Genomic DNA, 57,671 nt, shown 5'->3' with positions numbered 1-57,671 from the left:
TTTTTACGACTATCTGATTTATCCAAGATGAACAGGCAATAACATCCAAAGAAACATTCCCAGAGCGTTTACAGTACCCTTAAAATCCCTGAGCATGATAAGAATGATTCAAAGCACATCGGCTGCTCATGCGAAAGCCTACTTCTCTGAGTCCCTTTCTAAGTCGGATTACTATATCAACGACCAAGAACTTAATGGACATATTCAGGGAAAATTGGCAGAACGTTTAGGGATTAGCGGTATTGCCAACAAGGAAGCGTTTTTTGCCCTCTGTGAGAATGTGAACCCAGCAGATGGTACTCCGTTAACCCCCAGAAAAAGAGAGGAACGGACGACAGGCTATGACATTAATTTCCATTGCCCCAAATCCGTTTCTATCTTGCATTCCCTTTCCAAGGACCATCATATCCTCAATGCTTTTCACGAAAGCGTGAAGGAAACCATGCAAGATATTGAAAAGGATAGCAAAACCCGTATCCGAAAAAATAATGTCTTCGATGACAGAGATACCCAGGAACTGGTATGGGCTGATTTTGTCCACCAGACGGCAAGACCAGTAGAAGGTCATGCTCCAGACCCGCATTTACACGCACACTGCTTTGTCTTTAACGCTACATGGGATGAGCAGGAAAAACAAATCAAGGCTACTCAGTTCAGGGATATTAAACGAGACATGCCATATTACCAGACCATGTTTCATAAACGGCTTTCCGATAAGCTTATCAAACAGGGTTATCAAATTCGAAGAACAGAAAAGTCCTTTGAAGTGGAAGGCGTTCCTAAAAACGTCATATCCCTGTTTTCAAAACGCACGGATGAGATAGGTCGTATTGCCAAAGAAAAAGGCATTACCGACATTGATGAATTAAGTTCGCTCGGAGCAAGAACCCGTTCAAAAAAGCAGACGGGGTTAAGCATGGCTGAATTAAAAGCTGAATGGAAACGACAAATTAAAGAATTGGATAAGAATGGACAGGAAGAAGGCGAAGAAGGAAATATTCGCTTTGCTCCTGAAAAAGAAAAAACTGCCCTCACCTCCAAGCAATGTATTGATTATGCCGTTGAACATGGCTTTGAACGAGCTTCTGTTTTGCATGACAGGCGTTTGCTGGAATCGGCTTATCGTCATAGCATCGGCGATGAATCCATTTCTATGGATGAAATCGACAAGCATTTTAAGGAGGATAATCGGATTCTTCGGGTGAAAGAACAGTCTAAAATCCTATGTACTACCCATGACACACTCAATGAAGAAAAGTGGATGGTCAAGCTGGCAAAAGAAGGAAAAGGAAAACTTAAACCCCTTTATACAAAAGTACCTCAGCTTAAATTAAATGGACAACAAGCAGAAGCTGTTAGTCATGTGCTGACAACCACCAATCGGGTCTCTATTATCCGTGGAGTAGCAGGAACGGGCAAAACAACGTTAATGCAAGAAGCCGTAGGCTTGATGGAAAAGGCTGGCAAGAAAGTAACTGTTGTTGCTCCGACCGCACAGGCTTCCCGTGGTGTTTTAAGAGAGGAAGGTTTCAATAAAGCAGAAACCGTTGCCAAGCTGTTAACTGACCAAAATATGCAGAAGCAATTAGCCAATCAGGTTTTATGGGTTGATGAAGCTGGATTGCTTGGTACGAAAGATATGACCTCTTTGCTTGAAATAGCCAAAAAACAGAATACAAGACTTATTCTGGGTGGTGATACCAGACAGCATTCAAGCGTTATCAGAGGAGATGCTTTGCGTATTTTAAATACTGTTGGCGGCATTAAAACCGCTGAGGTAAGCAAGATTTATCGCCAGAAGGATGAATATTATCGTTCAGCCGTAGAAGACCTATCCAAAGGCAATGTGAAAGATGCTTTTCAAAAACTTGATAGCATGGGTTCAGTAAAAAGCGTATCACCGCTAAAGCCCAATGAAGAGTTAGTCAGTGACTATGTAGAAGCCCTTAAAAAAGGGAAATCTGCTTTGGTAGTTTCGCCAACCCATCAGCAAGGGGATGAAGTCACCGAAGCAATACGAAAGAAACTTAAATCGGAAGGATTAATTGGTAAAAAGGAAATCAAAGCGACAAAGCTCAATAGTCTTAATCTGACGGAAGCTCAAAAAAGTGATTGGAGAAACTTTGAAAAAGGACAAATCGTCCAGTTCAATCAAAACAGTGCCGGCATTAAAAGGGGTAGCCTTTGGACGGTGCAATCCTGTGCTGAAAATGAAGTCATGATTAAGAATGAAAGCGGTCACACCGTTCCGCTTCCTATTCAAAAGAGTAGCGATTATGATATTTTCTCCAAAAGTGAGATGGCTATTGCCAAAGGTGATACAATCAGAATTACCCGCAATGGTTTTGACCAAGAGAAAAACAGGCTGAACAATGGGCAAATGTTAGAAGTGGTTTCAGTGAGTAAAAAAGGAGATATGGTACTACGCAACCCTATCAGTAAAGGAACGTATCAACTTAAACAAGATTATGGTCATATCGCTCATGCTCATTGTGTGACTTCCCATGCCTCACAAGGAAAGACCGTGGATGAAATCTTTATTTCTCAGCCAGCATCAACTTTTCCAGCGACGGATGCCAAGCAATTCTATGTTTCTGTATCCCGTGCCAGAAACCGTGCACACATTTACACGGACGATAAAGAGCAATTACTTTACCATGCCTCAGAGCTGGGTGAAAGACAATCTGCGATAGAGCTTGTCAGTAAGAAAAAACAAACCGATGAAATGGTTCATCATCAAATTAGAGATGATTTGAACCGTGCTTCCTCAGAGCCTGACAAAACAAAGCAAGCAAAAAAAGATTTTCTGATAAAACCAAATTACGAAGATTATGAGCCAAGATTATAAACTACGTTACGACCAAATACGGGAAGGAGACCCGACAAAAACTAATGCCCCTGCCCCATCAAAGAAGGATGAATCAATGGAGGTTTATCAGACACCAAGCCATGCTCGTAACCTTTGTCTGGTATGGCTTGATAGCAAGCGGATGTTTTTCAATTACGCCTACCTTATATCTGGTGAATATTCAGCAAATGGAGAAAAGAATGTTATCCTTCTTCATTTCGCTTCTTATACGGTTCAACTGCAAGGGTATGGGTTAGAATCTATTTTCATGAGTATTCTTGACCATAGCCCCAAAATAATCACAATGACAGATGAAAGATATGTAGTGGATGGTATTGAGTCGGTGGTAATTGATATGCTGGTTGAAAAAAAAGAATGAAATTGCTTTTTCTCAACCATTTTACTGCCCAAACGTCACATTTCTTACTCAAGCACAACTTTCGTTGCAAATTTCTGAAACCATTCGAAACTGCGTTTTACATTTATCTGGTTGTCGTAAATATCTACGCCTTTCACCGTTAGTGTCAGGACAGAAAGCTGCTTTCTTATTGCCTCGATATTACTCTTAGTATCATCCAAAGTACACTGCATGGAAAAAACAACCAATGAAGAGCCTGGCAAGACTGTCTTGGGTGTGTATGGCGTGACTGGAACAGATTGATAAAGCCGTGGGTTGATTAACAGACAATCTTCAATGCTCTCCAGCACTTTTCCATTTTGCTGAAAACTCAGCCCTTTGATGATATAAGGACCGATTCCGTTGTTGTGCACATAAACGGCAAGAAGAGCATCGCTATCAATCAAATCGACCTGCACCAGCGGTTTTACCGATTTTTGATTGTGAACACGTTGAAGGTACGACTGATAGAAGGTTGCAAGCAGGGCAAGAATTGAAAGAGTAAGAGCCAATTGACACCATCCTTTTAGGGGTTTGTACAATTTTTTTGTCGAAAATTTGTACATGAATAAACCATCGTTAATCCGTTAACAAAAACGCCTCATTTATCAAAAAATCCTCCAGTACAAGCTATTGAATTTCAGTCGCTTTACTTTTCTTAGTAATCAATTTTTAACGAATTTCTGTTCAAAGATAGACGATGGTTTACTCATGAACACAATGGAGCAATCAATGCTACCAGCAATCGCCTATTACCGTGTCTCCACTGATAGGCAGGGGAAAAGCGGTTTAGGGCTGGAAGCTCAACAAATAGCCGTGCGACAATATTGCAGTCTCAACAACTATCATCTGGTATCGGATGTGATTGAAATAAAATCTACACGAAAGCATCGTTCTGGATTGTCTGAAGCGATGGAATTATGCAGGCAAAATCGAGCAACCCTAATTGTTGCCAGACTTGACCGCTTGGGACGTGATGTTGAACAAATCGCAAGCGTCGTCAAATCGAAAATAAAAATTGTGGTGGCAGACAACCCTCATGCGAATGAACTGACTATACATATCCTAGCAGCCGTTGCCCAAGACCAACGACGTAGGATTAGTGAGACGACGAAAGAAGCCTTAGCGGCTGCACGCAAGAGAGGTGTCGAACTTGGCAAAAACGGTAAATGTCTTTCGGTTGCCAATCGAAAGGCAGCAGATGAGTTTGCTTCCCAATTATCGCCCTTAATAATGAAGTTTAGGAAAAGAGGAATTATTTCCATTCGTGCGGTATCGCAGGAACTCAATAGAAAGGGAGTGCCGACCTTCCGCAAAGGTGGGAAATGGCATCCTACAACCGTTTATACATTGATAAACCGACTGAACAAGCAACAAATCAATCATATAACTTATCAAAGCCATGCAAAACACAAATGAAAATGACCTCTTATTTGATGATGTCAAATTTATTGAGAATAGATTAGGAAAATCTTTTCCTATAATAGTCGCAGGAAATCTTAGCCCAGATGGCAATTGTTCCAGCTATGTCTCAATTGATGATAATGACTGCACTAATAATAGTGTTGGTAATATAAATCATCAATAAATGCTCAAATAATGAAGACGCTGATACCTCAAAAAGCCCCAGCATTACTGAGTAACCTCATTGGCAATGACTATGCCTATGCGGTAAATTGCTCATTCCCCCATTCGTTCCGTTTGTTGAACCGTCGCCAGTATGAAATACTACTGGCGGTGAATGGTCGGGATGATGTGGATACTATCGCAAATAATTTTGGTATATCCTGCGAGGCTTTGGAGCAGTATCTACAGTTATTGAGCAAGACTGAAATCGTTGATTTTGACAGCCATTTCAACAAACCTCAAAAACCTTCTGTACCGAAATCTCTTAATTTCTGGATTCATACAACGAATGCCTGTAATCTTGGGTGTAGTTATTGCTATATTCCAACGCTCAACACTGGCAAGGGAATGAATGAGACAGTACAAGCACAGTTGCTCTATAAAATGCTGGAAGTTGTCAGGACAAAAGGTATTAGGCATATAAGACTACGTTTGGCTGGCGGTGAACCAATGGGGCAGTTTGCTAAATGGAAAACATTCATCCCAGAAGCAAGAAAAGCGTTAGCTACTGCTGGATGTCAATTTGAGGTAGGGTTTGCAACTAACCTGACACTATTAAACGATGAAATTCTTTTATTTTCTAAGGAGCATGGCATAGGCTATGCCGTATCGCTGGACGGTGTGGAAATCATACATGATGCTACAAGAAGTTTTCGTTCAGGAGTTGGTTCGTTCGGTTTGGTTGATGCCAATCTGAGGAAATTATTGAGTGAGGGAATTGCTGCAACGGTCAACACGGTTATTACTAATTTGAATCTGGCAGGCTTGCCTGAGCTAACACGTTACCTTATTGCCCTTGATATTCCCTTCCGTTATTCCATCGTAAGAGGAGAACATATTGATGCGGAGTTGTTGGATGAGTATCTTTCAGCTTCATATAACATCATGCTGGATGCAATAGAAAAAGGATGGACGTTTTCCAAACGCTATCAGTTTTGCGACCTGAAACCGAATGAGCTTGGATTTCAGACTTGTACCTCTGGGTTTTCAGGCGGTGCTATCTATGTTGATGGCTCTTTCAAATACTGTCATGTGCAGTTTGGAGAAGATACACCTTTCGACTATTCTATCTTTAATGAAGATATTGACCTTGTTGATATGATTGCGAATGGTGAACATCATGAAGAAGAAAAATCAGATGATTGCAAAAAATGCCGTTATCAGTCCGTATGTACCAGCGGTTGTCCTGTTTACCGTGTGGATGGTAAAGACCCACAATGCAGCCTTTATCACAGATTTATCCCCAAATATTACGAATTACAGGCGATGGAGCGATTAAAGTTATTAGGAGGATAAATATTCCTGATAATTTCTAAAGTAGAACTATTACAGAAACTGTTAAATGAACAATTTAGAAATCTCTTCCGAAAGTGTTGACTCCCTATACCTGCCTGAACCCCAAACATTTATTACAGGAAATTCCTCCAGAAATTCAACAATCTATGCTTGGCTATTTCTTTTAATTATCCTTGTAATTATAACACCTTAATTTATATTTACAAGGATGATTAAAAGGAAAAATATTCAAAAATGGAACAATACCTAAAGGTTGTATCTTTTAAATTACTCAATCCTTTTAACTAATGGATAGGGAAAAAGTCATGAAACTTGATGAACTGAAATCGCATTTAAAACGAGGGGGCGTTTACCGAAGAGCAGATTTAGCACAATGGTCTAAATCTGTGGACGGTCATATCAAAATCCTTGTAAAAAGCGGAGTGCTTCAAAAGCTATCACAAGGACTTTATTACTATCCAAAGAAAACAGTTTTTGGACAAACTCCTCCAAATGAAAAAATCTTGATGAAGCAGTTTCTTAAAGATGACCGCTTCTTAGTGATTTCACCTAACCTCTATAATACATTAGGCATTGGCACAACACAACTTTACAACAAAAAGCTTGTGTATAATCATAAACGTCAAGGTGATTTTATAATTGGCAAGAGAACTTTTTCATTTTGTATAAAATCTCACTTTCCTAAAAAAGTAACCAGAGAGTTTTTATATGTTGACCTTCTTAACAATTTAGAAAATCTGGCTGAGGATAAAGAACAAATTTTGGAAAAGATTTATTCAAAGATTCAATCTCTCAGCGTGAAAAAATTACGACAGGCTACTCAACTTTATGGCAGTGTTAGAACCAAAAAACTTTTAGGAAAACTGTTATCATCACAGTCCAATGTATCAAATACTATCTCATCATAAAAATATTAATGCTATATATAGCATTAAAACAATGTAGAACTATGCTGTACACAGCATAGTTCTAGAGATTTAAAGTTATTACAAAAATCTGGTCAAGGTTTCCACTGACCAGATTAGATTTTAATTTATTAGGCTTTAATCTTACGAACCTTAACCCAGAGTCAACAGGCTCTGGCGTAAACATGGTCTTGAGACATTAAGGGTACTGTGAACTAATTTAAACTCACTGCTATTTTGTCTGCTTGAATTGCAAGTTCCAACACATCATGAACCAGAAACGTATCTATCATAGACAGGGCATACTCTCGGTCAATCGGTAGCATATCGTTACTTACAAGAACTTTATCAACATAGAATTCTGGATTCCAAAGCTTGCGGATAATTTCAGGATGATGAGGTTTCATTCGTAACATAACAGTTTCAAAAACGCTTTTTGCCTTTTCAATGAACTCATCACGAACCTGCTTTTCGAGGGGAAGAGATGTGATTTTTACGACAGGTTTAGTAATCACCTGATGTGGACTTTCACTTTTTGTTACGAGTTTTTGGGTTGAGTTCAGTCGGTAGTCTGTATAAAGGCTTAGATGTCCGTCCACATGAGCGAAAACTTGTTTGAAAACTTCCAGCCTACCTTCGAGGTCGAAGGTGATGTTGTTATCCGATTCAACATTGAAAATATAGTCGTTCCATTCTTCAACGCTAATCTTGTCCATGTTGTCAAATAACAGCTTTGCAAGCTCCAGTTCAATGTCTGAAGCTTTTAGCATCTCCGTCCATTTACTAAATCCAACCCATTGAGCAATGATATGCTGAGCTTTCATCAGCGTAAAATTGTTTTCATCAACCTCATCATCTATGATAAGCCTATCAATATCGAAGTACTTTGGATTGTACCTGTACAGATTCCTGCTCAATGTTGTATCAAAAAATGATGTTTGGGTTTTGTAATCTTTGTGGAGATTTTTTGACTGAAGCTTAAAGTAGTCAATTGGTTTCATAATACATACCTTATGTTGCCAAATTTATTATCTAAAAAGTTAAGCGTTCGTAGTCTTGGTTAGATAACAAACTTGGTCAGGTTTGCATTAAGTATCTATCTATTGGCTAATGAAATCTTTGCACGAACGAGCTGGCTTGCCAAAAAGCACCACCTATCATAGCGGTAATTTTAGAAAATACAAACAAAAAACTATTTCTCATACTAATTCTTGCCAATGGTCTTTGCCACTAAATCGATACTTGTTTGCAGAACATTGTATTCAGTCGCCAAGGTTCTCCAAGAATCCAGAGCGTGTCTTGTTCTTTCAATAATATCATCTATGTGCTTTTGAGGTAGCTTGGCTTCTCTTCCCAGTTTTATTAAATGGCTAATGGTAGGGTTTTTGCCTTCTCCCATCACCATCATGCTTTGTTCCCCATTCGGGCCACTTGAGAAGGTCAGGTCATAGGCAGGGGATAGTTTCCATTCCCCATGATTATCCATTAGGAAACTGAAATTTTTGGCGTGATCGTCCCTATTATGGGCAAGCACGTTGAAAACGGCAAGCCGATACATTTTTTCCACTTCACGAATATCTTTGGTAATCGCTCCAGTTAAATTGAGCAAATCTTCATAATCCAGTGATGGAATTCTGAAATCACTATGCAACAACCCACTTGCCGTGTGCATGTGCAGTCGTTTGCCACCATCTCTGTCAAAACGTTTAACAGCGAAGTGACCAGCACCTTTCTGTGATGGGAATAAATGCACCTCAGGCATCAGGACACCCGCTTCCTTTGCCATTAAAGCATAAACATATTCAATCGCACCAGCATCGCTACCATCTTGAGAATTCGTAAATTTAACCAGCCAAGGTTCAAACCCTTCGTTAAGCTTCTCTGCCCCATATATAATTTGCTGGAAATCTTCACTGGCAGCAATAAGAGCTTTTGGACGGGCTCCAGCAGATGAACCATTCAAAGCTAGTAATTCCCTGATAACTTCTTCTGAGCTGCCTTGTAACACTTCCTGCGATTGCAAAGCCAGTTGGTCGAGATTAATTATTTCTTGAACCTCTGAGGTGCTATGGTCAGGCTCATAGACAAGAGCTCCCATGCCCGACAATCCGACATTTGCAAGACGGTCAAGGGGGGATATGGTGGCTGGTAATACGCCTTGCGACCTCAGCAAGCGGTCGAAAAGCAATCGTCCCCAACCGTCTGGGAGGCTATCACTGAAAGCACCCGATAGTCCTTCAAAAGGTCGTTGTGGTAATGCTGTAACGCCCTTTTTCAATGGCAAGCGGAATGGGGATATTTGTATGCCTGTTTTTATGAACTCATCATCATATTCAAAATAAATAATGTGGTCACGTACTGCCAAGCGTCCTACTTGTTGTATGCCTGTTCCAAAGTCTAAGCCGACCTTGATTTCCGTAATGGGCTTCATCATTTTTTCCTTCCTCTTTTTCGGGATACGTTATCAGTGTCTTTCAATACATCATCAATAGAGTTGAATGTTGGTTTTGATGGTTTAAGGATATTGAGGAGTTCTTCCACTTCCCCAACCACCATCAGGAGTTTCAAAAAAGATTCCAGCGAAATAGCCCCTTTTTGTTCAAATTTTCTCAACGTTGGAAGGGGAACACCCGACCGTTCAGCAAGACCTTCTTGGGTAAGTTCCATAGATAACCGTCTTGCCCGAATATTTTCAGCAATTTTTAATTGTGCTTTCGAAGCTGATATAAGTGATAACATAGTAGTACTTTACATGTTAATATAGTTATTACTAATACTATTGTATCACAAATATAGTGAGATTCAAGAAGAAAATACAGCTTTTTGTCCTCTTATATCGCCTATTACTGAAAATAAATCACCTTACCTAAAGCTTGATAATAGTCACCATTGGAAAAGGTATTTCAATAGCCTTTTTCGGTTATTTTACTGTTAGGAGGTTTGATAAGGAGGGTAAATACAAGAAATCCGAAATGCTCAAAATGAGGTAAAAAAACAGCAAAAAAAATCTGGTCAAGGTTTCCCCAGACCAGATTAGGTTTTATCTTTATTGAGCTTTGTTCTGATTGGTGATTATAATACAATACCCATAGACAATAGCTAAGCTAGTAATGAAAGAATCAGACTACAATTAAATCTAAATTATTTAAAATGGATGACACAAAATCATGGATAAGCATAGAAAGCAATTTCTATATAATGCCAATCTGGATCTCCTTGTGGAATACCTTTAGTTGTAGAGTAATAATGGTCATAGTACATCTTCTTATTTGACTTTTTCTCGTAGTAATATTCATAAACTGGAACTGTACCTGCTATTTGAGTTGGGAAAGCATAGAATGTAACACCAACATAGGCATATCCAGCCGCATTTGGGTTTCTGTTCCTTGTATACATTCTATCATTTTTCTCCGCACTATAAAACTCATAAACCTCAACAGCTCCTGATATTGATTTATTTTGAACACTAAAAACTGAACCTACATTACTATAAGTACCATATATAGTAGGTACATCACTAAGGCTATAAGCATGTCTACCTAAATTATAATCATAATATTCAAAAACTGCTGGTGGTAATGGTTCAAGTGTAACTTGTCTATCTAATAAATATTGAGCTATGTAATTCTCAACTTCTTTAGCTTTAATGGGGTCGGCAATTAATTGATTTATAGGAATAAGCCCATTCTCTTGAACATCAATTAGTTCAGCGGTAGCCTTGTTAACGCTTTGTTGCCAGCCATTAATATCTATTGTTCCCGAAATATTGCTTGATGAGAGGTTAACTTCTTTTTGAAAACCAACCGATGGGTCACCTCCAGTAGTCTTGAAATACAAGTGCTCATTAGTATTTTTCTGTACAATAGATACATCAAAACTTGAAGAAAGATTAAATTTGAAGAAATTTTTCAATGGTATTGATATCCCTGCTTGTGCTGCAACTCGTCGATTTGAATTAGAAGTTTGTGCACTATATGATGCCTCAAATATACCACCTAACACTATTCCTTTTAACAAATGTGTCCCATAGTTTTTCACGATATATTCTGCTGACTGCGTTGCTATATCTTCTTTAAAAGAATTCGTTAGATACTTTTGAAGAAATTCATTTGTTGCATTAATGTGTATCCTCTTTCGTTCATGAATTACTTTGTATCTGCTATAAACTTCTTTTGAAGAAAATGTCCTTGTATCTGAATAAGAAGCAGATAAAATAGGTTTGAAAATGGGGAGTCCAAATTTTACTTTGGCTTTAAACTGAAGGGCATAATCCAAAGCATTTTCTGCATAAATCTCATCTGAATATCCTTGCTTACTTGATGAATCTATAATAATTCTATCTCTATTGTTTCTATAAAAACTTTCAACATCAATAATAGGACTAGTAGTTGAACTTGCACTTATATTGTCCCGTGTAATATCATTACCATACCCCAATTTATTTAAATTAGGGATATTAATTTTTACAGGTTCAGGTTCCAAAGCTTTTGAGCATCCAGTAAGTGCTATTATTGAAATAATAAAAAAGGTTGCCTTGACAAATACAGCAGAATACTTTGGATAAAAAGTATAGCTAAGAAGATTTTTAGCTTTTTGTTTGAGGTAATTTGATAAATCCATGATATAAAGAATTAGTGTGTTTAAAATTTAATATTTAGCTTTTAAAAAATAAAATACATAAATTACAATTCTTCTCTGAACATTCTTAGCTCTATTCAAAGTTAAAAAATGTACTGAAAAATACAATGAATAATATGAGTAATCTTATTTTAAAAGCTTTTGAAAAAGCATATACTATGAATGTTAGTATAAGAATTTCAATAATACATAAAGCAGACTTCAAAAGATTAAAAGTTACTAATCTGGTCAAGGTTTCCCCTGACCAGATTAGATTTTAATTTATCAGGCTTTGTTCTTACGAACCGTCAGGGCAACTTTCTGTCCCAGACTGTCGAGCGATAGATTAAGCCCTTCTCCATCGGTATGTTCCCATGCAACGCCAGCTTTAATCCATTCAGCTTTTGCATCATCTCCATTGTGTTTTAGGAAATATACTGTGTGGGTTGGCATTTTAGGGTTGGTTTCTTTTTGGTTAGACATCATCAAATCTCCTTTCTTTGTTGTTGATGATAGAAGCTAAAAAGCTCATGAGGCGGTGAAAGCTCCCCGAAGGAAAAAAATCGTAGCTCGCTATCTATTTTTTTCCGAAGTCGTTAGAGCCTTTTATGCAATAAAAGGAGGGATAAGCGTCGTCACAGCCGTTGAAGCTATGCTTCTAGCAATCATTCAACCGACAAAAGAAATTGGTGATTTGATAGACTAATCAAACGCTAAACCCTAAATTACTCCCTCAAGAAGGAGTAAAATTCTCCTGAGTTTGCAAACTGTGGATGTATTCAACAGCCTTTTGTGCATGGGATGCTGCTGAGAAGATGAATCGCTTATCGTCTTTCAGGACTTTTAGCCACGACTGGATATAAGCTGCATGTTCTTCTACTGGCATGGGTTCAAAACCTAAATCTGCTGCCAGAAAACAAGCTCCCAACTCAGCCACAAGCTCTTCTTTGGCATAGCCTTCATCAGCATGATGTTTGCGTCCCAAATCACGGTTTAGGCGTTTTGGATGTTTTGTCCAATGAGTAAGCTCATGGGCTAACGTTGCATAATAGCTGGGAGCATCAACAAAACTTTCAAACGGTGGCATTTGAATATTGTCCAAACCCTGATTGTAGGAAGCCTTTTTGCCTGTATAAATATCTGCTTTGGTCTGTGCAAAGAAGCTTTCAAGCTCTTCTATACGCTGCTGCGGATTAGTGATAACAGGCTCAGGAATTTGATAGAATATTTCTGGCAAGCCCTCTATTTGGGCAACGTTGAATACTGTATAAGATTTCAAGAAAGGTATTTTGGTGACTTTGGATTCGCCTTCTGTTTCCTCTTCTTTGAAAATATTATCGGCATAGACAACCTGAGTTCCCTTCTCGCCTTTTCGTACCGTTGCTTTCATGTCGATTGCTTGCTTGTAAGTCATCCAGTGCGGATAAACATAGCCTTTTTCTGCGGAAGTTCCCCAAAGCATCAGTGTATTGATACCTGTGTAAGGAATATTATTCCAGCGAAGCGGACGGGTAATTTGTCCAGCAAGATGCTCTGAATTCCACGGTTTACGCCATGTCAGGTTGCCTTTTTCTAAATCTGCAAGGATTTTATTGGTCACTCGTGCGTAAATATCATTTTGAGATGGGGTTTCATTAGTCAACTTAGCCTCCTTTGATAAGCGTTTGGAAGGTTTTCTGGTTGGTTTTTTTGTTGAAGCATTCATTTTCAATTCTCCGTAAGTAAGGATGACGGGGATTGATAGACCTGAAGTTAAAGCGAATGAACCAGCAAGAATTTTGGTTGGGCGGGGAATGCGAAGCAGGCGAAAATTATTGTTGGTGGAATGAGTGCTTCAGGTAAATCTCCGTCCTAGAATCCTTACTTTCATCACGAAGAATTGACAAGGAATATCAAAAACCAATCAGAAAAAAGAAGGAAAGATACCGAAGCACTATCAGGCTAAATGAAACCAAGCTCACCTGGGCATAAGTGACTTATCTTCAAAAGAGGCATATCCATCAGCGGTAATAATTAAGTGGTCGAGCACTCTTATTCCCAGAAAGTCACCCGCCTGCATAACTCTCTTTGTCAGTTCAATATCTGATTGGCTTTCCTTTAGATTTCCAGAAGGATGGTTATGTGCTAAGACAATTGCCGAAGCATTTGCTTTCAAAGCCGTCATAAAAATCAACTTAGGGTCAATAAGGCAATAGTCAGTCCCACCACTTGCTATTTCAGAAATACCTAAGCAAGCGTTTTTTCTATCAAGTAGCAATATTTTGAACTGTTCCAATAGTTCTATCTTGCTATCGTCCCAAGTCTTTCTAAGGATTTCATAAGCATCGAACGAATGAGTGATTAGGGGTCTATCTTTTGCTTTAATTTTGCTTCGATACACCAATTCTATTTCAGCTACTTTGAAAAGTTGAAGCATTTCTTTTTTGTCATTCATGCCCTACTCCTACAATCCAAGTGTTTTCATGTGCCAAGCATTTACGTCTTTATGAGCTTGGTACACTTTATTCATTTTGACTTGTTTAAGCGATGATTCTGCTTTGAGAAAATCAGCAAGCACTTCGCTTCCTCTCGTGCCGGCATTGTCGTTATCGAACCATGTATAATAAAAACGATAACCGTAATTCTGAATGTAGGGCAAAGCCTGTTTTATGCAGGACAATGAATTAAGAACAATGGTATCACCTTTGATTTTCTTGCCATTGAGTTGTGAGACAACCGACAGGTAATCCATGAATCCTTCAAAAAGATGGATGCCTTCTGGTTTGGGAGTTGTGCCACGAATAAAAGAAATTGCTTTGGGTCTTAAACAGCCTTTGAAAAAAGGATTCCTCAGTTCAAAGCCACCTTCTTCATTAGGAAAGCCCAAAGCATAAAAACTTTTGTTCGTTCGCTTGTTTTGAACATGAAGTTCTTTAAGAAATTGTTTTGCCAGATTGAGAGGAATACCTCTTTTTTCAAGATAGTGAATCAGCCCTAAATGGTTGATTGATTTTTTGGATTTTAGAATGAGAGAAGAATCTTCCTCCTGATTATTCTCTGCTTGCAATTCAGGAATGAAAGAAATATCAGGCGTGTATTGGTACTGATATATATTTTTAATCCATCGAAGAGCATCAGAAGTGGTGTGGTCTTCATTCCTGCTTTCCAGATAATAGCGACCAAAAGAAATCAAATCGCCTCCAATACCCAAGCCGTGGTCGTACCAAAGATTATGTTGAATATTTACAAAGAAGCTGGGTGTTTTCTCAATTCTGAGAGGAGATAAATAGCAATATTCTTTCTTACTAACCCTCTTGGGTAGAATATTAAGCTTGCCCAATATTTCGGAAATAGGTATATGTTTAGCTAGTTCTATATTCATTGTGACCCTCTAAGAGAACAGTGATATTGAGCTAGGGTAAGAAGAGTTTTCGCAGAACTTTTCTTACCCGCCCTTTAACGACTAAGCTGTCGTTCTATGAATTCATTCAATGAAGAAAGACGGTATCTGACAGACCTCCCTACTTTAAGAGGACGAAGGTCATAGCGTTTGGTGCAATCCCAAACAGCTAAAGTACCGACGGTCACTCTTAGATAATTTGCTGCTGCCTTTCGGTCGAGTAATGGTTCAAGAATTGGGATTGGCTTATTTGGCATTCAACTTCCCTTCTAATGAAATAAATAATCAGTATCAGAAATATCAGAATGTTTCTGATACTGACGAATTGATAAAGGAATTCATTCTGATTAGTCAATACAATCGAAGATTGATTAATGAATGATAAACTTGGGAAATGTTGAAAAGGAAATCAATGACATATCAAATGGAATTATTGGAATTGATTATTCGCTAACTTTTATTTGAAATTTCCTGAAGCGTCCTCTCTAAAAAAAACGTCCAATGAGGCAACGTTAGTGAAAATACGTTTTTTATCTTAGAATTATCTAGTCGAGAATTTTCTGGTCTTTGGGTTACAGAAGCATATTATTGCCAAGTTACTGGTATCAAAGATGGTAAGGTTCGAGTAATCCCCAATTCTTGAGAGCGATGTAACAAATAGTGGGCATAGGCGTACCAACTTGTATATCCATCACAACACAAATGATACAAGCCAGAGAAAGTAGAGTCACAGTTTCTAACACCTAGTTTATTGAGGACATTTGCCGTTACATCCGCAAGCAATTCTGCTGACGTAGGATTTCCGTATTGATTATCTATTATTTGCAAAGTATCTACTTCACTAGCTTTATTGATAATAGATTTGAGAAAATTACGTCCCCTCGTTGAAAAAACCCAGCTCGTCCGAAATATTATATGTTTGGAGCATATTTTTCTAATATACTCTTCCCCCATTAACTTACTCTGTCCATAAATATTTAATGGATTTGGGATGTCAGATTCTGTGTAAGGGCTTTTTTTCAATCCATCAAAGACATAGTCGGTAGAATAATGTACCAGCCAAGCACCTTCTTGCTCACATGCTTCAGCCATGACTTTTACAGCTTCGGCATTGACCAAATAGGCTTTATCAACATCATTCTCCGCCTTATCCACTGCTGTATAAGCGGTGGCATTGACAACTATGTCTGGGCTGACTTGTTCTATCAATTTTCGAAGAGTTTCAAAATCTTCAACATTACATTCCTCACGAGAATAGGCAACTAACTGCCCAATGGAAGCCAATGCACGTTGAAGCTCCCAGCCTAATTGCCCATTACTTCCCAAAAGGAGAATTTTCATTTTATTTACCAATATCTCTGTTAGGAATAGATGACATGATTGTCTTAATGATACTTGCATCTCCCCAAATAGCGTAAGAGTCATACTCTCTACGTGGAAACTTATTGTATTCAGGTTTAATTGATAACCCTTTTTCTAAAATAAATTGTTCAACCTTGGTCTTTAAACTTACTGGAGTACCACTACAACAATTAATAACACCAGTATAAGTAGTTTGCAGAGCTGTTTGAATGATTTGGTCAGCAAGGTCTTCTACATGAATAAAATCAAAAAGCATTTCTCCACTATTAAGTGGAAATGTCTTTTCCTTATTCCTCTCGGCACTAAGTAGTTTATTAAATATCGAGTTGTTATTTTCGTCATCCCCTGTGATATAAAATAATCTAAGCCACTTTAGTGACACTTGATTTTGACGACACAAATGTAAAAGAGATTGTCTGAGGAAGTTCTTTGCTATGCCATAAGGATTAATTGGATTACAAGTAGTATACTCATTCACTTCGCCTATAAAATATCCTATTTCATGCATCGTTCCAGCTACTGTAATATTTTTCACTCCCGAAAGAATTAGTTTTTCAATAAAATAGTAATGTTTTAAGACACTTTCGAAATGGTAGGAACTTTGGTGGTTAAAGCCAGATTGCCAAGCCAAATGAATGCAGGCATCAATCTCTAAAAAACGATGAACAATATCTTCCTGACTTGCTTCTAGCACATCCAGCTTGTGAACAATGTCTTTAGAAGATTCTGTCCGAGAAATCTTTAAAACCGAATGCCCAAGTGTATAAGCTTTTTGGGCAACATGTTTTCCAATGTAACCACCAGCACCTGTAATCGCTAATCGCATGGTATATCCTCACTTACCTAAAGAACTTACGCTTAGCTGTATAGAGGATTTTAAGATATGGAACAAGTCTTGGAAATCTTTTCTTGATGGATAATTTAACATATTTTAGTAAAATTCTCCCCTCATTCATTCCTATGGATTCAAGCACTTGGGCAAATACATCTCCACTTGAATGGAGTGCCATTATCCTATTGGCTTTATACTCTAATCTCGCATAATTGCTTGCTATAATATTGGTTGGGGCAATAACGTATGCCACATATCCTGAATCGTGTGACATATACACCAAAAGCCTTTCCAAAGCATGCGCAAGGCTTCCATCTTGATGATTGGGTTCTTCATCAAAGTCATCCCATTGCCAAGGATATTCGAATAATCGCTTCAGTGCCTCTGGGCGATACCAAAACATCGTCCCAAAAGCAGCATGAGGAACAGGATAATCAAATGGTACTTTGATGTCTAGCTTCTCAGCTATTTCTACTGTTCGCTCTTTATTTGTAAACCAGCTATGACCTAATGTTGGAAAACCTCCAGAATGTATCATAGAAGGAATCATCATTCCAACCTCTGGATGGTCTTCAAAAAAAGCAATCAACTGCTGGACATAGCCTTTACTAGACAAAAGACTTTCAAACATGTGTTTTTTGAAAAGTTGTGAAGCATTATTAGTTACTTGTGGAGATTTTTTTGAATGTATTCGACAGATATAATCATACTCTCCAATAAGATTTATATCCCTACACGTGATAAACAAAGCCGCCATATCTCTTCCACGGTTTTGTTCCACAACATAAACTTTTACATGTTTGGCAAAGGTATCTTCAAAAGGAAATACCTCTATCTCCTTTGCTGATTCTTGTGAACCTGTAGTAATAATCAAATCAAAATCACAAGGAATGTTTTGTAAATAATTATGGATTTCAGTCAACATATCTGGGTAAAAAACATGTGCTAAAACGGCTATTCTAACTTTTTTTGGCAAGGGAGGTACTTGCTCAGAAGAAAACACCTTTACCAAATCTAAATTTGAATATAAATCTTTAGGTCGTGTTGTCCTTAGCACATTTTGCCAAATCAATTCAACTGGATAAGAGGTCTGTGTTTTTATGAACTCAAGTGTCTCTTTTAAATCAACCGCCTGTTTATCTATAAAAAGTGGTTCATGAAAGAAAGGTCTTCTCTTTAAAATTGGAATACGTTTGGAGAGAGCTTCTTTGCTATCATAGAATAGTGGATAGTTACTGGAGTAATCTTTGTGTGAGCAATAAACGCAACTTTTAAAGCCTAATTTATGGAAGTGTTCGGTAAATCTTGACTCATGTTTTTCAACAGACTCATCATAGCTTTTGATTTGAGGCATCGTTTCCCAATATTGTTTAAAACTATCAGATTTAAAAATACGAGACCTAACTGCAATGAAATGAGACTGTATATGAACAGGAAGAACTCCTTTGCCTGTAAAAGGATTCGGGGCAATAGTCCCATGGTCGCTAATTCCCCAAAAATCACATTCCGAACTCTCCATAGTCTTGAAGAGTTCGGAAAATGGATATATTGGACCAAAAAAAGTATAGTTCAATAGTATTAGTTCATCAAATAAAGCAAGTTTATGCTTTCCAATATGAGCTAATCCTTCTTTATAGCCCCATACATCAAATCCAACATTTTCCCGACACAATATTTCATCAGATACAGACTCTGCCTTTTGTAAATTGCCTCCATTGAGTGAAGAATTAGAAATAAAAAGTATGTAATCAACATGTTGCCGTAGTTGCCTCAGCTTATAGATAACATAATCATCTACAACGCCATCTTTATCATAAAAAAGATAAAGTCCTATTCTTTTCATCAATACACTCCATAATCAATAACATCCTGTCAGTAACCTAGTCTTAAGAAGGAAACAAGAGTAATTCAAGCTTCTTTTTCAGCCATTTTGTAGGAAAATCTAATAACGATGCCCCAATAAAACTCAGCAAAACAACAGTGATGAAATAGACAAGCACTTCAAGTAAAGAGAAATTGATAGGAGACACTCTATCTGATAAGAAAAATATTATTCTATGATGAAGGAGAAATGCCAAGAAAGACCACAAAGAGCATTGTTTTATTATTTTTTCTACAAGATGAGGGAAATGTAAATTCTTCATTAAATAGACAAGACTAAGAAACAGACTGGCACCAGATATTAAAGCAAAGGTCTGACTATGAATAGGAGGCTTATAGTTTAAACATAAAATCAAAGTACCGATGGCAATTATATAAATCCATTTAGAATCACTTCTTTTACAGAGGTAATTCATAAAAAACATACCAAAAGCAAATTCGGATAACCTCATTATTGGATTGCATCTAATTGGTATCCAAAACGAATTAGGATAAAATTCAATCATCAGGATATGAAGTATTAATAAAGATACTCCCGTAATTATTGGGGCATTTATGACACCTCGCCGAAGAAGAGGGAAAAACAAATAAACCAAAATGATAAAGCCAGTAAACCACTCTCCAACTAAGTAGTAGCTAGACATTTTAAGCAAGAAGAAACCATCTAAACCAATAACAGACAAAACGACCTTCCAATATTGTCCATCCCCTCAAGTAGTTCCCAATAAAATGAACAATAGAGCTACAGCAATATAACTAATCCAAAAAGGTGGGTAAATTGATAAGAATCTTTTTTTATAAAAGGATACAGTGCAAAAATGTTCACTCTTAGTAATCATTAATGAAGCACCTGAAAGAATAATAAATAGGGTTACGCCCACATCTCCCAAGTACTGATTCAAGAAAATGGTAGAGCCTAGTATTTTCCCAAGAGGATATGAAGCTTGAATTTTCACATTAAAGTGAACCAAGAAAACCATCATCGTTGCCAATAGGCGAATAATATCTAGGTACAAAAACCGTTCTTCTGACTTATTGCCATTCAATGACTGAGCTATTAGGTTCATCTATCCCTCTTCAAGTATATATTTATAACTTTTATAGTATAGAAGTTTCCCGCTGCCTAGAATAAATGAGAACGCACTCTGATTCTATGAAATCTGTTTACAATCGTCTCTATTCTCTTTGTGACTCTCTATTTGCTCGCTGAACAAAGCATAGTTAATTGTCACTTCCCTTCAATTTTAACATCCCACGTTATATCAACAATTCGGCTCTTGATGTATTGAAGTGTGGCAAGTATTTCTTTGTCATCAGGAAACTGACTACCAAACACTAAAAATTTAAAATCTCCATTATAAACCTCTTTTAAGTCCTCCCAAACCATTTCAACATTCGCAAAAATCAACGCATCTTTAGGATGGTTTTCAAGCCATTCGTTATTATTCTTGAAACTTACAACATCATCGTTGGCAACTTTTAAAAGCATTTTGTCAAACTCCTGAGAGTTAAAAAAGTCCAAGAGTTCTTCCACTTTTAACAGTTGATGAAGGTCATAGCTATGTCTAATTTTCTTCTTTAAATCATCAATAGGGTTTTCTCCATAAGAAAATCGGACTAAGCTCATTATCTTTTCACAAATCGTTCTTCTTGGCTCTAATACCTGTGCATCGAAAGGTAATAATCCATACTCTTCTGCTAAATGTTCTTGCTTACGATTCATCATCATATCAAAAACAAAAGAACTTATTGGCTGTGTAGTGTAAGGCTCATAATAGCCTAGCCATGTTGCCTCCACGATAATAGTATCTTTTACTTGTCCATAGTTCCCATTAAACTCTTTGGCGTATGTATGTGCTGTTTTCCTGTTCATACCCATCTTCTGAGTTATTCCACTAACCTGAACTTCGGTTAGTTTTTCAGAAACAATCCGACTAATTTCTCTAATCTTTGTTGTCAGTTTGTTATTACTTTCACCTTCTCTTCTTAATACTACTAAATCTATATCTTCTGAAAATCGTTGGATGTAACGGTAACATTTCAATAAGGATGTACCGCCCTTAAAAATCGTTTCAGAGCCGATGTCACTTTTAAAAATCTCATAAAGGACAAAGGTCACCCAATAATCTTTCTCTACATAAATTGCTGGTATCCCCATTTCCTGTGCAGTAAATTCTATTGCCTGACGAAAAAGTGTTTTATTATCATGTAATTTCATTTGATATTCCATTTAGCAGTTGTTGAAAGCACTTTATCAACTCCATAAAGTTTGTAAGAGGTAATCGGATTTAATGTTTTTCGCAAAGGTTCAATCAGTGCAAAATCCCCAACTTCTTCAAGCATAGCCCCCAATAAACTTTTAGTTGCTGGCGGATATTTCAAAGCAAGATTGACCATGTTTTTTTTGTCTGTGTCAGATAAATCTTTCACAATACATAATAATCGTTTGATGGATTCCTTAGCAGAGGCATCGGGTATTTTCTTTATATAACGAATAGCATCTAATATTTGAAGCAAGGGAATATTGGATTTCGTAATAATATTTTTCTGCCTCAAAAAAGAGATAGTATAACGTTCTCTTTTAAACATAGGACGAACATCATTTCGACCAATTTGAATTATATTACTTACCTGAGTAGTTAGCCCTAACTGATTATAGATACTAAAACCTGTTAGATACCCAATAATTTTTCCATCCTCCTCCAGCAAGTCTTTGACAATTTGATATTGAGCAGGCTGTAAATTTCCGAATACAGTGGCTTCTGGTTTATAATATCTCCCCTTTGATAATTTCTCTATTTTACCAGCGTTTGCCATTCGGTTCAGAGCCTTGATAATAGCTTCTGTCTTACTTGTTTCCTGCACAAAATCGTTATAGCTAAAAACATAGCCATTAGGAAATCTAGCAATTTTATTGCCTATGTAACTTGTTACTTTCATTTTCTTATACCTCCAGCACAAATATAACACAAATGTCCAGTTTTTTAATTAAAAAACTGGACAAAATATAATTAATTTATTTTCCTTAAACATATAATATCAGTTAGTTAACCATAAATAACAACTATAGATTGTTATTTATATATTCTAAAATCTATCTATGCCTTCAAATTCAGAAAATAAGCTATTTCAAACTCGTTTTATATCTTTTGCATTCGTAAAACCACAGCGAGAAAAACTAAAATGTCAAGTTTTTTGGTCAAAAAACTTGACATTTTAGCAGAGCGAATAGCATTTCTATGACTACTAGGATATTATCCTTCGAAGCATTTTTATTGTTGAAATTAATTTTGCCTAATAATAGAATCTCTTTACTCTAACTATTCAAGAGGCTTTTTGAGTTTGGGGGAACAAATGGGGGAACCCACATAAACCCCAATCCAAAAAGTAAAGCAATACCATATACATAGGCGAAAATAAATGAATCCTGCTCGAGGAGCCAACTCTCTCATTATTCACAGTTATCCAACACTATCAAACTTGAAAATTATACCTATTTTCAAGGTACTTGGTGTATCAATTCCCTTCCTAGCATATTCAGGCTTTATCCCACATTCATCAAATTTGGGGGAACAAATAGGGGAACAAATCACTCATTACATATTCCTGTTCCCCCAGAATCTTGCAAGACCCATTCTTATTGCTGGAGGGACAAAATAATGTCACTTAATGATATAAAATGCCGTACTGCCAAACCCAAAGAGAAGAAATATAAATTGTCAGACAGCGAAGGGCTGTACTTAGAAGTAATGCCTACTGGCAGTAAGTACTGGCGGATTAAATACCGAATTCACGGTAAGGAAAAACGAATTGCTGTTGGAGTTTATCCAAAAGTCTCCTTACAGGAAGCACGACAAGAAAAAGATAAAATCAAGGGTACTCTGAAAAGCGGATTAGACCCTGCCCTTTCCCGAATCGAGCAAAAGCAAAAAGCTATTTTTGAGAGTGCTCAGACCTTCGAGCAAATCGCTAAAGAATGGCACAGTAAAGGTATTGATAGTTGGAATCCTCGCTATGCCCAGACAATTATGCACCGCCTCGAAAAATATGCTTTTACTGAAATCGGTTCTTTCCCAATGCAAATGTTAAAACCGATAATCATTTTAGCTTGCTTACAAAAGATTGAAAGAACTGCTCCAGAAATGGCAAGAAGGGTAAAACAGCTTATCAGTCATATTTTCAGATATGCCATAGCAACAAACCGAATGGAAAATGATTTAACTATCGGTTTAGAAACAGCTCTTAAAAAATATAAGAAAGGGCATTTTGCTTCAATAGACATTGATGATTTGCCTAATTTTTTAACAGCCCTGCACAATCATAAATCTCGCCTTTACCATCAAACATTTCTGGCTATCAAACTCATGTTTTTGACATTTGTTCGTACAGCAGAATTGGTTGAAGCAAAATGGTCAGAAATTGATTTTGAACAAGCTATGTGGACGATTCCTGCTGAACGAATGAAAATGAAAAGTCCACATCTTGTACCGTTATCAAGACAGGCAATAAATATTCTTACTGAACTAAAAGATATGAATGGGAAACGGGAATATATATTCCCAAGCCTTCCCAGACCTCAAAAACCAATGAGTAAAGGCACTATACTCGTTGCATTAAAACGAATGGGATATTCCAATCAAATGACTGGACATGGATTTAGGGCATTAGCATTAGGTATCTTAAAGGAGAAACTGGAATACTCTCATGAAATTGCAGACAGGCAATTAGCTCACGTACCCAAAAGTAGTACAGACCGTGCCTATGACAGAGCAAAGTTTCTACCTCAACGTATCATTATGATGCAAAAATATGCTGACTATCTTGATGAGGTTTATTTGGAAACGACTAAAAAAAGGACTTTATCTATGTGTAATAATTAAATTTTAATTGATTTAAAAGTATTTTTCAACCCAGTAACATTTGTTCTATATCTCAGCATTTCAATACTGACCTGATATTTACAGATAATATTATCAACACTTTCACCTCTCCTAAAAAGTTCAAACAAAAGCTGTCGTGGCAATTGAAGACATCCTCCTAACCATTCAGCCTCTTTTTCATTCTGTTCATTTATATGCCTCAGTAATAATCCATTCGCTGAAATCAACTGTTCAGGAGAATGCTTTAGTATAATATGAGCCATTTCATGCATCAAATTACTTTGTTGTCTTTGCGGTGAGTGTGTATTATTATGGATTATATAATACTTATCACCACATATTAATGTATTCGCAGACCAGTTATTCTTGATACTGTCAAATACATCCAAACTCATACGAGGTATTTCATTTGGCGTGAAAATTTTTACCCCTAGATAATTAGCTAATTGTTGTGCAGAAATATAATCATAGGATTTTAATCCATTTTGTAATCGCAACTCTAATGATTTATTCTCAGCCCATTGTTTAAAACTCGACATAATTAATAGATTATAGTTCACCACTTTTGACAGCTTGATATGCTAAGTTAATCATTTTTACCAAGGCACTTGCAGTTTCTGGTGGTAAAGTTTTATCAGCTCTTAAATGAGCAACAACAACTTCTTCTTGAGTGAATGTAGAATCAGTAATAGCAAAAAAATCAGTAGGAACATCAAGCCATTTACATATTTTAAAATATGTGTCAATATCAGGTAGATGCCCTTGCTCAATCCTTGATAAAGTAGGTGCACTGACCCCTCCAATATCTTCTGAAACTGCTCTTAACCCTTTATTCCCTCTTTTTAATTTAACCATTTGGGCAAATTTTTCAGTATCTAACGTTTTCATAATTAGTTATTTATGTTTTTTTGCTAAATATAAATGTTTCTTTCGTGAAAAAAATATTTCATTTGTGAAACTAAATAACAAACTCTTCTGTTCTACATATAATACAAACGTATTATCAATGAAAATAGATTCAAAATTGGGTCTTTTTTTTAACAATATATAATAAAATATAAAATAAAAAGAAGGAGGTGTTAAAAATGACAAAAAAAACAACAGTAACAACAAATTACCGTCGTGCAGATAATGGTCAGTATACTACAAAAAAATATGCTGAAAATCATCCCAAGACAACAGTAAAAGAGACAGATAAGAAATAATTTCTTATAACCTTAAAGCCAACGGATATTACCCAAGCCGAAAAAAGAGGGGTATTATAATATTTATTTATAAAAAATATTTATGAATAGCATTCAAAAAAAAAACCAGCTTGTCAATTTATCAGAAAATGTTTTAGCATTACGCACTAATGGTAGATCCATAGAAGTAGTAGCTCAAGGTCAAACGGCTAAAACTCTAGCCAACATTATAGCAATCTGTTTAATTGCCATTACAGTGAAAACAATCTTAAAGTAATTTAAGGATTAGGGCTTAAAACTTATTTGCCCTAATCCTTAAATATATAAACAATCAACCCATGAAGAAAAATTTTTTAAGAACCCCAAGTTTCATTTCTGCAAAATTAGGTTTTATAACAGAAGATGAAGTTATTATAACTGCTATACGTAGTTTTTCAAAAAAAGAGATTGAAGCTAATTTACTTTCTAAAATTGCAATAAGATTGAATAAAGATGAACTTTATTTAACTAATGAATTAATCCCAATGTCAGAAAGTGGTAGGTATTCACGCAGGAATAGAGACGGTTATTCTATAATAAGAAAAGACCTACCAAAGATATATAAGACTATCTCGTGCGGAACTCGTTATCCATTTGGGAATACGTCTTTAACTCCTTATGAATTATGCTACGAGAAATTAGTGTATCAAAAAGAATTTATTCAGCCTAAAAATTGGACACTTTCTATTGAATTATTAGATAGTAATAATAAAGATGGTAATATGTATTACACTTTTAAGGTTGGTCTCTCTAATAGTTTAGATAAAACTAAAGATGAGTTTGAAACAAATATACTTTTTGCATTAAACTTATTACAAGAAAATTTTGGGAAAGTAGATGTCTTCAGTACTAGCACTACTAAGCAAGAATTTATGTCAACACAAAATGTAGCTTGGGAGATATTTCCTGCAGGGGAAAGAGATGAGAATTTAGAGAGAATACTTAATGGTATGTCAAAATTAACCCCACAAGATAAAGAAAACATAAAAGATAAGTATGATTTTCTCACTTCGATGAATCCTGAAAGTATAATTCTGGGGGCAGGAGGAATGTCTAGTTACTTTGGAGCAAAGTTTACTGAAAATCTTGTTGTTTTTGAAAATCTTGAATATGGAAATGCAATCTATGTCATGTATGATGAGTGGGAGGGACTTAGCAAAATGACTCGAACGGAATTATTATCAATGGAAAATAAAAAGTTTGATAGAGTCAAGCATACTGAAAATTGGAAGAATAGAATTTCCTATTTGGTATACAGTAAGTTAAAACAACTTAATTAAAAACCTACTTAAAAAAGTCTTGTCAAATTATAAAATATTATGCCCCTTCATAAAAATACAAATATGTAATAATATAAAGTTCTAATTACTTTTGTATTATTACATATTATGTATAGCCATAATAGCCATTTATTTTGAGGATAAGAATAGTTTTTGATATTATTTCACAAATTTATCACAGCCTCCAAAGCATCATCAGTCATCTTAGTCATAAAGTTTGACTGATACTGCATTGTGGTTTTTATATCAGTATGTCTGTATAACTTTTGAAGAACATTGGCTGGAATTCTATCTGCTGATATTTGAGCAAATGAATGTCTGGCAATGTGCATGGTCAAAGGTTTTGTTATGCCAGCTTTTACTGCAATCTTTTTTAAATAGTCATTACAAACCCGATTTCTTGTTTTGATATAATTTAGAACTTCGTTGGCTTTTGAAAGGTCAGGCAATTTAGCAAGGTCGTGAAAAACTAAATCATGAGCATTTGTTCCTCTTGGGTACTGTTCCAAAATTTCCAGCACTTTATCAGGAACTTTCAATGAACCTGTTTTTCGATTCTTTCCCATTGCGTAATACAAGCGGTCATTCTGGAAGTCAGACCATTTTAGGCGTAGAACGTCCGAAATTCTCATTCCTGCAAAATAGAATGAAACCAGAAATAGATTTCTTGAATGATTTTCACCGTCTGACAATTCTAAGCTTTGAAGTGCCCTTATTTCATCAGTAGTCAATCCAATTTTCATGGAATCAGGAAATTTGATAGAGATTTTTCCCTTGCCCTTACCGAAAGGATAGTATTTTTCTTCAACTAAACCAGAAGCAATTGCTCTATTAAAAATAGTCCTTATCACTACAAAGTGATTAACGACTGTTCTTTCAGTAATCTTTCTTGTACCGATAAGATAAGCTCTGAACTTTTGTAAAAGCCCAGGATTTATTTCAGCAAAGTTTATATCTGAACCGCCAAGAAATCTTCGAAAACCATTGATACGGGGTAAATCAGTACACTTTTGATTAAACCGTCCTGTTTTATCTAACTCTTCAATATACACTTTTGCTTGAGCAAAAAATGAAATACCTTCTTTGGGTTTTATATGGCTACGAACGGCTTTTGAAGATACATCCTTATTATGAGCAGCCATATTTAGCATCTTATCATTTGCTTCTGCTTTTTTGCTAAGGATAAAATTATTTAACTGTGCTGAATTCGGATGAGACTTTTTTATTTTTTGTGCAACGGCATCCCAATCCGCTTTACGAACACTAAACCCTAAATAAATATACGAAGACTTTCTATCAATGGTAACACGCATCGCAAGCGGAAAAGTACCATCTGAATTTTGTTTGCTACGAAGAACAATTTTAAGTGAAGATGCCATATTTGTAATGGATTTAGTCTCTACAAAATCTTTTAGTACAAATATAAAGAAATATTTGGTACAACATAGGTACAACAAATAGCGGTTTTGCTTGATTTTACCTGATTTTATAAAAATCATAACCATTTGATTATCAGTACATTTAAAAACAAATGACACCATATTAAACCAAATATTTATGGACTTAAAACCCTGTTACTCATCGAGGACAAGACCCTGAGCTGTATTGGCTTAATAAATATGGTAAGGACGACCGAGACGAATTACTAAAAGTAGATATTCGTTCTCTGTATCGTCATGAACATATCGCTCCAGAAACACTAATTAAAAATCTTTATAAAGCCACTGAGACACAACCTGCTCAGTTAGACCTTTTTAGTGTGAACACACTCTTTGGCAATGCTTTAGAAAAAGATGAAATAGAAAAAGTATCGGAATATTATCAACATCAAGACGGTTGGACAAACCGACTGATACAAGGTGATAGCCACTTGGTAATGGCGAGCCTTTTGGAAAGAGAAGGCATGGCAGGGAAAGTGCAAACCATTTATCTTGACCCTCCTTACGGTATCAAATACGGGGGAAACTGGCAAATAAAACTTAATAACCGTGATGTAAAAGATGGTAGTGATGAAGCTCTTACGGGTGAACCAGAACAGATAAAAGCCTTCCGTGATACATGGGAGTTGGGCATTCATTCTTACCTTTCTTACCTAAGAGATAGATTATTGATTGCTAAAGAATTACTAACGGAAAGTGGTTCTTGCTTTGTGCAAATCTCAGACGAAAATGTGCATTTGGTTAGAAATTTGATGGACGAAGTTTTTGGAAGTGAGAATTTTGTGAGTATGATTTCATTTAAAACTACATCTGGTTTTGAAAGTACTACAATAGCAAGACAAGGAGACTATTTAGTTTGGTATGCTAAAAATTCAGAACAAATCAAATTTAGAACATTATATTTTGAACAACCGATTGTACCGGGTGAAGGAAATGCAAGATGGATAATGTTCCCTGATGGAACTTATAGGGGTGTTAATTCAGAAGAAAGAGATGGCACAAAAAATATTCCGATAGGTGCAAGGCTTTATAAGCCAGACAATATTGTATCACAAGGAAGTGCTAATACCTCCCAACCTTTTGAATTTAAAGGAAAAACCTACAATCCTCCATCTAAATCCCACTGGAAAGCAAACTATCCTGATGGAATGGAAAGGCTTGCAAAGTCAGGCAGATTACATATTGCTAAAAATAGTATTCAATATATTCGTTATGCAGATGATTTTCCTTATCAACGATATGGAAATTTATGGACAGATACTGCAATGGGAAGTTTTACTGATGACAAAATCTATGTAGTTCAAACAAATGATAAGATTATCCAACGCTGCCTATTAATGACCACAGACCCAGGAGATTTAGTTTTAGATCCAACCTGTGGAAGTGGCACAACGGCTTATGTTGCCGAGCAATGGGGCAGGCGTTGGATAACCATTGATACCAGTAGAATTGCCCTAAACATTGCTAAAACAAGGTTAATGACAGCAGTTTTTCCTTTTTATAATTTGTATGATGATGAAAGTGCTGATATTCGACAGGGTTTTAAATACAAAACCGTACCACACATTACTCTAAAAAGTTTGGCAAACGATGAACCTCCTGCTACTGAAACACTCTATGACCAACCCGAACAAGACAAGAAAAAACTACGGGTATCGGGACCTTTTACAGTAGAAACGCTTCAAAACTATGAGCCTACTACACCAGAAGAATTGGACGATGAAATTAGAGTCAACGAAGAAGAAGGAGCTTTTGAAGAACACATTAAACAGCATTTAGTAAGTGCTGGGATTAAGAACGGAACAAAATCAGAGATGGTGGTTTTTAGAAGTGTTGAATTATTGGCAGGCGAAGCACTTCACGCAGAAGGTTTTTATCAATCTGAAAAAGGTGAAGAAAAAGCGTATTTCCATATCGGACCAAAATTCGGAACGGTTAGTAAAAAATTAGTGAGTGATGCCATTAAACAATGCCGTCAAAAAGGTGATGCCAGTTGGTTAGTTATTTTAGGATTCAGCTTTGAGAGTGACATCGAAGGAGGTTCACAATCAACAAGTATGGGAACATTTCAAGTAGATAAAGTCCGCATTCACGATGATTTATTACAAGAAGGATTGAAAAAGAAACCAGCTAAATCAGCGGCAAGTTTTGTCACGATTGGCGAAACAGACATTGCCTTGCATAAAGAAGGTAATACAGTAAGTGTTGAAATTAGAGGATTAGACATCTATGACCCAATTCAAGACGTAGTAAAAGCCAGAAACGTAGCTGACCTAGCTTATTGGATGGTTGATGATGATTATGACGGGAGTAATTTTGTAGTAAAACAAGTATTCTTCTGTGGTGGAGATAAATCTGAATTTGATAAATGGAGAAAAGGATTAGACAATTTAGCAAAAGACACCACCAAAAAGAAAGTAGAAAAAACGTTAAAAATAGAGATAGACGACGAAGCTTTTGAGCGTTTATACGGACATATTTCTCACCCAATAGAAGTAAAGAATAAGGGACAAAAAATTGCGGTTAGAGTTATCAGTCAATTTGGAGAGGAGATAATGAAAGTATTGAGTGTAAAATAGTTTATTTACATCCTTGTCTGGTCTGGAGAACAGACAAGGATGCAATCTCTTTAAAATAATAACCTACCTCAACTGATTCAAAGTATAGCAAATCAAATTATTGAAAAGGTATTTGCCCTCTGTACTTTCTATATCACCTGTTTTTAGTTCATAGACATAACCTGCTTTTAATTCTGCTAAGGTTACTTCCGTGGCTGGTTAATTTGGTACATCCAATAAATAGCAATATAGCTTCTTATTGAATAAATACACAAGATGCAATTTTCCCTTGATTTCAACCATTCTAAAGTTTGGTTCTCCTTCTGTGAAGTCAAATGGGTTAGCCTTGAGATTGGGGAAGTAATCTTTTAGTGGAATAGTCATTACATTTTCAAGGCGTTCATTTTGAGCTTTTCTTTTTTTAACGCTCAATTTAGTAAAGTCATCTTCAAAACAATACACGTATTTCTCGTTTGAATAAGCTAAATAGCTTTCATTCTCATCGTATAAATAAAATGATTTTACCAGCGTATTGGTTAACGTGTCATACCGATACTCTGTGAGCCCTTCTGGTGAGTCAGTCACCATTGATAATACGTTTTTTGAATCACGAAAAGAAGTACTAACATAACCAATAACATCTTTTTTACTATATAGACGTTTGCTGCCATCATAAACAATTAGCTCAATAGAGCTTCCTCCAGAATCATCCCTTATAGGTGTTAGAATAGGAAGTACAACTAAAGCATATTTCCCATTTAGTAAAACAACGTGTTCAATATTAACATTAAATTTTAAAGAACTCGTCAACTTGTTTTTATCCATGAAATAAATTCTTCTTATGTTAGCAATGACACGTTCATTGGTATTTTTAAACAAAATGTTAAAAAAATCATAAGACTTCCCTTTTATTGCAAACGTATTGTCAATACTTTCTTTTTTGGTTGAATAGTTATAAACAGCCCATTGTGCGTCATCGTTAAATGCAAATAGTTTGTCCTCAAAAATATTAAATTGATAAGGACTGAATAAAGTTTTAAAGTATTTGGAGGCAGCCAAATCTAACACAAATAATGGCTGCTTTTTTTGTGCCTGTATAGATGTTGTAATGCTCAAAATGGTTAGCACTAAACAAAAAAAGATTTTTTTCATAAGACTTAGTATTTAAAATGATTATTACCTCAACTGATTCAAAGTATAGCAAATCAAATTATTGAAAAGGTATTTACCATCTGTACTTTCTATATCGCCTGTTTTTAGTTCATAGACATAACCTGCTTTTAATGCTGCTAAGGTCAATGAAACAGTTTTGCCATCGGCTGAAAGTTTGATGGATTGTACTGGAACATCTTTTACATCAAATTGCTTTGAACCATAGGCTTGATGATACTCATAATAAAAACGACGGAATTTATAATTGAGTAAATCTTGTGCTTTGGCTGGGTCGAGTGGCAAAGAGAAGGTTAAATCAAAACCTGTTTTAGTAAGTTTCATCGCCATAATATCTAAATGCTTTTTGCCTTTCCAAGTAATGCGTTGAATACCTCTTGCTCCCACCCAACCGTGGTCGTTTTGTCCAACCCACAAACTTCCGTCGGGAGCAAAAGCCAGACGATTATTTCCAATACGCATTTTTGAACTAAAATTCAAAGGAATACAAGCCCCTTGCATTGCTCCGCCTACTTCTTCCATCAACAGGCGAATTACGTATTTATGATCCATGTCGCCAATCAGCATTTGTCCGCCAAACATCCCGAACTTTCCTCCTGTATTTTCTAAAACGGGTTGTGTGGGCGAATTAGCAAAATATCCATGCGGAAATTGAATGGATTCTTTGGTTCGCATACTGTCTAAGTGAGCAACGGGTAATTCAATCGGAACTACTCTTGGAAAATCTTCTTTCCAAATCAAGCCAGCAGGATGTCCGTAAAACTTCCCTTCTTCTACATGATACAATTTACTTGTGCCTAACCAGTCGCCTTGATTATCAGAAACGAATAATCTTCCTTGTGCATCAAAACCCAAACCATTTGGCGAGCGAAAACCTACGGCAAAGGGTTTTAAAATGCCATCTTTGCCTAATTTCATAATCCAACCACGATAAGGCACACAAGAGTACATTCGTCCCGGACGAGAAAGTGAATCATATTTTCCCCGAATTTCATTCCTGATTCCTGCACCGTTTGAAGCTAAATTCAAAGCAATGAAAAGATTTCCTTGTTTATCGGCAATGGGACCAAAAGCAAATTCGTGATAATTGCCCGACATTCCAAAATCGTCTGTTACGGTTTGATATACATCGGCTACGCCATCGCCATCGGTATCTTTTACACGAGTAAGTTCAGGACGTTGCATGATTAAAATTTCGTGATTGTTAATCACCATCATACCCAAAGGTTCGTGTAAACCTTCGGCAAACATTTTCCATTGCTTGGTTTTCTGGTTGTACATCATTACTTCGCCACGGTGAAAACAGGCTACAAAACGCCCGTCAGGCATAAAACCAATTGCACCTGTTTCGGCAACTAAACCGTCTGGTAGAGTAATGTTTTCTACTTCATAATAATTTGCCGCAGAATCTTTTGGCGTAACATTTTGTGCTTTTAGTTTTGAAGTAAAAAACAGTAAAGCCAACAAACAGCCTAATGCTGTGTTAAAAGTTCTTTTGTTGTGAAGCGTATGGTTATTTTTCATTTTTTCATGGAAATACTAAGACGTTGAACATTAGCAGGAATACTGAGTACGCCATTATTGAACTTGCCCGATTTGCTTTGATACACGATGTCATCGTCGGTATTGACTAAAAAGTAGAGCTTTTGTTTATTGTTCTTAAAAGTAAAATCTCGAATCAAAGTTCTTCCGTCGGCACTTAAACGAATGGTTTCGGTTACTTCTACTTTATCTAATAAGTATTTGAAAGTGGGTAATCTTTTGTTGAGTTGATACCCTTTAAAATCAACCGTTGGAATGTTTTTTACATTGGCAATTCTGAAAGGAAAACCAGTTTTATCTCGCCAATATACTTCACCGACTACTTTTGTTAATTTACTTCCATTGCCTTTCCATTGTTCTGAATTATCCACAAATCCCCCCGACCAAGCGTATCTTAAATAACATTTGCCTGCATCAAAACAATAAGATTCCGTTTCGTTAAAAGCTACCGCAATGGCTGCGGGGCCACAATCAGGCATAAAAGTACGATACAACAAAGGGTATTTTACAGGAAAAGGATGTGGCGAAGGTGGCGTTTGTACAGCATGATGCCCTGCGTGATTCATCACAACATTTGTCGTTTTTTGTCGCTGTGCTTCGGGTACGTTAATGTCTTTTTCTAAAGGAGGCAAAGCTTTGTTGGTAGCATAAATAGCTCCGTACATCACAAAACCATGTCCGGGATACGTACAGACATAAGGATAAATTCCTTCTTTTTCCAAGGTAAAAGTAATGGTATCAATTCTACCCGGTTCAATGATTTTGGTATTGGCAATAATCAAAGGAGAGTTGGGTACATAATCCATCGTTGCACCTTTGTCGCCTAATTTCATGGCTTCTTCTACTACTTTTAGTCGGGCATTGGGTTTGGTGATGACCATATTATGAGCCATATCGTCGTGATTATCCAAAATAATCGTCAGACGAGTATTGGGTTGAACCGCCAAACGAGGTAAATCAAATTGTAATCCACCTAAAATTTTAACAGTAATGGTTGTATCTTTTTGTGAAAAGCTTTGCAGGCTCATCAACAAAAAGGTACATAACACACTTAATCGTATCATTTTTATCTCTTTTAGCATTGCTGAAGCAAGGGAAATTATAAATTTTGGTTTGTAAATTAAGCATGATAGCGGAAATTCTCTTCATGTATTGTAGGTTTTCATGATAGTTTGTTACTTTCGAAAAAGCTTTCAATATTCCATTATCATTTATTTACTTATAAAGAGTACTCTTTGTAAAATCTAATGGTTTCAAAAGATAAAGGCTTAACAGTCTTAGATTATGTTTATAAAGTTGTTAATGTAGTTTGGTCACAACAGTAAAATACTATTAGCCATAGCTTACTTTTCTTATATTGAAACAAGAAAAGTAACCGAAGCGTCGGTCGCAAAAGAAATTCCGAATCGCATCGGCAAACCGACTCGCTTCACTCAAACTGTAGGAATTCGTTACCCATCAATCATAAAAAAGCGGTCGAAATTAGTTTTTCGACCGCTTTTTTATGATTTTAAAATTCGGGATGACTCATATTAATTATTTCATTAATAATTCGCCAATTTACTTTTCCAGATAATTCCGTTTTTACTTTCGTATTTATCAATAAAACCTTTATCGAATAAATCTGCTAAAATATGATTGGTTTCTTCCATATCTCTGCTACTCAAGAAAGAAAATTCTTTGCTGGTCATCGTTGAGAAATTGGTGAATAAGAAAACTGGATCAGTATTGAAAGTCCTTTTTTGGGCTTTTGGAACTAGTTTATGAATAATTTCTTCTAAATACTCATATTCTTGATAATCCTTACTGATAATTTGTTCGTTTTCAAGGTTGGTGAAAATCAACGTTGGCAATACACCTACTTGCATATTCTGAGCCAAAATCAAATCTTCTCTGAAGGCTTCTTGTGCTTTATTTTCATAATCATGTACAAAACGAGCAGAGTCTAAACCAACATCAAAAGCCGCTTTTTCAAGATATGCCATATCAACGATATTGATTTTTTCAAGGAAGAGCATCTCTTTAATTCTTCTCAAAAACAACAAAGCCAAATCTGCATCTTGCATTTGTGCCGCTTTGAAAGCAATGGATGGCGGATATGAAGAAGGTAGTGGGTCTTCAATCCAAATATCACCATCCAACGGAATTCCGTGAATCATACAAACTTCTTCCCAATGTGGTGCTACGTCAGAAGGTTTAGAAATTGACCCACGCTCGTACTCATCCCAAGAAGGTAATAAACCTCCCATTCTGTAGTCAATCTTGATATAAGCACCATATTCTAATTTCAGCTTTCTCAATAAAGGCTGAACAACCCAACAAGTAGAGCAAATTGGATCTGTAAAATACTGAATATCAATAAGCTTTTCGGTATGTGCATCTTTGTCTTCTCTTTTTGAAATCAAAGGCACAACCATTTTATCACCATCTACACTGAGAGGGTTCAAAAACAATTCTTTTAGTTCTCTTCCTAAATAAATATGTTTTTTAATATCCTCTTGACGTTCGTCGTAATATGCCTCAAAAGCTTCTTCAACATCATCTAAAGACAATAATTTTTCCGTCAATTTTTTAGCATCTAAAATCGCATTAGTCGTTCCAGCACTGGTAAAAGGTAAAGCCAAATGGGCGGCATCACCAATTAGCACCACATTGTCTGCATGAAATTTAGGTAATAATCCAAAATCACGAGTATTCCAGATATAGCTTGTACTGAAATCATTGTTTGCTAATAATTCAGTAACCACTGGTGGAAAATCTGCTAATTGATAATTACAGAAAGCTTTTAATTCTTCTGGAGAGCAGCCTTGGTCACAATCGGCCTCAGCCACACTGTACTGCATAAACCAAACGAAGTCTTTTTCAGAAACAGGAATCATTCCGAAACTTAGTCCACGAGTACAGCTCTGATATTTTGTAAATATATTTTGATGCGAAGCACCTAATCTTTCGTTCGTACAAATCCCTACTACTTCTTTTACTTCTACAGGCGTATAAGTAACGGCACCTAAAATAGCTTCACGCACGGCAGAGTTTCCACCATCAGCACCCACAAACACATCTCCATATTCTACTTCACCATTGGTAAATTGTGCAGCAATGGCTTTACCATTTTCATAGATAAAATGTGAAAATGTCCTACCAGTTTTGAGTTGCTCTTTCGGGAATAAATCATATAAAAACTGTACTAAATCTTTTCGTTTGATACAACGCCAAAGATTTAACTTTTGCCTTTTTACTTGTTTTCCATCTTGTCTATTCAAACTAAAAGCACCGATTTCTTCACCGGGAAGACAAATTTCTGTATTGGCATTTAATTCGTTTAAGATAGACCAACCGTCGATGTGCATTAAAAACGCATGACCACGGGTAGTCATTTCTTTGAATTTTTCGTTGACAACAACTTCAATATTATTTTTCTTGAGTAATAGTCCCAGTGTTAGGCCTGCGACGCCTCCGCCAATAATTACTACTTTCATAATGCGTTGATTACTGTTTTAGTTTGTGAAAGTGCTTGTGTAAGGATTTCTTCAGAAGTAGCAAAGCTTAATCGGATATAGCCATCTGCACCTGCTCCGAACCATTCTTTTAATCCGGGGACAACGGCTACTTTTGCTTCATTCAACAATAATTCATGGATTTCTTTGCTGGATTTTCCTGTTCCTACAATATTGGCAAAAGCCACATAGCAACCTTCAGGAGCAATACAGTTTACACCTTTCATACTGTTAAGTTCAGTAACACAAAGTTTTTGCATTTCATTTAAATGTGCTACAAAGGCTTTTAGCCAATAATCACATTCATTTAATGCGGTGGTCGCAGCAATTTGACCGATTACATTGGCTCCATGAACAGTAGATTGATGTAATGATACTTTTATGAGTTTATCAAATGTTTCCTGATTAGATGCCATCACTGAACCAATGCGTAAACCAGCCAAACCATACGATTTGCTATAACCTGTTACAGTAACAGTGCGTTCACGAATGGCTTCATCTAATGAGGCAATACTGGTATAAGTATGTGGTGCATAGATAATATCACTCCAGATTTCATCCGACAAAATCGTTAAATTATGCTTACAAGCGATATTACCAAGTTGGAGTAATTCAGCTTTGGTAAATACTTTTCCTGTTGGATTAAGCGGATTACACAAGCACATCAAGCGAGTTTTTGGCGTAATTAGTTTTTCTAATGCTTCAAAATCTACTTTATCTGTTCCTGCTGGAATCGCAAAAGATACAGCCTTTCCTCCCACCGATTCTACAGAATATCTGAATAGGAAATCGACTGGGTCAAAAATGATTGCTTCGTCATTTGGTGCTAAAAAAGCCTGACAAACAACATAAATTCCAAAAGCTGCACTATCTACAGGAAAAATATAAGCTGGCTTAGCGGGGATATTTCTCTTGTTTATGAAAAAATTGGCAACACTTTCTTTAAAATCAGGCAAACCATCAGGAGGTCCATAACATAAATAGCGGTCTTTCACAAAACGAGTGATTGCCTCTGCAATTTCAGGAGCACTCGGAAAATCAGGGTCGGCGGCCGTCAATGGAATTACTCCCTGAGGTACTGTTGCCCATCTTAAATTATAGGCACGTTGTTTTAAAATTTCTAAATTGACAGAGCGGCTATCAAACATTGAATGCTGTGGGTTGGCGGTTAATTTTATGAGTTATTATGCTTAAATGAGACGATAAAAGAGCCAGTAAATAATATCCGTAGCACTCTTTATATTGTTTGGATGCTAAATATGTTGAATAAATGTAGAATTTACAATTTTATATCTACTTTTCTTTTATAAATTATCATTTGTTAATACTATGCTTTTAATTTTCATTCTATTAAGGTTTTTTCCTATTTAGGGCAACACTCTTTCTTCTTTCTCAAGGTTATAAAATCACTACAAATAATCAAAATTTATATCAATACACTCAAAAATTTAGATATGATACTCCACTAAGATGAGTAAATACAATGAAGGTTTTATTAAAGAAAAATGATGTTTTTCAACACATCTTTAGCATTTATTAAGCATTGAAAAACTAGAGAATCTTGATACTTCCTGTTAATCATTCCTAAAAAATTCTCAAAATAGAATTATGAAAACGTTGTCGGGAACGATTGCGTAAAAAATTAAGTCAAAACATTGGATATTGTAAATGCTTACTCCTACTTTTGAAAATAATTTTTTTAATATTATTTATTACTTTTCTTATGTATAGACCACTCAAAGCTTCAAGCGATACAGAATTACTGGGTCTTTTATTAGAAGACAGCGAGACTGCTTTTGAGGAAATTTACAGAAGATACTTCCAAAAACTTTACGCTTTAGCGAAACGCAGACTTTACGATAATCAACAAACAGAGGATATTATCCATGATTTGTTTTTGAACTTATGGCTGAATCGCCAGAAGATTCAGATTGACTCACTTCCAAATTACCTCATGCGTAGTGTAAAGTATCGAGTTTTGGACGCTCTCGACCACCATACGGTAAAACAGAATTTTCTGGATTACCAACTGCACATCAATCAAAGCTCCAACATTACAGAGGAAAATATCCTCTATGCCGATGCGATGCGGCTGTATCAAGAAAATCTTGTGGTATTACCCGAAAAATGCAGAGAAGTATTTTTGTTGAGTAGAGCTGGGCTTTCTCAAAAAGAAATTGCTATCCAATTGGGTATTTCAGAAAATACCGTCGAAAATCATATTGCCAAAGCTTTACGCTTATTGAAGTCTCGCATGGCTGAATTTATCAGTCCAAATGCTCTTTTCCCTCTCTTTTTCTTCCTTTTTGAAAATTAATTTCAAAAATAATCATATTCAAGTAGTGGAACTGTTTTCCTTAACCGACTAGTACGTTAAGGAGTAAATAGTATTTTATTGATAAAAAATAGCAACTAACATGATTCAAGGTGAATTCAAGGATGATGATGAAATCATCAATTCGCTCAAGCAAAAATATACTCCTGATGAAATCAAAAAACTGTTGGATTGGTACAATGCCTTCGACGACCATCAAGATGGAGTTGAAGAACATATAGAACCTGAAGAAAGGATTTGGGAAACATTACAACCAAGCCTCAACAGCGAAGTATTAGAAACATCAGTAATTCCTTTGTTTAATCGCAAAGTAATTCGTTGGGCAATTACAGGTATTGCAGCCAGTTTCCTGGTATTGTTAGGCTGGTTTTGGCAGCCACAAAAAGAAAGTAATCTTCAAGAAACGATGGGGTTCAAAGAAGTTTCACAAAAAGAGCGTTCGTTGTGGCAATCATTTACCAACACAAGTAAAGCGATTCATGAATTAGCCTTACCAGATGGTAGTAAAGTTTGGCTGAATCCATCCACCACCATTTTGTATAAAATTGTAAAAAATGCGGCAACCAGAGATGTGTATTTAGAAGGAGAAGCGTTTTTCGATGTAAAACCCAATAAAGAACAGCCTTTTTATGTAAAAAATAAAGGTTTGAATGTAGTGGTGTTGGGAACAAGTTTCAATGTGGTGGCATCTTCCAAAGATGCAAAATATGAAGTTTCGGTGGTGACGGGAAAAGTAAAAGTAAAATACCAAGACCCCGAAAATAGCGAACGTTTCAATCAAGTAATCATTACACCACAACAACAAGTAGTGATTCAGAAAGAAGAGAATACTTTAGAAACGCATGATTTAACCCTTGAAAAAAGTAAACACCGACAGCTTTGGGAGCCAATCAGCATCAGTTTTGATGAAGTAACACTTGATAAAGTATTGACCCGACTGGAAGTAGAATATGGCATGACTATCCGTACTCCCAACATGAACATTCGTAAATGCACACTTTTCGCCAATTTCACCAACCAGCGTTTACCCGTGATGATGGATATTATCTGTAGTTCTATCAATGCTACTTATCAGATTGAAGGCAATGAAATTACCATTATTGGCGAAGGCTGCTTGTAGGAATTGAGAGTTATGAGTTGTGAATGATGAGTGACAGGTTTTTAAATTAAAATAGCGATAAACAACATTGCAACTCTTATTAAAAACATCTTGATTATCAGGATTTTAGCAAAGTATTTTATTTTCAACCAATACAATTACAATAAAAAAAGAGGGCTTGAAGTGTTACCAGCACCCAAGCCCAACAATTACCCCAATCATTTCCTAGGTGATTTAAGAGTAATGTAGATTTCAAACACAAAATCGTACAAAGCAAATTTATGGAAAAACAATTTATTAAGACAACATTTTTCAAAATCATGAGGATGACTGTCATTCAGTTGGCCATTACTGTAGCTTTCATGGTGGCATCGTATGCCAAAGAAGCCAAAGCACAGGAAGTTTTAGCCAAAACCGTGACTGTTTCTATAAAAAACAGTACGATTAAAGGCGTACTTAAAGAGCTAGAAAAGGAATCGGGAGTACCTTTTGTTTTTAGTTCAAAGAACAATATCTCGCAAGCGACGAATCTTACTTTGACGGCTACCAACGAAAGCCTGAAAAATATATTGAGCCGTTTCTTGCCTCCGCTTAATATCGGCTATAAAGTTGTGCATAATGCCATCATATTAACGCCCATGTATGCCATTGAGGAAAAAATAGTACTTCCCTCCTCAACGATTGAAACGTCCATGCCCAGTATCACCGCCGACGTTACTATTAAAGGTAAAGTGGTGGATTCAGAAACAAATGAAACTCTTCCGGGCGTGACGGTAAAAGTAAAAGGAACTACTGCTGGAACAACGACAGACGTTAACGGAAAATATAGTATTTCGGTAGCCAAAGGTGCCACTTTAGTTTTTTCTTTCATCGGGATGAAAACGCAAGAGGTTACTGTTGATGGTCGTACAGAAATCAATGTATCACTTGCACCAGACAACAGTATGCTCGAAGAAGTAGCCGTAGTAAGTGATGGTTATGGTTTGGTAAAGAAAACCGACAATACGGGTTCGGTATCAAGTATGTCGGCTAGGGATTTAAAAAATATTCCAATCACCAGTGCTGCACAAGCAATGACGGGTAGAATGGCCGGTGTTAGTGTAGTAACGACAGACGGTTCTCCAGATGCTGATGTGGTGATTCGTGTACGTGGAGGCGGTTCACTTACGCAAGATAATTCACCTTTGTATGTGGTAGATGGTTTTATTGTAAACAGTATCAAAGATGTTCCTCCTTCGGATATTGAAAGTATCAACGTTTTGAAAGATGCAGCGGCTACGGCAATTTATGGTGCTCAGGCATCCAATGGTGTGGTGGTAATTACCACGAAAAAACCTCGTCCGGGTCGTACTACTGTTTCATACAACGGTTTTATGCAATTCAAAGCATTGCCATCTGACAGAGCCTATAAAGTACTTTCTCCTTACGAATACGTTTTGGTAAACTATGAAAGAGCTAAACTAAAAACGGCTACTGATGTGAACAACATAGAGAAGTTTTTTGGAAAATACGGCGATTATGATTTGTACCAAAACAAAAAAGGAACTGATTGGCAAGACGAACTTTTCGGTTCTCCACGTACTACTCAATCACATAATTTAAGTATTAGTGGTGGTAACGAAAACACAACAATGAGCTTAAGTTTGACGAACAATACTGACCAAGGATTACTTACTGGTTCGGGTTATAATCGTAATGTTATCAACTTCAAAATCAATCAAACGATTACTAAAAAATTGAAATTTGATGCTTCCGCTCGTGTTACGAATACCATCGTTGACGGTACTGGTACATCAGGTTCTGCACAACTTAATATTAAAGATGCAGTTCAAACAAGACCGATAAATGGTATTGCTGATGAATTAGACATTGATTTAAGTAGTGCTGGAACGGATGATGATTTTGCTTCTTTCCTTTTGGCACTTGTAAATCCTAAAAAACTTGTATTGCAAGACTGGCGTAAAAGAACAACACAAGACTATGTTTTTAATGCTGGTTTAAGTTGGGAAATTCTTAAAGACCTTAATTTAAAATCGACGATTACAGGTTCTAAATCATTCGATAAAAACTTACGTTATTATGGGCCATTAACTGGTGAATCTTTCAATAATGGGAGTAGCTTACCTATTGGCGAAAAAACCGTCAATGAAAATGATTCTTTCCGTTGGCTAAATACATTGGGTTATCAAATGTCTGGTTTAGGAAAACATAAACTAGATTTTTTACTAGGTCATGAAGTATATTCTTTGGGTGGCGATGTAAGTTTCATTCGCACAGAAGATTTTAGAGCATCTATTACTCCACAGGAGCTTTTTGCTAATTTATCTTTTGGACGAACAGACCGCCAATATACTAGTGAAAAAATTAGAGAGAATCGTCTTTCAGGCTTTGGTCGTATCAATTATCAATTCAAAGACCGTTACTTGGCTGCTATTACTTTCAGAGCGGATGCTTCAAGTAAATTCAGTGCAGAAAACCGTGTAGGTTTATTCCCTGCTTTAGCTTTAGGTTGGAAAATTTCTGAAACAAAACTCTTCAAAAGTATTACCGCTTTGGATGAATTGAAACTTCGTGTAAGTTATGGTGCTACTGGTAACGACCGTATTGATGCTACTGCAACAAAATTCTTGTTTGAAGCTACAACACTTCGTGGCCCTGGTTTTGGCAATATCGATAACGTTTATTATACCCCAACTGGAAGTACACTATATAATTCAAATTTGAAATGGGAAACAACTATCAATAAAAACCTTGGTTTAGATTTCGCTTTCTTCAAACAACGTTTAGTCGGAAGTATTGACTTGTATCAGAACGTTACCAAAGATTTATTACTTCAATCTGCCATTCCTTCAAGTTCTGGTTTTACTAGACAATGGAACAATGTGGGCAGTACTTCAAATAAAGGGATTGAATTAGCTTTAACAGGTTATTTCATTGATAAATCTGATGTTTCTTTCTCTGCAAACTTCAACTTCGGAATTAATAGAGCAAAAGTTGAAGCACTTGATGGAACTACGGAACGTTTCTTCCAATCGAACTGGGCAAGTACTGATTTACGTGACCAAGACGATTTCTACGTAAAAGTTGGTGGTACTTTAGGTGATATTTATGGTTACGTTACAGATGGTTTTTACTCAACCAATGATTTCGCAAGCTACGATGCTACTGCTAAAAGATATATCCTAAAAGAAGGAGTAATTAACTCTACTTCAATCACAGGAAATTCAGCTATCAGACCGGGCTTTATCAAACTAAAAGACATTAATGGCGATGGCGTGGTAAACAGCCTTGACCGTAAGGTTATCGGCAATACACTTCCAAAAGCACAAGGTGGTTTCGGCTTTAATGGTCGTTATAAAGGATTAGACGCTTCGATATTCTTCAACTGGTCGTATGGAAATGATGTCTATAACACTGGTAAAATTCAGTATAACCAATTCCGCCGTGTTACTTATGGAAACCTTACAGATGCCATGAGTCTTGAAAATCGCTTTACTTATTTAGACGTTGACGGAAAATACACAGGTACTCCGGGAGAAATCGTAACCGACCTAACGCAATTGGCTGAATTGAATGCGAATAAAAACATTTGGTCGCCACTTGGTTTTAGCGATTCGCAAGCATTAATCAGCGACTGGGCTGTTGAAGATGGTTCTTTCATCCGTTTAAACAACTTAAACATTGGTTACTCTTTACCAAAAAGCTGGATTTCTAAACTTGGTATGTCGCAATTAAGAGTCTATGTAACAGGCAATAACCTTTATTTATGGACGAAATACTCTGGTTATGACCCAGAAGTAAGTACTAGCAGAAGTAGCTATTCTGGCTTAACACCTGGTGTAGATTATTCATCTTTCCCTAGAAGCCGTTCTTATACTTTTGGTGTTAACATTACTTTTTAAGTTAAGAAAGCAATCTATAATCAACATAAATAAGCTGAACGTTCAGGCGAACAGTTATTAAAAATAATTATGAAAAAGAAATTACTGATGCTCGCAGCCTTGTCAATTTTTATGACATCCTGCAAAGACTTTTTAGAACCAGATTCATTATCAACTTTCGATACGAATTATATTTATTCAAACGTGGACGATGCTCGTAAAGGAGTAAATGCCATTTATGAATCTTTTGGGCAAGATGCCTTCCGTTCAAGACTTTCAAATAACATGGCGGGTAATACCGACATCGAACACCAAAGTGGCTGGTCGAGTTCGGCAGACCGTTATCAAATCTGGGATTTAAGCGCCCTTGCTACCAACAGTGATTTACGTATTACGTGGAATGCCGCCTATACTGCTATCAGAAACTGTAATGTAGCCATTGAAGGCATTGAAGCCAGTGCCGCTCTTAAATCGTCGGATGCTACGATTTCTAAAAAAATGTATCAAATGCTTGGCGAAGCTTATACCATTCGTGCTTATTGGTACAGTATGTTAACGTTTTATTTTGGAGACGTTCCAAATGTTCGCCTTGCACCAAAAGCTGGAAACGATTTCTTTTTACAGAAAGAAGACCGCAATGTTATCTTGACACAAGTAATTCAAGATTTAATTGATATTGAAGGAAAAATGTCTTGGGCTGACCAAACTAGCTATGGTATTGAACAAGTAAACCGTGAATATACACTCGGAATGATTGCTCGCTTAGCATTACAAAGAGGTGGATATTATCTTACTCCTTCTTTAGCGATGGAACGTAAATCTGATTATTTAGAATACTATAAAATTGCTAAGGAATATTCAATGAAATTAATTACGCTGAAAGACCGTGCTTTACCAACAGATTTCAGACAAGTATTTTTGAATGAATCAAAATTTGTAACCCCAACCAATAGCGATATTTTATTTGAAATACCATTCGCCAATGGAAATGGTGATGTTGGCTGGAACATCGGAATTACTGTTGACGGTGGAACAACTGCGGCACATAGTTATGGTTCAGGAAATAACTACATGGCAATTCCTCCAACTTATTATTTCTCGTTTGATACTTTGGATATTCGCCGTGATGTTACTTGTGCTTTGTATAAAATCAACACAAGCGGACAAGCCGTTTTCGTAAACAATTCGATGAACATCGCTCAAGGAAAATGGAGTCGTTGGTTTTTAGATAAAGCACCTGGTGCTTCAACAGCCAAAGGAACAGGCATCAACTGGCCAATGTTGCGTTACTCTGATGTTTTATTGATGTTGGCAGAAGCTGAAAATGAATTAAATGGCCCTACAGCTACTGCACAAGTTGCTTTGAGAAGAGTACGTCAACGTGCTTTCGATTCAAAATATTGGCCAGAAAAAGTGACGAACTACATTACAAGTATTTCGGGAAGTAAGCAAATGTTTTTCGATGCTATCGTCAATGAAAGAGCTTGGGAATTTGGTGGTGAAATGATTCGTAAATATGAATTAATTCGTTGGAATTTATATGCTAAAAAATCGCAAGAACTTGTAGCAACAACCAAAGAAATGGCAGATGCAGCTTTTACAGGTTCAGGGAATTATTCTGAATTACCAGATTATATGTACTGGAAAAGAGATGCAAGTGGCAATTTCAAAGTTTTAAATCCTAGTAGAAAGTATGTTGGCACACCAGATGCTACTTGGACAAGAGTATCGTTTCTAGCAAGTTTAAAACCAACACCAACTACTTATCAAGAGTGGATTACTAAAGATTGGGAGAAATACTACAACGGCCCAGTGCCAGGTGTTGCTCGATACATTTTCCCAATTCCAGCAGAAGCCATTACGAATAGTCAAGGTAAATTAGTGAATGATGGATACCAATTTTAGGTGAATGTTTAAGTGGTGATTTAGTGAGTTTTCGATGAATAATTCACTAAATCACAATTCACTGATTCATAATTAAACGAAGAAATACTCATGAATAAAACACATATAAAACAAGGTTTCGCAGTAGTCATAGTGAGCATAATGGCTTTCTTTGCTTGCAAACCAGAAGAGGAAATCACGGCTGAAACTCGTCTTTTCAGACCCGTTTTAAACAAAGAACTTTCTGCTAAAAATAATACCATCATCGTAAACATGGGAAATATCAAAGCAGCAACAGGTTATACCGTAGAAGTGAGTAGAGATACTTTCAAAACAACTGATTATACTTTTAAAGTAGATACAAATTATGTTATTGTTGACGAAACCTTGCTGAAAGGTGAATCTCTTTATTGGAATACTTCTTATCAAGTACGTGCCAAAGCACATGCTACTAAAACAGAATTAGATAGTAAAATATCAGATTTAGGAAGTGTAAAAACTGAAAAATTTCCGAGTATTATGGCTACTCCTACAGCTGCCGATGTAATTGATGTAGCTGCTAGAATAAGATGGACAACAGGCGGTGTAACCGTTGCGAAAGTAAAAGTATTTGCCAAAACAGACCTAAAATTGGCTACTCCTTTAGCACAATATGATGTTTCAGAAGCTGATCAAAAAGCTGGAAGCACGATTGTTAGTAAATTAAACCCGCTCACTACTTATCAATTAGCCATTTATGCTGCTGATGGTACCATTAAAGGTTGGGATAATTTTACCACTATCAGCCGTGCGGTTGATACAAGTAGCCCGAATGTAATCGACTTATCAGAAAGTGATGACCCAACTGCATTGAACACTGCTTTATTGAATGTAGTAGAAGGCGGAACTATTGTTTTGAAAAAAGGTGCTACTTATACCATGCCAGTTAACAATTTTGCTAAGTCTGTTACTGTAACAAGTGCTTATGGTTTTGGCGAGCAAAAAACGATTATTACGACTTCGGGTGGTGGGAATATTGCTGCGGGCGTTACTTTAGACTATATTCGTTTCAATAATATCGAATTTATCGGAGCAGACATCGGTGGAAGTTATATTTTCAATCCCAACATCGCTACTTTAACAACGGTTAAAGAACTTTCTTTGGATAATTGCATTGCTTCAAATATGCGTGGTTTATTGCGTATTAGAGGGAAATTCTTTGCGAACAATTTTATTATCAAAAACTCTATCATTCACCAAATTGGTACTTATGGTATTTTAACAACTGATACTGATGGTGCTGGTAATGCGGCTGTAGATAATATTATTCTCCAAAAAAGTACTTTCAGTAAAATCAATATTTTCTTGACTTCTCGTCAGAATTCAAATTCAGTTTTGATTGAAGACTGTACTTTGAGTGAAGTAGCCACCAACAGCGGTTCATTATTCAACTGGCGTGGTGCAGCTGGTTTGCGAAACGTGACGAATGGTATTAAAATTTCAAACTGTATTTGGGGACATGCTTGGGATCAAGCGGGTACTGCAGTATTGGCAGTTCGAGGAAAATCTGCTGGTTTAGATGTAACAAACTTTACTGTTTTGAATACTTATACAACTGGCGATTTCTCTTATGTGGCAGGAACTGAAATCTCTGGTTTACCTTCGTTTACTTATACCAAAAAAGCTGCTGAACTTTGGGTTAGTCCTTATTCTGGCTTAAATTTCAATTTTAAAGATGCTACTTTCCCTGGTCGTAAAGATACTGGTGACCCACGTTGGAGAGTAAAATAGCTTATTGTTGAAAATAAACAAGATTAAAATACACTTAATTCTCAGCCATTTATCTAGGAGAAAGCAAATATCCTTCGGTTGAGAATGAAGTAATTGAACTCAAAAAATATGTCAAAAAAAACCTTCCTCCTCTTAGCTTGTTTGGTAAGTTTTCAAATACTTGCCTGTAAAAGTACTCAAATCACACAAAGTGTTCAGACAAACGCTTATCCACAAGATTCTGTGGCTGAAAGAATGCTTTTGTACCAAAGAGATAATGGAGGCTGGCCTCAACCCGGTGGCGATGCTATCAATTATAAATTAACAATTTCTGAAAGTTTACGAGCAAAATTATTGTCTGAAAAAAAGGTTTACGATACGACTATCGACGATAAAGCTACCACAAACGAAATCAATACTTTAGTTTCTGCATACAAGAAAACACAAAACCCAGCTTATCTACAAGCTGCCGAAAGAGGTATCAACTATTTATTGGCAGCACAAAATAAAGCTGGTGGCTGGGGACAATTTTTCCCCGATACTTCGGGCTATCATAAACACATTACTTATAATGATAATGCCATGATGGATGTCATGAAAGTATTGCAAAATACTGCTAATGGGCAGCATGATTTTGAGCTTGTTTCTCCTTCTTTAAGACCTTTAGCAAAACTTGCCATTCAAAAAGGAATTACTTGTATTTTGAATACACAATACAAACAAAATGGCAAATTAACGGCTTGGTGTGCTCAACACGACCGTGAAACTTTACTACCTGCCAAAGCTCGTAAATTTGAATTACCTTCATTAAGTGGTGCTGAAACCGTTGGCATTGTGACTTTTTTAATGGAGATTGATAACCCTTCTACTGAAATTAAACAAGCAATAAAAGCAGCAGTCAATTGGCTTGATTCCGTAAAATTAGTAGGAATTAAAATCGAAGAAGTGAAAGACCCTTCCTTGCCAAAAGGTAAAGACCGTTTGGTAAAAACAGACCCCAATTCAACGCTCTGGGCAAGATTTTATAATACTGAAACGAATGTACCTTTCTTTACAGGCAGAGACAGCGTACCTAGAGCAACGTTAGCAGAAGTAGAAAATGAAAGACGTGTTGGCTATGCTTATTATGGTACTTGGCCAGCTAAACTTTTAAGTACCGATTACCCAGCTTGGCTAGAAAAATGGGATAAAAAATAAAAAAATACCTCTATTTCAATCAATTGCTTAGTTCTCTTTAATATTTCTCAAAAGGGAACTAAGCATTTTTAACCTTTTTAACGGAAAATATATTCCTGATAAAATCCGATGAAAACTCCTTTATCATTGAGTAAAGGCAAAAAAAGCTTTTTTTTGCCTTTGATACTCCTTTTGCTTTTTTCTTTGACAATCAAGGCTCAACAACTAGCATTTCCAACTGCCGAAGGTGGCGGACGCTTCGCAAAAGGTGGACGAGGCGGAACGGTTTATGAAGTAACCAACCTCAACGATACTGGTGCTGGAAGTTTAAGAGATGCGATTAGTCAGCCAAATCGAACCATCATTTTTAAAGTTTCTGGCGAAATAAAATTAAAAAGTCGATTACAAATCAAACAAAACAACCTAACTATAGCAGGACAAACTGCTCCGGGACAAGGTATTTGTATCACAGGTTATACCGTCAATATTTCTGCATCAGATATTATTATTCGTTATATCCGATGCAGATTTGGTGATGACAATGCCGTTGACGACGATGCGATGAACAGTTGGAACGGTACTCATCAAAACATCATTGTTGACCACTGCTCTATGAGTTGGTCAATTGATGAAACGGGTTCATTTTATGGCATTCGTAATTTTACTTTACAATGGAGTATTCTAGCAGAAAGTTTATTTAACTCTAAACACGATAAAGGCAAACACGGCTACGGCGGTATTTGGGGCGGTGCAAACGCTACTTTTCACCATAATTTATTGGCACATCATACTTCCCGAAATCCACGTTTTGGAGGTACTCGTCCGGGCTATATTCCTTATGACCCTTCTGAAGAATTAGTTGATTATCGCAATAACGTATTATACAACTGGGGAAATATCAATTCATCTTACGGTGGCGAAGGGAGCAGAATTAACATGGTGAACAATTATTATAAACCCGGCCCAGCTACACCGGGGAATTTAACGACAAGTTCTAGTTCCAATAAAAGAAATCGTTTGCTCAATTACTCCAATTTTGTGGTAGATAACGGAACAGACACTACTTGGGGTGGTAAATTTTATATTGATGGCAATGTGGTAGCTGGCTATCCAGATGTTTCGGCAGATAACTGGACAAAAGGTGTACAAAAAGATAGTTATGCAAGAGCCGATGAATTAATAAAAGCCGCCCGACAAAGTGTTCCTTTTGCTACTGCTCCTTTGCGTACTCAAACTGCGGAACAGGCATATTTAACGGTATTGGATAGTGCTGGGGCAATACTTCCACGACGTGATGCTGTTGATGCCAGAATTATTCGTGAAACAAAAAATGGCACGGCTACTTATGAAGGTGCTGGTTATTCAACGGTAAAAGATGCGGGCGTTACCCACCCATCTGGAATCATTGATAGTCCTACTGATGTTGGGGGTGTTCCTAAGTATGGTTCAAATACGCCATACAAAGATGCTGATAAAGATGGTATGGACGACCTTTGGGAAACAGCCAATGGTTTAAATCCCAATAATGCTAGTGATGGAAATATGATTGCATCAAATGGATATACCAATTTAGAAAACTTCTTGAATGGCATTAATAAAGATACTGGAACTGGAGAAATTGCTGGCGGTGCTGCCATTATTGATTTGATGGGCTACGATGCAGTAGTAGCAAAAGACGGTACTGGTTCTTTTAAAACGATTCAAGCTGCGATTGACGCTGCCCCTATTAATGCTACTAAACCTTATAGAATCTTCATTAAAAATGGTAAGTATCTTGAAAAAGTATCAATCGTTACGAATAAAACCTTTATTCATCTCATAGGGGAAAGTGCCGCCAAAACCATTATTTCTTGGAATGATTATTCTGGCAAAGTAAACCCTGCGGGTGGAACTTACGGCACAAGTACTTCTGCTACTTTAACCATTAAGTCGGCAGACTGTTATTTGCAAAATTTAACGGTTGAAAACACCACTGGTGATGCACCACAAGCTTTAGCCATTTCTTTGGAAGGCGATAGAAACGTTGCAAAAAGCTGTATTTTTTTGGGTGGACAAGACACTATTCTAAGTAATGGAGATGGTAAAAGACAATACTTCAAAAACTGTTATATCGACGGTGTGGTCGATTTTATCTTCGGAAGTGCCATTGCTGTTTTTGATTCTTGTATAGTTTATGCAAAAGACCGAGCAGATAGATTATCAGGAAGTTATATCACAGCTGCCAATACACCCGTGACTCAAACTTATGGTTATATTTTCCGAAATTGTATTTTGCCGTCAAACACAGGAGTAACTTCTTACGTGTTGGGCAGACCTTGGCAGAATGATGCTTCAACGGCTGATGTTGCTAAAAAAGGGAACAAAGTAGTTTTCTTGAATAGTATTTACGGCAACAAAATTGTCAAACCAGAAGGTTGGTCAACTTGGGATACTGGTACAAATACATCCATCATTACTTATGCAGAATACAAAAACAAACGCTATGATGGTAGTTTGGCAGATATTAGTAAAAGAGTAACATGGTCAAAGCAATTAAGTGATACTGATGCATCGGCTTATTACGATAATACCAAAGTATTTGGCAATTGGAATCCATGTACTACTACTCCAGATTTTTGTACAACCCCAAAAGCAGAAATTGCTTTGGTAAATATTAAAGTAAACAAAGGAGTAAATCTTTCTACACCTACTTCTTTTGCATGGAACACAGCTTGGGCAATGAAAGACATTCGCTATGAATTGTACAGAAGTACAGACAATAAAGCAACTTTTACGAAGCTCAATGAAACCGTTGCTAGTACGGATACAATCATCAATTTTAGTTTGACAGATGCCGCTCCTGCTGCTGGCAAAACTTATTACTATTTATTAAGAGGAAGCAAAACTGGTTTTAAAGATTTTGTATCAGATACTTTAACCGTTTCAAGTGTTCCAACAATTACGATAGTTGGTACACCCAAAGATTTTATGCAAGGTTTGGGAAAAGCTTCTGCTGCACAAGTGTATAGTTTATCTGCCGAAAACTTAGCCGAAAAACTAAGCATTACAGTCCCTAATAATTTTGAAATTTCTGCTGATGCTGGCAAAACTTGGCTTGGTTCTTCAAGTAATTTTTCCTTGACACCTACCAATGGCAGTATTACTTCAACAAGTATTCAGGTGCGTTTAAATAGTACCCAAGCAGGTACTTTTAGTGGAAATATTCTGCATGTAAGTAAGGATGCAACCAGTAAATCTATCTCAGTAAATGGTTCTACACAAACCGACCCATTACCAATTTCACAGCGTTTGGCTTTTTGGGCAATGAGTTCATCTGATAATGATAGTCTGGCATTAAGAGCTAAAGGTGTATCTGTTGCAAAACCAGTTCTGAAAAAACTTAGCCTTTCCAATAATTCGGTGATTCCTGCATACTCGACATTGCACGGACAAGCCTTTGCTCCTTCAGTTGATGGCGGAGGTTTATGGACGACCGCTGGCGGTGGATTTGGTAATAATTTGAATCGTGGATTATACGAACAATTTGTGCTGAAAGCTTCTTCTGGCTTTTCGGTAAAAGTAGATTCCTTGAATTTAAAAATGTCGTTATATGCCGCAGCAACTGGAAAGTTTGCTATTGTTTATTCTAAAACTGGTTTTAAGGCTGATTCTGCTGATGTTTCAGGCGGCTTGATAAATGGTGTACCTATGCCAAATACTGCCAATGGTGCATTTACCACGCCCACTTTGCCTGTTTCAGAACCTAGTGAAACGGCAACTTTCTACCAATTAGCCCTCAATGGTGCAAACGGAATCAATCTAACAGCGGGAGATTCAATTACTATCAGAATGTATTTTAGTACGGGTAGTTCAAGTGCGGGACGATATGCCAAAATTAAAGATTTGAGCGTGTTGGGTTCTGTCAAAGATTTGAATATTATGAAACCTGTAGAACTTACCATTAGTCAAAACTTACAAGATTTTGTTTACTTGATTGGCGGAGTTCCTGCAAACATCCAAACTTATAATCTTTCAGGCGAAAATCTACTGGGTGAAGTCACGCTGTTGCCTCCTCCTCATTTTGAAATTTCTTTAGATAATACTACTTGGGTGAATGCAGCTTCAAGTTTAAAGCTTTCACCTACGGCAGGAAAATTACCTCAGACAAGTATTGCTGTAAGAATGACAGCTAAATTAATAGGTACTTTTACAGGAAATATTACACATGCTTCGTCGGGTATGAGTGATAAACTAGTAGCCTTAAAAGGAACAGTGAATACTCCTTTAACGATGGAAGAAGAATCTGTCTATAAAATTTCACTTGGGCCAAATCCAGCACAGCAAACTTTAAAAGTATTTCATCCAATAGATAAAGCAAGTTTAACTATCTTAGGAGCAAACGGTCAAAAAATTCAACAAATTGATACACAACACTATTCAACTTTTACCATCATCAACCTTGAACATTTATCTTGTGGTCAATATTTCATTGAATACCTTTCAGACAAACATCGAGCAATATTGAAGTTTATCAAAAACTAACTAATTTATTAGCAAATTGTGATTGATAATTAGAAATAAAAATCTAATTATCAATTACTTGCAAACAATAAAACATCTCTTAAATTGTACTCATTACTTCAGTATCATTTCAAAAATAGCTTTCTGGGTTTAAAAAACAACTGAGATTACTCCCAATGCTAAAAGAATAAATTACGTGTAGCGGTAACCTTTACGGTTACAGTTTCTTATCTCGGCAATTGTCAATCGGTAACTGCAAGAGTTACCGCTACAGGTTTTATCCTGATATATTTTGCACACCTAATTAATTACTGAGTAATCTGCATTCTCTTGGGTTGTCCCAAAAACTACACATTCCTACACGTTTTTCCCCAATTTCTATCTTTTCTTCTTTCAAATCCAAAAAACTTTTTGTGCTTAAAATTTCGGTTTTTCATCACACAATGATGTGAAGGAATCATAGCTCTTATAAAATCAAAACGCTAAAAATCAATAATTTACAACTTAAATAAGCTTTTAAACCAACAAGCGTTTCATCATCCAAGCATTATTCTTTTAGACTCAAAGAGCGAAAACAGACAGATTCAAATTAAGAAATTTAGATTTACAGGTAAATATCCAAAAACGCAAAATTCCAATTCAATTATTCAAATCTTAAACTTATGTCTTATGAAAACTAAAAGAATCCTTATTTAAGCTCTAATGGCTTTCGGAATTGCTACTTTACAATGGTCATGCAGTAAAGATGATGAAAATGTAATGCCAGAAGCAACCGAGCAAGATCCGAATGCTCCTAAAGGGCAATTGAAAGTAATTATTACTGATGCTCCGATTGACAACGCCGAAGTTAATGGTGCTTTTGTAACGATTACAGAAGTAAGATTAGACGGAAAATGATATGATGCTTATCAAGTGCAAGAAATTGCACCACATAAAAACCTCTGATTGCACCGCCAGCATGAAAGGGGTTTTTATATTTTTATAATAACGAAGCTTCAACCAACTTTCTAAGTTCAACGTATTTCTCTTGTCGGCCATCAGATTTTAGGTAAAAGGTCATTAAAAATGCACAGTACTTTTTGTCATTATTAATCCAAGGAAAACTACCAAAGAGTCCCGGACTACTAATTGCACCATTTGCCATCATCCATTCGCCAAAGCCGTATCCCAAGCCACCAGCCTCCGTAGGTGAATGTGCCACTTTTACTTCGGCAGTGATTCTATTAACTTGCATTTCAGCAATACTTTTTTCTGAAAGAATTTGTTTCCCCTGAAAATTCCCTTTGTTCAGAATCATCTTCAAGAAATTCATATAATCATTGGGCGTACTGCTTGCACCACCTGCGGGTAAAGCTACTTTTGCCTTACCAAAATCGGTATTTTTCATCTCAAGTGGTGATGCAATACGTTCGGCAAATAATGTTTCAAAAGATTTTCCACTTATCTTTTCAATTACGGCACCAGCTATCTGCAAACCTGTATTACTGTAACGAAATACTTTCCCTGCTTGTCCTTCGATTGGATATTGAGCAATCTGTTCGATGGCTTCATCCATACTACCGATGGCTCTGATTTCTTTCAAGTTTTCTCTTAAATCTGGCGATAAAATTCCCGTTGTATGCGATAAACATTGTTTTATCGTAATTGCACCTTTGCCATTTTTAGAAAGTACAGGCAAAAATTTCCCGACAGTATCCGTAAGTTTTAGTTTGCCTTCATCCACAAAAGTCATCACTAATGCTGCACTCAGCCATTTGCTACAACTAGCAATGGGTTGTTTTGAATTAGCAGTATAATCACTAAAATCTGCTGTTTTACCCTGACGGGAAGCAATCAATTTGCCAAGTATTTTCTGCCTATTATTCATCTGATTCACAGCATGACTATATACTATTTTGCCATCTTGATAAACCATTAAAATAGCTCGTCCGCCCATGTCATCAACATTGTTTTCAAGCCATTGATTGAGTTTAGCGTATTGTTCTTGTGCAAAAGCATTTCCTGCTAAACCAAAGAACAACCACAGCAATAAAATATTCTTTTTCATGATTTTGGGAGTCAATCAATTACAATTTAATATTCTTGGGTTTTCAACACTTCCACAACGAAACTCGTATTTACTTTGGTTGTATTTCGGACTGGGATTATCAGTTACTTCTAAAGCTGTCATTATTTCTCCTTTATAACTGGGCATTGTTATTTGTTCTGATGCTCCATTTCCCAAAGCTGTTTTTTTAGCCGCTTGGTTATTATTAAAACTATAGTCTATCAAGGCATCCAACAAACGATAAACGCCATAGTAATCAAGTGCATCGTAAGCACTTCTGGTGTTTGGCAAATTATGATAAGTATGATAGGTATAACCAGCAATTATTGAGGGTTTTATATAGATAAAATCCTTTTCTGTATCTGCAATATTAATATGTTTGAAAATATCAATCGCCATACGATGGTCATTAAAAATATCTTCATCATACACTTGCGTAATCATTTTGGTATTGGCTGGAAAACTTTGTAATTGTTGTGGCGTAATCTGAAAATTATACCAAGGTGCCATTGTGAATAGGAAACGACCATCTTGTCCCCAACCATTTTCGGTAAAAGCTTTATAACTTAAACCAATTGAAGCCCCTCCGCCAAAAGAATGTCCCATAAAACCTACTTTCTTGGTATCAATAATTTGTGGATAATCTGCAACTGCCTTTGAAAATCCTTCCCATAATGTATTATAACGAGCATCAATACTTACACCTATGGTTGGGTAAGGAACAAATACTACAACGTATCCTTTCTTGGCTATAAATTCAAAAAGTCCTCTGTTATATTCTTTCACTTCTCCACCATAAGGATGTGAATAAAAAATGGTTGGTCTGGCAGAATTTACTCCATCTGGATAAAAAATGCTAACCGAAGTACCAGCATACAAGGGATTAGGAAAACTAATTTCTGCTACTTTGTAAGTTCCATCAGCACCATAACCTGATGTTGGGCGTGAAATTGGCCCTTGCAAATCATCATCAATTGGCTCAGTAACGTCGGTTTCTTCAACTTTTGAACAAGATAATATTATCATCAGGTTGATTAAAAATAGGATTGCTTTCATTTTTTTGGATTAATAGAAGAGGTTTTATGGAATAATTTAATTGCTGTAAGCTTATTGATTACGCATTTTTTCCTTCATTTTATCTTGCAATTCGTCTTTAATTACTTCGTATTGCTTGAACTGTTCTTTACTAAATACTTTTTTGAGTTCAGCTTCTTTTTCATTTTGATTCGATTTTAACTGTCGAAACTTAGCCAATTTACCATCGCTACTTTTCATAATTGGTTCGTTTTTCAAGGCATATTTGAGGTTAATATCCTTTACTTTTTGTACTTGAACAGAATCAAGATGAAGTTTTTCTTTCATCCATTCTGTCTGAAAACTGGCTCTTTCTTCTGCCGAACTTCCTTTAAGTTTTCCAGTACCTTGTGCAAAAGATGATTGAGAAATCAGTAAAAACATCAAAGCAAATACGGTTAATACGATTTTGAAATTTGGGTAATTTTTCATGATTTTAGTTGAATGAATTGTGAATATTTGATTTAGATTTATTATTTACTTTATTTGAATTTTAACATTTTGAAATAGTCTATAAAACCTTGTAATACTAATTTGAAGGGATTATAACTTAAAAATCCTGTGGTTAAACCGTACTGTACTTTTTCTGTTTCTGGCTGATAAGTACCAAAAAGTCTATCCCAAATAATGAGTACTCCCCCAAAATTTTTATCAATATACATGGGGTTACTGCCGTGATGCACCCGATGGGAAGAAGGCGTATCTAACACCTTTTCAACAAGTCCCAATTTCCCTACAACTTCGGTGTGTAGAAAGAATTGATACACAAGATTTAAGGCATAAGAGAGTACGATAAAGTCGGCTGGCAATCCCAATAATACGGCTGGTACAAAAAACAGTGGACTAACAATTGCCGAAAACCAATTCAGCCGATAAGCTGCTGTGAGGTTCATTCGCATGGCTGAATGATGTACTTGGTGAAATGCCCAAAGTGGTTTCCAAAGATGTGATGCCCGATGAAACCAGTAATAAATAAAATCTGTGACGAAAAAAGTCAGCAGAAAAATAATCAATGTGTGTGGCAACGTCGCAAAAGAATATTTTGCAAAAAAGCCTAAAGTACTTAGCTGATAACCCGCAAACAAGTATTTTGAAAACTGAAAACCCATGAATATCGTCATATTGGCAAGGGTTTCCTTTAGTTCATAAGCCGCTTTTTGTTTTTTCCAACTCCAAATAATCTCTGCACTTATC

General features: G+C 36.4%; 47 protein-coding genes (1 of these 47 only partly in view). 18 read left to right on the top strand and 29 right to left on the bottom strand.

The genetic code is table 11. The features are described from left to right. The first annotated feature begins 94 nt into the window (after nucleotides 1–94). Together mobF and HNP25_RS00460 are read left to right on the top strand one after the other, a co-directional pair. A complete protein-coding gene (gene mobF, locus HNP25_RS00465; protein ID WP_184128473.1) occupies nucleotides 95–2,848 on the top strand; it encodes a MobF family relaxase in 2,754 nt (917 codons plus the stop codon). Beyond that, nucleotides 2,832–3,227 (top strand): hypothetical protein, encoded by a 396-nt coding sequence (locus tag HNP25_RS00460; protein ID WP_184128457.1) that lies wholly within the window; start codon nucleotides 2,832–2,834, stop codon nucleotides 3,225–3,227. Before mobF ends, HNP25_RS00460 begins: the two co-directional genes overlap by 17 nt. A 44-nt stretch (nucleotides 3,228–3,271) precedes the next feature. Here the strand turns inward: HNP25_RS00460 and HNP25_RS00455 are convergent, their stop codons facing one another. Beyond that, nucleotides 3,272–3,757, bottom strand: coding sequence for a hypothetical protein (locus HNP25_RS00455; protein WP_184128454.1), 486 nt, complete (start codon nucleotides 3,755–3,757; stop codon nucleotides 3,272–3,274). A gap of 220 nt (nucleotides 3,758–3,977) precedes the next feature. On the opposite strand from HNP25_RS00455, the gene HNP25_RS00450 reads away from it, so the two are divergent. The 4 genes from HNP25_RS00450 to HNP25_RS00440 all read left to right on the top strand — a co-directional run bounded on the left by HNP25_RS00450 (nucleotide 3,978) and on the right by HNP25_RS00440 (nucleotide 7,075). Further along, the gene (locus HNP25_RS00450) at nucleotides 3,978–4,664 is read left to right on the top strand and encodes a recombinase family protein (RefSeq protein ID WP_184128449.1); all 687 of its coding nucleotides are present in this window, start codon (nucleotides 3,978–3,980) and stop codon (nucleotides 4,662–4,664) included. Continuing rightward, nucleotides 4,648–4,833 (top strand): hypothetical protein, encoded by a 186-nt coding sequence (locus HNP25_RS21640; RefSeq protein ID WP_221432352.1) that lies wholly within the window; start codon nucleotides 4,648–4,650, stop codon nucleotides 4,831–4,833. Before HNP25_RS00450 ends, HNP25_RS21640 begins: the two co-directional genes overlap by 17 nt. An 11-nt stretch (nucleotides 4,834–4,844) precedes the next feature. Beyond that, nucleotides 4,845–6,167, top strand: coding sequence for a radical SAM/SPASM domain-containing protein (locus HNP25_RS00445; protein ID WP_221432351.1), 1,323 nt, complete (start codon nucleotides 4,845–4,847; stop codon nucleotides 6,165–6,167). A 287-nt stretch (nucleotides 6,168–6,454) separates the two neighbouring features. Next, nucleotides 6,455–7,075, top strand: a complete 621-nt coding sequence (locus HNP25_RS00440) for a DUF6088 family protein (RefSeq protein ID WP_184128446.1) — start codon at nucleotides 6,455–6,457, stop codon at nucleotides 7,073–7,075. Between the two features lie 212 nt (nucleotides 7,076–7,287). On the opposite strand, the gene HNP25_RS00435 is transcribed toward HNP25_RS00440, so the two are convergent. The 16 genes from HNP25_RS00435 to HNP25_RS00360 all read right to left on the bottom strand — a co-directional run bounded on the left by HNP25_RS00435 (nucleotide 7,288) and on the right by HNP25_RS00360 (nucleotide 22,083). Continuing rightward, complete coding sequence (locus HNP25_RS00435) at nucleotides 7,288–8,073, bottom strand: hypothetical protein (protein ID WP_184128443.1); 786 nt, start codon at nucleotides 8,071–8,073, stop codon at nucleotides 7,288–7,290. A 203-nt stretch (nucleotides 8,074–8,276) separates the two neighbouring features. After that, nucleotides 8,277–9,506 (bottom strand): type II toxin-antitoxin system HipA family toxin, encoded by a 1,230-nt coding sequence (locus HNP25_RS00430; protein ID WP_184128440.1) that lies wholly within the window; start codon nucleotides 9,504–9,506, stop codon nucleotides 8,277–8,279. Continuing rightward, the gene (locus HNP25_RS00425) at nucleotides 9,503–9,811 is read right to left on the bottom strand and encodes a helix-turn-helix domain-containing protein (RefSeq protein ID WP_184128437.1); all 309 of its coding nucleotides are present in this window, start codon (nucleotides 9,809–9,811) and stop codon (nucleotides 9,503–9,505) included. The genes HNP25_RS00430 and HNP25_RS00425 overlap by 4 nt, the downstream gene beginning before the upstream one ends. Nucleotides 9,812–10,237: 426 nt before the next feature. Then, a complete protein-coding gene (locus HNP25_RS00420) occupies nucleotides 10,238–11,692 on the bottom strand; it encodes an MAC/perforin domain-containing protein (protein ID WP_184128434.1) in 1,455 nt (484 codons plus the stop codon). 282 nt (nucleotides 11,693–11,974) lie between these two features. Further along, entirely contained in the window at nucleotides 11,975–12,175 is a 201-nt protein-coding gene (locus tag HNP25_RS00415; RefSeq protein ID WP_184128431.1) for a hypothetical protein, read from the bottom strand. Between the two features lie 247 nt (nucleotides 12,176–12,422). Next, complete coding sequence (locus HNP25_RS00410; protein ID WP_184128428.1) at nucleotides 12,423–13,394, bottom strand: ArdC family protein; 972 nt, start codon at nucleotides 13,392–13,394, stop codon at nucleotides 12,423–12,425. 252 nt (nucleotides 13,395–13,646) lie between these two features. Further along, a complete protein-coding gene (locus HNP25_RS00405; protein WP_229202743.1) occupies nucleotides 13,647–14,105 on the bottom strand; it encodes a JAB domain-containing protein in 459 nt (152 codons plus the stop codon). Nucleotides 14,106–14,132: 27 nt separating this feature from the next. Then, nucleotides 14,133–15,050, bottom strand: coding sequence for a toprim domain-containing protein (locus HNP25_RS00400; RefSeq protein WP_184128422.1), 918 nt, complete (start codon nucleotides 15,048–15,050; stop codon nucleotides 14,133–14,135). 74 nt (nucleotides 15,051–15,124) lie between these two features. Continuing rightward, nucleotides 15,125–15,325 carry a helix-turn-helix domain-containing protein gene (locus HNP25_RS00395; protein ID WP_184128419.1) on the bottom strand — a complete coding sequence of 67 codons (201 nt, stop codon included), beginning with the start codon at nucleotides 15,323–15,325 and terminating at the stop codon, nucleotides 15,125–15,127. Nucleotides 15,326–15,653: 328 nt separating this feature from the next. Beyond that, nucleotides 15,654–16,409, bottom strand: coding sequence for a dTDP-4-dehydrorhamnose reductase (rfbD, locus tag HNP25_RS00390; RefSeq protein WP_221432350.1), 756 nt, complete (start codon nucleotides 16,407–16,409; stop codon nucleotides 15,654–15,656). Nucleotide 16,410: 1 nt separating this feature from the next. Beyond that, the gene (locus tag HNP25_RS00385) at nucleotides 16,411–17,256 is read right to left on the bottom strand and encodes an NAD-dependent epimerase/dehydratase family protein (RefSeq protein ID WP_184128416.1); all 846 of its coding nucleotides are present in this window, start codon (nucleotides 17,254–17,256) and stop codon (nucleotides 16,411–16,413) included. Between the two features lie 13 nt (nucleotides 17,257–17,269). Further along, nucleotides 17,270–19,105 (bottom strand): rhamnan synthesis F family protein, encoded by a 1,836-nt coding sequence (locus tag HNP25_RS00380; RefSeq protein ID WP_184128413.1) that lies wholly within the window; start codon nucleotides 19,103–19,105, stop codon nucleotides 17,270–17,272. A gap of 43 nt (nucleotides 19,106–19,148) precedes the next feature. Then, nucleotides 19,149–19,787 (bottom strand): hypothetical protein, encoded by a 639-nt coding sequence (locus tag HNP25_RS00375; protein WP_184128411.1) that lies wholly within the window; start codon nucleotides 19,785–19,787, stop codon nucleotides 19,149–19,151. 66 nt (nucleotides 19,788–19,853) lie between these two features. After that, nucleotides 19,854–20,210, bottom strand: a complete 357-nt coding sequence (locus HNP25_RS00370) for an acyltransferase family protein (RefSeq protein ID WP_184128408.1) — start codon at nucleotides 20,208–20,210, stop codon at nucleotides 19,854–19,856. Between the two features lie 161 nt (nucleotides 20,211–20,371). Beyond that, nucleotides 20,372–21,373 (bottom strand): nucleotidyl transferase AbiEii/AbiGii toxin family protein, encoded by a 1,002-nt coding sequence (locus HNP25_RS00365; RefSeq protein WP_229202742.1) that lies wholly within the window; start codon nucleotides 21,371–21,373, stop codon nucleotides 20,372–20,374. Further along, on the bottom strand, nucleotides 21,358–22,083 hold the full coding sequence (locus HNP25_RS00360) for a DUF6088 family protein (protein ID WP_184128405.1): 726 nt from the start codon (nucleotides 22,081–22,083) through the stop codon (nucleotides 21,358–21,360). The genes HNP25_RS00365 and HNP25_RS00360 overlap by 16 nt, the downstream gene beginning before the upstream one ends. Nucleotides 22,084–22,802: 719 nt before the next feature. Here HNP25_RS00360 and HNP25_RS00355 point away from each other — a divergent pair. Beyond that, a complete protein-coding gene (locus HNP25_RS00355) occupies nucleotides 22,803–24,023 on the top strand; it encodes a tyrosine-type recombinase/integrase (RefSeq protein ID WP_184128402.1) in 1,221 nt (406 codons plus the stop codon). Here the strand turns inward: HNP25_RS00355 and HNP25_RS00350 are convergent. Together HNP25_RS00350 and HNP25_RS00345 are read right to left on the bottom strand one after the other, a co-directional pair. Continuing rightward, nucleotides 24,020–24,562, bottom strand: coding sequence for an ImmA/IrrE family metallo-endopeptidase (locus HNP25_RS00350; protein WP_184128399.1), 543 nt, complete (start codon nucleotides 24,560–24,562; stop codon nucleotides 24,020–24,022). The two genes, HNP25_RS00355 and HNP25_RS00350, sit on opposite strands and share 4 nt — an antisense overlap. Before the next feature lie 10 nt (nucleotides 24,563–24,572). Beyond that, nucleotides 24,573–24,911 carry a helix-turn-helix domain-containing protein gene (locus HNP25_RS00345; RefSeq protein WP_184128396.1) on the bottom strand — a complete coding sequence of 113 codons (339 nt, stop codon included), beginning with the start codon at nucleotides 24,909–24,911 and terminating at the stop codon, nucleotides 24,573–24,575. A 399-nt stretch (nucleotides 24,912–25,310) separates the two neighbouring features. On the opposite strand from HNP25_RS00345, the gene HNP25_RS00340 reads away from it, so the two are divergent. Further along, nucleotides 25,311–25,484: a hypothetical protein gene (locus tag HNP25_RS00340; protein ID WP_184128393.1), complete on the top strand. Its 174-nt coding sequence runs from the start codon at nucleotides 25,311–25,313 to the stop codon at nucleotides 25,482–25,484. A gap of 61 nt (nucleotides 25,485–25,545) precedes the next feature. Further along, complete coding sequence (locus tag HNP25_RS00335) at nucleotides 25,546–26,526, top strand: hypothetical protein (protein WP_184128390.1); 981 nt, start codon at nucleotides 25,546–25,548, stop codon at nucleotides 26,524–26,526. Nucleotides 26,527–26,690: 164 nt separating this feature from the next. Here HNP25_RS00335 and HNP25_RS00330 read toward each other — a convergent pair whose 3' ends face one another. After that, nucleotides 26,691–27,905 carry a site-specific integrase gene (locus HNP25_RS00330; protein WP_184128387.1) on the bottom strand — a complete coding sequence of 405 codons (1,215 nt, stop codon included), beginning with the start codon at nucleotides 27,903–27,905 and terminating at the stop codon, nucleotides 26,691–26,693. A 380-nt stretch (nucleotides 27,906–28,285) separates the two neighbouring features. Here HNP25_RS00330 and HNP25_RS00325 point away from each other — a divergent pair, with 380 nt between their 5' ends. Then, nucleotides 28,286–30,544, top strand: a complete 2,259-nt coding sequence (locus tag HNP25_RS00325) for a site-specific DNA-methyltransferase (RefSeq protein WP_184128383.1) — start codon at nucleotides 28,286–28,288, stop codon at nucleotides 30,542–30,544. Nucleotides 30,545–30,742: 198 nt separating this feature from the next. Here the strand turns inward: HNP25_RS00325 and HNP25_RS00320 are convergent, their stop codons facing one another. The 5 genes from HNP25_RS00320 to HNP25_RS00300 all read right to left on the bottom strand — a co-directional run bounded on the left by HNP25_RS00320 (nucleotide 30,743) and on the right by HNP25_RS00300 (nucleotide 37,880). Beyond that, nucleotides 30,743–31,675: a hypothetical protein gene (locus HNP25_RS00320; protein WP_184128380.1), complete on the bottom strand. Its 933-nt coding sequence runs from the start codon at nucleotides 31,673–31,675 to the stop codon at nucleotides 30,743–30,745. A gap of 24 nt (nucleotides 31,676–31,699) precedes the next feature. Then, nucleotides 31,700–33,217 (bottom strand): DUF7133 domain-containing protein, encoded by a 1,518-nt coding sequence (locus HNP25_RS00315; protein WP_184128377.1) that lies wholly within the window; start codon nucleotides 33,215–33,217, stop codon nucleotides 31,700–31,702. Next, on the bottom strand, nucleotides 33,214–34,299 hold the full coding sequence (locus HNP25_RS00310) for a plastocyanin/azurin family copper-binding protein (protein ID WP_229202741.1): 1,086 nt from the start codon (nucleotides 34,297–34,299) through the stop codon (nucleotides 33,214–33,216). Before HNP25_RS00310 ends, HNP25_RS00315 begins: the two co-directional genes overlap by 4 nt. 480 nt (nucleotides 34,300–34,779) lie before the next feature. After that, on the bottom strand, nucleotides 34,780–36,714 hold the full coding sequence (locus tag HNP25_RS00305; RefSeq protein WP_184128372.1) for a DsbA family protein: 1,935 nt from the start codon (nucleotides 36,712–36,714) through the stop codon (nucleotides 34,780–34,782). Next, nucleotides 36,711–37,880 carry a pyridoxal phosphate-dependent aminotransferase gene (locus tag HNP25_RS00300; RefSeq protein ID WP_184128369.1) on the bottom strand — a complete coding sequence of 390 codons (1,170 nt, stop codon included), beginning with the start codon at nucleotides 37,878–37,880 and terminating at the stop codon, nucleotides 36,711–36,713. The genes HNP25_RS00305 and HNP25_RS00300 overlap by 4 nt, the downstream gene beginning before the upstream one ends. A 575-nt stretch (nucleotides 37,881–38,455) precedes the next feature. Between HNP25_RS00300 and HNP25_RS00295 the strand changes: the two genes are divergently transcribed. The 8 genes from HNP25_RS00295 to HNP25_RS00260 all read left to right on the top strand — a co-directional run bounded on the left by HNP25_RS00295 (nucleotide 38,456) and on the right by HNP25_RS00260 (nucleotide 54,253). Next, nucleotides 38,456–39,049 (top strand): RNA polymerase sigma-70 factor, encoded by a 594-nt coding sequence (locus tag HNP25_RS00295; RefSeq protein WP_184128366.1) that lies wholly within the window; start codon nucleotides 38,456–38,458, stop codon nucleotides 39,047–39,049. A gap of 100 nt (nucleotides 39,050–39,149) precedes the next feature. After that, entirely contained in the window at nucleotides 39,150–40,187 is a 1,038-nt protein-coding gene (locus HNP25_RS00290; RefSeq protein ID WP_184128363.1) for a FecR family protein, read from the top strand. A 260-nt stretch (nucleotides 40,188–40,447) separates the two neighbouring features. After that, nucleotides 40,448–44,068, top strand: coding sequence for a SusC/RagA family TonB-linked outer membrane protein (locus HNP25_RS00285; protein WP_229202740.1), 3,621 nt, complete (start codon nucleotides 40,448–40,450; stop codon nucleotides 44,066–44,068). A gap of 69 nt (nucleotides 44,069–44,137) precedes the next feature. Beyond that, nucleotides 44,138–45,952, top strand: coding sequence for a RagB/SusD family nutrient uptake outer membrane protein (locus HNP25_RS00280; RefSeq protein WP_184128360.1), 1,815 nt, complete (start codon nucleotides 44,138–44,140; stop codon nucleotides 45,950–45,952). A gap of 90 nt (nucleotides 45,953–46,042) precedes the next feature. After that, on the top strand, nucleotides 46,043–47,701 hold the full coding sequence (locus tag HNP25_RS00275) for a DUF4957 domain-containing protein (protein WP_184128357.1): 1,659 nt from the start codon (nucleotides 46,043–46,045) through the stop codon (nucleotides 47,699–47,701). Between the two features lie 108 nt (nucleotides 47,702–47,809). After that, complete coding sequence (gene pelA / locus HNP25_RS00270; RefSeq protein WP_184128354.1) at nucleotides 47,810–48,877, top strand: pectate lyase; 1,068 nt, start codon at nucleotides 47,810–47,812, stop codon at nucleotides 48,875–48,877. Nucleotides 48,878–48,985: 108 nt separating this feature from the next. After that, nucleotides 48,986–53,377, top strand: coding sequence for a pectinesterase family protein (locus HNP25_RS00265; protein ID WP_184128351.1), 4,392 nt, complete (start codon nucleotides 48,986–48,988; stop codon nucleotides 53,375–53,377). Between the two features lie 681 nt (nucleotides 53,378–54,058). Next, nucleotides 54,059–54,253 (top strand): hypothetical protein, encoded by a 195-nt coding sequence (locus HNP25_RS00260; protein WP_184128348.1) that lies wholly within the window; start codon nucleotides 54,059–54,061, stop codon nucleotides 54,251–54,253. A gap of 82 nt (nucleotides 54,254–54,335) precedes the next feature. On the opposite strand, the gene HNP25_RS00255 is transcribed toward HNP25_RS00260, so the two are convergent. The 4 genes in view from HNP25_RS00255 to HNP25_RS00240 are tightly spaced (at most 51 nt apart) and all read right to left on the bottom strand, a layout consistent with a single transcriptional unit that may run on beyond the window. Then, entirely contained in the window at nucleotides 54,336–55,403 is a 1,068-nt protein-coding gene (locus HNP25_RS00255; protein WP_184128345.1) for a serine hydrolase domain-containing protein, read from the bottom strand. Between the two features lie 15 nt (nucleotides 55,404–55,418). Continuing rightward, entirely contained in the window at nucleotides 55,419–56,459 is a 1,041-nt protein-coding gene (locus tag HNP25_RS00250) for an alpha/beta hydrolase family protein (protein ID WP_184128342.1), read from the bottom strand. A gap of 51 nt (nucleotides 56,460–56,510) precedes the next feature. Beyond that, a complete protein-coding gene (locus HNP25_RS00245) occupies nucleotides 56,511–56,909 on the bottom strand; it encodes a hypothetical protein (RefSeq protein ID WP_184128339.1) in 399 nt (132 codons plus the stop codon). Nucleotides 56,910–56,959: 50 nt separating this feature from the next. After that, nucleotides 56,960–57,671, bottom strand: partial view of a sterol desaturase family protein gene (locus tag HNP25_RS00240; RefSeq protein WP_184128336.1) — the 3' portion only. It continues 56 nt past the right edge of the window; 712 of the gene's 768 nt are visible here — the last part of the coding sequence; its start codon lies off the right edge, out of view; the stop codon is at nucleotides 56,960–56,962.

This window comes from Arcicella rosea (assembly GCF_014204325.1).
In the GTDB taxonomy this organism is placed as follows: domain Bacteria; phylum Bacteroidota; class Bacteroidia; order Cytophagales; family Spirosomataceae; genus Arcicella; species Arcicella rosea_A.
Note: the sequence above shows the minus strand (reverse complement) of the source record. Positions and strands in the feature narration are given on the sequence as shown.

Coding starts and splice junctions, on each gene's coding strand:
- HNP25_RS00370 (WP_184128408.1), bottom strand. CDS start 20,210: ATGAACCTAATAGCTCAGTCATTGAATGGCAATAAGTCAGAAGAACGG.
- HNP25_RS21640 (WP_221432352.1), top strand. CDS start 4,648: ATGCAAAACACAAATGAAAATGACCTCTTATTTGATGATGTCAAATTT.
- HNP25_RS00375 (WP_184128411.1), bottom strand. CDS start 19,787: ATGTCTAGCTACTACTTAGTTGGAGAGTGGTTTACTGGCTTTATCATT.
- HNP25_RS00460 (WP_184128457.1), top strand. CDS start 2,832: ATGAGCCAAGATTATAAACTACGTTACGACCAAATACGGGAAGGAGAC.
- HNP25_RS00365 (WP_229202742.1), bottom strand. CDS start 21,373: ATGGAATATCAAATGAAATTACATGATAATAAAACACTTTTTCGTCAG.
- HNP25_RS00320 (WP_184128380.1), bottom strand. CDS start 31,675: ATGAAAAAAATCTTTTTTTGTTTAGTGCTAACCATTTTGAGCATTACA.
- HNP25_RS00295 (WP_184128366.1), top strand. CDS start 38,456: ATGTATAGACCACTCAAAGCTTCAAGCGATACAGAATTACTGGGTCTT.
- HNP25_RS00315 (WP_184128377.1), bottom strand. CDS start 33,217: ATGAAAAATAACCATACGCTTCACAACAAAAGAACTTTTAACACAGCA.
- HNP25_RS00405 (WP_229202743.1), bottom strand. CDS start 14,105: ATGCTTCAACTTTTCAAAGTAGCTGAAATAGAATTGGTGTATCGAAGC.
- HNP25_RS00290 (WP_184128363.1), top strand. CDS start 39,150: ATGATTCAAGGTGAATTCAAGGATGATGATGAAATCATCAATTCGCTC.
- HNP25_RS00410 (WP_184128428.1), bottom strand. CDS start 13,394: ATGAATGCTTCAACAAAAAAACCAACCAGAAAACCTTCCAAACGCTTA.
- HNP25_RS00340 (WP_184128393.1), top strand. CDS start 25,311: ATGAATAGCATTCAAAAAAAAAACCAGCTTGTCAATTTATCAGAAAAT.
- HNP25_RS00450 (WP_184128449.1), top strand. CDS start 3,978: ATGCTACCAGCAATCGCCTATTACCGTGTCTCCACTGATAGGCAGGGG.
- HNP25_RS00300 (WP_184128369.1), bottom strand. CDS start 37,880: ATGTTTGATAGCCGCTCTGTCAATTTAGAAATTTTAAAACAACGTGCC.
- HNP25_RS00345 (WP_184128396.1), bottom strand. CDS start 24,911: ATGAAAACGTTAGATACTGAAAAATTTGCCCAAATGGTTAAATTAAAA.
- HNP25_RS00355 (WP_184128402.1), top strand. CDS start 22,803: ATGTCACTTAATGATATAAAATGCCGTACTGCCAAACCCAAAGAGAAG.
- HNP25_RS00385 (WP_184128416.1), bottom strand. CDS start 17,256: ATGCGATTAGCGATTACAGGTGCTGGTGGTTACATTGGAAAACATGTT.
- HNP25_RS00360 (WP_184128405.1), bottom strand. CDS start 22,083: ATGAAAGTAACAAGTTACATAGGCAATAAAATTGCTAGATTTCCTAAT.
- HNP25_RS00420 (WP_184128434.1), bottom strand. CDS start 11,692: ATGGATTTATCAAATTACCTCAAACAAAAAGCTAAAAATCTTCTTAGC.
- HNP25_RS00260 (WP_184128348.1), top strand. CDS start 54,059: ATGGCTTTCGGAATTGCTACTTTACAATGGTCATGCAGTAAAGATGAT.
- HNP25_RS00395 (WP_184128419.1), bottom strand. CDS start 15,325: ATGCCAAATAAGCCAATCCCAATTCTTGAACCATTACTCGACCGAAAG.
- HNP25_RS00330 (WP_184128387.1), bottom strand. CDS start 27,905: ATGGCATCTTCACTTAAAATTGTTCTTCGTAGCAAACAAAATTCAGAT.
- HNP25_RS00380 (WP_184128413.1), bottom strand. CDS start 19,105: ATGAAAAGAATAGGACTTTATCTTTTTTATGATAAAGATGGCGTTGTA.
- HNP25_RS00275 (WP_184128357.1), top strand. CDS start 46,043: ATGAATAAAACACATATAAAACAAGGTTTCGCAGTAGTCATAGTGAGC.
- HNP25_RS00255 (WP_184128345.1), bottom strand. CDS start 55,403: ATGAAAAAGAATATTTTATTGCTGTGGTTGTTCTTTGGTTTAGCAGGA.
- HNP25_RS00415 (WP_184128431.1), bottom strand. CDS start 12,175: ATGATGTCTAACCAAAAAGAAACCAACCCTAAAATGCCAACCCACACA.
- HNP25_RS00435 (WP_184128443.1), bottom strand. CDS start 8,073: ATGAAACCAATTGACTACTTTAAGCTTCAGTCAAAAAATCTCCACAAA.
- HNP25_RS00305 (WP_184128372.1), bottom strand. CDS start 36,714: ATGAAAGTAGTAATTATTGGCGGAGGCGTCGCAGGCCTAACACTGGGA.
- HNP25_RS00285 (WP_229202740.1), top strand. CDS start 40,448: ATGGAAAAACAATTTATTAAGACAACATTTTTCAAAATCATGAGGATG.
- pelA (WP_184128354.1), top strand. CDS start 47,810: ATGTCAAAAAAAACCTTCCTCCTCTTAGCTTGTTTGGTAAGTTTTCAA.
- HNP25_RS00265 (WP_184128351.1), top strand. CDS start 48,986: ATGAAAACTCCTTTATCATTGAGTAAAGGCAAAAAAAGCTTTTTTTTG.
- HNP25_RS00310 (WP_229202741.1), bottom strand. CDS start 34,299: ATGATACGATTAAGTGTGTTATGTACCTTTTTGTTGATGAGCCTGCAA.
- HNP25_RS00400 (WP_184128422.1), bottom strand. CDS start 15,050: ATGAATATAGAACTAGCTAAACATATACCTATTTCCGAAATATTGGGC.
- HNP25_RS00430 (WP_184128440.1), bottom strand. CDS start 9,506: ATGATGAAGCCCATTACGGAAATCAAGGTCGGCTTAGACTTTGGAACA.
- HNP25_RS00440 (WP_184128446.1), top strand. CDS start 6,455: ATGGATAGGGAAAAAGTCATGAAACTTGATGAACTGAAATCGCATTTA.
- rfbD (WP_221432350.1), bottom strand. CDS start 16,409: ATGAAAATTCTCCTTTTGGGAAGTAATGGGCAATTAGGCTGGGAGCTT.
- HNP25_RS00245 (WP_184128339.1), bottom strand. CDS start 56,909: ATGAAAAATTACCCAAATTTCAAAATCGTATTAACCGTATTTGCTTTG.
- HNP25_RS00350 (WP_184128399.1), bottom strand. CDS start 24,562: ATGTCGAGTTTTAAACAATGGGCTGAGAATAAATCATTAGAGTTGCGA.
- HNP25_RS00280 (WP_184128360.1), top strand. CDS start 44,138: ATGAAAAAGAAATTACTGATGCTCGCAGCCTTGTCAATTTTTATGACA.
- HNP25_RS00425 (WP_184128437.1), bottom strand. CDS start 9,811: ATGTTATCACTTATATCAGCTTCGAAAGCACAATTAAAAATTGCTGAA.
- HNP25_RS00335 (WP_184128390.1), top strand. CDS start 25,546: ATGAAGAAAAATTTTTTAAGAACCCCAAGTTTCATTTCTGCAAAATTA.
- mobF (WP_184128473.1), top strand. CDS start 95: ATGATAAGAATGATTCAAAGCACATCGGCTGCTCATGCGAAAGCCTAC.
- HNP25_RS00250 (WP_184128342.1), bottom strand. CDS start 56,459: ATGAAAGCAATCCTATTTTTAATCAACCTGATGATAATATTATCTTGT.
- HNP25_RS00445 (WP_221432351.1), top strand. CDS start 4,845: ATGAAGACGCTGATACCTCAAAAAGCCCCAGCATTACTGAGTAACCTC.